Annotated in this window: 38 protein-coding genes (1 of these 38 running past the window's edge); 12 read left to right on the plus strand and 26 right to left on the minus strand. The window is 59.3% G+C overall.

Annotation, left to right across the window (positions count from 1 at the left end; translation table 11 throughout):
* Positions 1–186: 186 nt before the first annotated feature.
* Positions 187–1,125: a radical SAM protein gene (locus FYJ40_RS02675; protein WP_154515640.1), complete on the minus strand. Its 939-nt coding sequence runs from the start codon at positions 1,123–1,125 to the stop codon at positions 187–189.
* Between the two features lie 534 nt (positions 1,126–1,659).
* On the opposite strand from FYJ40_RS02675, the gene FYJ40_RS02680 reads away from it, so the two are divergent.
* From FYJ40_RS02680 to FYJ40_RS02700, 5 genes are all read left to right on the plus strand, one after another.
* The gene (locus FYJ40_RS02680; protein ID WP_154515643.1) at positions 1,660–2,859 is read left to right on the plus strand and encodes an MraY family glycosyltransferase; all 1,200 of its coding nucleotides are present in this window, start codon (positions 1,660–1,662) and stop codon (positions 2,857–2,859) included.
* Between the two features lie 159 nt (positions 2,860–3,018).
* Complete coding sequence (gene trpS, locus FYJ40_RS02685; protein ID WP_154515646.1) at positions 3,019–4,068, plus strand: tryptophan--tRNA ligase; 1,050 nt, start codon at positions 3,019–3,021, stop codon at positions 4,066–4,068.
* Positions 4,069–4,162: 94 nt separating this feature from the next.
* On the plus strand, positions 4,163–4,660 hold the full coding sequence (locus FYJ40_RS02690) for a helix-turn-helix domain-containing protein (RefSeq protein WP_099431658.1): 498 nt from the start codon (positions 4,163–4,165) through the stop codon (positions 4,658–4,660).
* A 20-nt stretch (positions 4,661–4,680) separates the two neighbouring features.
* Positions 4,681–5,532: an IS3 family transposase gene (locus tag FYJ40_RS02695; RefSeq protein ID WP_370450575.1), complete on the plus strand. Its 852-nt coding sequence runs from the start codon at positions 4,681–4,683 to the stop codon at positions 5,530–5,532.
* A gap of 214 nt (positions 5,533–5,746) precedes the next feature.
* A complete protein-coding gene (locus FYJ40_RS02700) occupies positions 5,747–6,040 on the plus strand; it encodes a DUF6485 family protein (RefSeq protein ID WP_195838532.1) in 294 nt (97 codons plus the stop codon).
* Positions 6,041–6,460: 420 nt separating this feature from the next.
* Here the strand turns inward: FYJ40_RS02700 and FYJ40_RS02705 are convergent, their stop codons facing one another.
* The 6 genes from FYJ40_RS02705 to FYJ40_RS02730 all read right to left on the minus strand — a co-directional run bounded on the left by FYJ40_RS02705 (position 6,461) and on the right by FYJ40_RS02730 (position 13,009).
* Positions 6,461–6,781 carry an MGMT family protein gene (locus tag FYJ40_RS02705; protein ID WP_154515649.1) on the minus strand — a complete coding sequence of 107 codons (321 nt, stop codon included), beginning with the start codon at positions 6,779–6,781 and terminating at the stop codon, positions 6,461–6,463.
* Positions 6,782–6,973: 192 nt separating this feature from the next.
* Entirely contained in the window at positions 6,974–7,828 is an 855-nt protein-coding gene (locus FYJ40_RS02710) for a DegV family protein (RefSeq protein WP_154515652.1), read from the minus strand.
* Between the two features lie 119 nt (positions 7,829–7,947).
* Positions 7,948–8,397 carry a MarR family winged helix-turn-helix transcriptional regulator gene (locus FYJ40_RS02715; RefSeq protein ID WP_154515655.1) on the minus strand — a complete coding sequence of 150 codons (450 nt, stop codon included), beginning with the start codon at positions 8,395–8,397 and terminating at the stop codon, positions 7,948–7,950.
* Between the two features lie 163 nt (positions 8,398–8,560).
* On the minus strand, positions 8,561–9,280 hold the full coding sequence (locus tag FYJ40_RS02720) for a B3/4 domain-containing protein (protein WP_154515658.1): 720 nt from the start codon (positions 9,278–9,280) through the stop codon (positions 8,561–8,563).
* 224 nt (positions 9,281–9,504) lie between these two features.
* Positions 9,505–11,175: a phosphoenolpyruvate carboxykinase (ATP) gene (pckA, locus tag FYJ40_RS02725; protein WP_195838533.1), complete on the minus strand. Its 1,671-nt coding sequence runs from the start codon at positions 11,173–11,175 to the stop codon at positions 9,505–9,507.
* Positions 11,176–11,437: 262 nt separating this feature from the next.
* Positions 11,438–13,009 (minus strand): L-lactate permease, encoded by a 1,572-nt coding sequence (locus FYJ40_RS02730; RefSeq protein WP_154515661.1) that lies wholly within the window; start codon positions 13,007–13,009, stop codon positions 11,438–11,440.
* Between the two features lie 178 nt (positions 13,010–13,187).
* Here FYJ40_RS02730 and FYJ40_RS02735 point away from each other — a divergent pair, with 178 nt between their 5' ends.
* Positions 13,188–14,762, plus strand: coding sequence for a lipopolysaccharide biosynthesis protein (locus FYJ40_RS02735; RefSeq protein ID WP_370450576.1), 1,575 nt, complete (start codon positions 13,188–13,190; stop codon positions 14,760–14,762).
* Between the two features lie 317 nt (positions 14,763–15,079).
* Here the strand turns inward: FYJ40_RS02735 and FYJ40_RS02740 are convergent, their stop codons facing one another.
* On the minus strand, positions 15,080–15,919 hold the full coding sequence (locus tag FYJ40_RS02740; protein WP_154515664.1) for a metallophosphoesterase: 840 nt from the start codon (positions 15,917–15,919) through the stop codon (positions 15,080–15,082).
* Between the two features lie 262 nt (positions 15,920–16,181).
* Between FYJ40_RS02740 and FYJ40_RS02745 the strand changes: the two genes are divergently transcribed.
* A complete protein-coding gene (locus tag FYJ40_RS02745) occupies positions 16,182–17,783 on the plus strand; it encodes a potassium/proton antiporter (RefSeq protein WP_154515667.1) in 1,602 nt (533 codons plus the stop codon).
* 337 nt (positions 17,784–18,120) lie between these two features.
* Here FYJ40_RS02745 and FYJ40_RS02750 read toward each other — a convergent pair whose 3' ends face one another.
* The 15 genes from FYJ40_RS02750 to FYJ40_RS02820 form a co-directional block, all read right to left on the minus strand.
* Positions 18,121–18,312 (minus strand): hypothetical protein, encoded by a 192-nt coding sequence (locus FYJ40_RS02750; protein WP_154515670.1) that lies wholly within the window; start codon positions 18,310–18,312, stop codon positions 18,121–18,123.
* A gap of 27 nt (positions 18,313–18,339) precedes the next feature.
* A complete protein-coding gene (locus FYJ40_RS02755; RefSeq protein WP_154515673.1) occupies positions 18,340–19,704 on the minus strand; it encodes a hypothetical protein in 1,365 nt (454 codons plus the stop codon).
* A 77-nt stretch (positions 19,705–19,781) separates the two neighbouring features.
* On the minus strand, positions 19,782–22,142 hold the full coding sequence (gene brxL / locus FYJ40_RS02760; protein ID WP_195838534.1) for a protease Lon-related BREX system protein BrxL: 2,361 nt from the start codon (positions 22,140–22,142) through the stop codon (positions 19,782–19,784).
* A gap of 11 nt (positions 22,143–22,153) precedes the next feature.
* Positions 22,154–24,835 (minus strand): BREX-1 system phosphatase PglZ type A, encoded by a 2,682-nt coding sequence (gene pglZ / locus FYJ40_RS02765; protein WP_154515676.1) that lies wholly within the window; start codon positions 24,833–24,835, stop codon positions 22,154–22,156.
* Positions 24,836–24,895: 60 nt separating this feature from the next.
* Complete coding sequence (locus FYJ40_RS02770) at positions 24,896–25,864, minus strand: hypothetical protein (protein ID WP_154515679.1); 969 nt, start codon at positions 25,862–25,864, stop codon at positions 24,896–24,898.
* Between the two features lie 544 nt (positions 25,865–26,408).
* The gene (locus FYJ40_RS02775) at positions 26,409–29,099 is read right to left on the minus strand and encodes a hypothetical protein (protein ID WP_154577080.1); all 2,691 of its coding nucleotides are present in this window, start codon (positions 29,097–29,099) and stop codon (positions 26,409–26,411) included.
* 467 nt (positions 29,100–29,566) lie between these two features.
* Complete coding sequence (locus FYJ40_RS02780) at positions 29,567–30,259, minus strand: hypothetical protein (protein ID WP_154515685.1); 693 nt, start codon at positions 30,257–30,259, stop codon at positions 29,567–29,569.
* A gap of 650 nt (positions 30,260–30,909) precedes the next feature.
* Positions 30,910–33,402, minus strand: coding sequence for a BREX-1 system adenine-specific DNA-methyltransferase PglX (gene pglX / locus FYJ40_RS02785; protein ID WP_154515688.1), 2,493 nt, complete (start codon positions 33,400–33,402; stop codon positions 30,910–30,912).
* Between the two features lie 30 nt (positions 33,403–33,432).
* Complete coding sequence (brxC, locus tag FYJ40_RS02790) at positions 33,433–37,092, minus strand: BREX system P-loop protein BrxC (RefSeq protein WP_154515691.1); 3,660 nt, start codon at positions 37,090–37,092, stop codon at positions 33,433–33,435.
* Positions 37,093–37,101: 9 nt separating this feature from the next.
* Positions 37,102–37,725: a DUF1788 domain-containing protein gene (locus FYJ40_RS02795; RefSeq protein ID WP_154515694.1), complete on the minus strand. Its 624-nt coding sequence runs from the start codon at positions 37,723–37,725 to the stop codon at positions 37,102–37,104.
* 2 nt (positions 37,726–37,727) lie between these two features.
* Positions 37,728–38,399 (minus strand): DUF1819 family protein, encoded by a 672-nt coding sequence (locus tag FYJ40_RS02800; protein WP_154515697.1) that lies wholly within the window; start codon positions 38,397–38,399, stop codon positions 37,728–37,730.
* A 104-nt stretch (positions 38,400–38,503) separates the two neighbouring features.
* Positions 38,504–39,574 (minus strand): hypothetical protein, encoded by a 1,071-nt coding sequence (locus tag FYJ40_RS02805; protein WP_154515700.1) that lies wholly within the window; start codon positions 39,572–39,574, stop codon positions 38,504–38,506.
* A gap of 2 nt (positions 39,575–39,576) precedes the next feature.
* Positions 39,577–41,505: a DEAD/DEAH box helicase gene (locus FYJ40_RS02810; RefSeq protein ID WP_154515703.1), complete on the minus strand. Its 1,929-nt coding sequence runs from the start codon at positions 41,503–41,505 to the stop codon at positions 39,577–39,579.
* Positions 41,506–42,738, minus strand: a complete 1,233-nt coding sequence (locus FYJ40_RS02815) for a hypothetical protein (RefSeq protein WP_154515706.1) — start codon at positions 42,736–42,738, stop codon at positions 41,506–41,508.
* A gap of 11 nt (positions 42,739–42,749) precedes the next feature.
* Positions 42,750–47,435 (minus strand): hypothetical protein, encoded by a 4,686-nt coding sequence (locus FYJ40_RS02820; protein ID WP_154515709.1) that lies wholly within the window; start codon positions 47,433–47,435, stop codon positions 42,750–42,752.
* A 318-nt stretch (positions 47,436–47,753) separates the two neighbouring features.
* On the opposite strand from FYJ40_RS02820, the gene FYJ40_RS02825 reads away from it, so the two are divergent.
* The 3 genes from FYJ40_RS02825 (at position 47,754) to FYJ40_RS02835 (ending at position 53,183) form a co-directional block, all read left to right on the plus strand.
* Entirely contained in the window at positions 47,754–50,693 is a 2,940-nt protein-coding gene (locus FYJ40_RS02825; protein WP_195838536.1) for an SNF2-related protein, read from the plus strand.
* Between the two features lie 132 nt (positions 50,694–50,825).
* The gene (gene serC, locus FYJ40_RS02830; protein WP_154515715.1) at positions 50,826–51,950 is read left to right on the plus strand and encodes a 3-phosphoserine/phosphohydroxythreonine transaminase; all 1,125 of its coding nucleotides are present in this window, start codon (positions 50,826–50,828) and stop codon (positions 51,948–51,950) included.
* 69 nt (positions 51,951–52,019) lie between these two features.
* The gene (locus FYJ40_RS02835) at positions 52,020–53,183 is read left to right on the plus strand and encodes a phosphoglycerate dehydrogenase (RefSeq protein ID WP_154515718.1); all 1,164 of its coding nucleotides are present in this window, start codon (positions 52,020–52,022) and stop codon (positions 53,181–53,183) included.
* Positions 53,184–53,531: 348 nt separating this feature from the next.
* Here FYJ40_RS02835 and FYJ40_RS02840 read toward each other — a convergent pair whose 3' ends face one another.
* Complete coding sequence (locus tag FYJ40_RS02840; protein ID WP_154515721.1) at positions 53,532–54,581, minus strand: hypothetical protein; 1,050 nt, start codon at positions 54,579–54,581, stop codon at positions 53,532–53,534.
* A gap of 154 nt (positions 54,582–54,735) precedes the next feature.
* Between FYJ40_RS02840 and FYJ40_RS02845 the strand changes: the two genes are divergently transcribed.
* Together FYJ40_RS02845 and FYJ40_RS02850 are read left to right on the plus strand one after the other, a co-directional pair.
* Positions 54,736–55,929 carry a M20 family metallopeptidase gene (locus FYJ40_RS02845; RefSeq protein WP_154515724.1) on the plus strand — a complete coding sequence of 398 codons (1,194 nt, stop codon included), beginning with the start codon at positions 54,736–54,738 and terminating at the stop codon, positions 55,927–55,929.
* Positions 55,930–55,995: 66 nt separating this feature from the next.
* The gene (locus FYJ40_RS02850) at positions 55,996–56,685 is read left to right on the plus strand and encodes a DUF1015 family protein (RefSeq protein ID WP_154515727.1); all 690 of its coding nucleotides are present in this window, start codon (positions 55,996–55,998) and stop codon (positions 56,683–56,685) included.
* A gap of 127 nt (positions 56,686–56,812) precedes the next feature.
* On the opposite strand, the gene FYJ40_RS02855 is transcribed toward FYJ40_RS02850, so the two are convergent.
* Positions 56,813–57,448: a histidine phosphatase family protein gene (locus FYJ40_RS02855; RefSeq protein ID WP_154515730.1), complete on the minus strand. Its 636-nt coding sequence runs from the start codon at positions 57,446–57,448 to the stop codon at positions 56,813–56,815.
* Between the two features lie 17 nt (positions 57,449–57,465).
* Positions 57,466–57,671, minus strand: the end of a protein-coding gene (locus FYJ40_RS02860) for a histidine phosphatase family protein (protein WP_370450578.1). Its footprint extends 337 nt past the window's final position; 206 of the gene's 543 nt are visible here — the last part of the coding sequence; its start codon lies off the right edge, out of view; it ends in the stop codon at positions 57,466–57,468.

Here is a 57,671-nt window from a genome sequence, read left to right on the forward strand (position 1 = left end):
AGGCTCAAGGTCATATACGCGATCATGCGCGACGCCGTCCCGTACGCGGCCTAGCGGGCGGCGGGATCAACCGAAGAGGAAACCGAGCGGGGGCGCCAGGCGCCCGGATGCGTCATGCCGAAATGGCACGAAGCACGCGGTTGACAAAACTATAGAGACACGTCCCAAAAAGACTGCTCAAAAGAGCTACTTTGCGCTGGTGAGGACGCCGGTGGTGTCGAAGGCTGGAGTAAAGCTCTCGTCTACCGCGCCCCCCTCTTGCCAGAACATCGTCGTAAAGCCCAGGTCGTCGGCATGGTCGAGCACCCGCTCGTATTCCTCGCGCGTCACGGCTCGCGCCAAGTCGCCGCCCTGCTCGCGCATGAGCGCATTGGGCGTGTACTGGTTCATGACCGAGATCGGCACATCACCCACCGTCTGCCACACCAGGTCTAGCACGCGACACGAATCGTCCGCATGCCCCGGCAACACCAGGTGACGCACGATCATGCCGCGCTTCATGAGCCCGTCCTCGTCCACCAGCTCTCCCCCACGGCGCTCAATCTCGCGCGCCATTTGCGCCAAACCCGACACGGCCACACGTGGGTAGTCCCGAATATGAGAGAGCGACTGCGCAAGCCCCGCATCGGCATATTTAAAGTCGGTAAGCCACACATCGACCAGATCGCCGAGCGCCGCCACGGCACTCGCGCGCTCATAACCGCTTGTGTTGTAGACGATTGGGATGACCAGCCCGCGCGCCCGTGCCGCGGCAATCGCAGCCGGCAGCAGGTGCGCGTAGTGCGTCGCCGTCACCAAGTTAATATTGTTGGCACCCTGGTCCTGCAGCTCCAACATAATCTCGACCAGGCGCTCGGGCGAAATTTCAAGACCGAAATTGCCCGTCGAGATCTCGTGGTTCTGGCAATAGACGCATTTGAGCGAGCAGCCGCTAAAGAAGATCGTGCCCGAACCGGCCTCGCCCGAAATAGGCGGCTCCTCCCACATATGAAGCGCCGCGCGGGCCACCTTGAGCGTGTCGTTAGCACCGCATACGCCGCGCGCACCCTCATCGCGCGCCGCACCGCAACGCCGCGGACACAAATGGCAGGCGGGCGAAAAAAGTTCGGTCAACGACGTCGGCATAAAAACATGCTCCAAAACAACGATTCAGCAGCTCAAACGCAAAAGGACCAGCCGCACAGACAGCTCGAGCCCAAGACGCCGTAATCGTCCGACACGATTTTTGTAATGTCAAGACTGGAATCGATAAAGTGCCGCTATATGATGTAGGTATTCCGCCCCCCGCGGAGCAACTGGGTGAACCGTCGCGTTTATTTAGGGAGCCCACACAGTCGTACGTAGTACAGGTATCCTTCGTTGTTAAGGACGCTGGAACGGTCGATGAGGGCACCCACCTGTTTTAGGTGGGTTCATTTTCGTAACGTGGGGGGTGGTTTTCTTTTGCCGTTTTTGCCAAAAATTGCCATCGCAAATCCCGTATGACACCCAACGGCACTCGGCAGAACCCCCGCCACCATCCCAATATCTGGTAAGCACGTGATTATCGATCGGCGCGATTCCCCGCACCCCCTTTGGTCGAGTATCATGGGTCAGCTATACCCTTTGCGGCATGGCATCCTTTGACCTTTTCCTTCGACGCTTGGCGGTTTTTGATACATGGCTTCATCCACGAGCTACATACCGTTCCTTTGCGTGGCAGCCGCGGCATATATCACGACCTTCCTCACGGTGCCCCTGGTTAAACGTCTGGCAATCAAGCTCGACGCCGTTGACTATCCTTCAAAACGCCGTATCAACACCAAGCCCATCCCGCGCTTGGGAGGTACGGCGGTCTTTTTGGGCCTGGTCGTTGCCTGCATCGTTCAGATTATGGGCACCTGGTATCTGGGCTGGCCGCCCGTCTTGGTCCCGCATCCGCGCCTGCACATTAGCTACCCCATGCTGGCGCTTTCTTTTACCGTCATTTTTGCGACCGGCGCGATCGACGACGTCTTCCAGCTTAGGCCCAAGCAAAAGCTCGCCGGCCAGGTCCTTGCCGCGCTCATCGCCTGCGTGGGTGGACTAAAAATCGGCGTCATCGTCAACCCGGTTGCCCCCGGCGAGATCATGCTCGGCTGGCTTGCCTACCCCATCACCGTGGTCTACCTGGTGGCGTTCACCAATATCATCAACCTCATCGACGGCCTCGATGGCCTGGCCACAGGCATCTGCGGCATCGCATCGTTCACCATGTTTTCGGTCGCCGTGCTCTCGGGCCGCATCGACGCCGCCGCGCTTTCCATCGCGCTCTTTGGCTCGTGCCTCGCCTTCTTGCGCTATAACTTCAACCCCGCGAGCATCTTTCTGGGCGACTCGGGGTCGCTGCTGCTGGGCTTTGCGCTGGGCTCCATTTCGCTGCTTAATGTGAGCCGCACCGCCGCGCTCACCTCGCTTATCATTCCGCTCATCGTTGCCGGTGTGCCCATCATCGACACGTTTAGCGCCATCGTGCGCCGCAAGCGCGCCCACATTAGCATTGGGCAGGCCGACAAAGGCCATATCCACCACCGCCTCATTCAAGAGGGCTATAACCAGAAGCAGGCTGTGCTGCTTATCTATGCCTGGTGTGTCCTGCTTTCGGCCGGTGCGGCCGCCATCAACCAGGTCGAAGTCCCCATGCGCGTGCTCATCTTTACCGTGCTTGGCATTGGCTCGGCAGCCTTCGCCAAGCACCTGCACCTGTTTGAGCCCGTGCTACGCCACCATTACAACAAGCGCACGCACGAAGACGAGCTGATAACCCCCGACGACCCCGCCTTTAAGCAGGAGGAGCAAGCGGCCGAGGAGCATAAGGAAGAGCGCCACCACAGGCATTAAGGTTTGCTGCAGAAGGTTGTTCTGCTTACCGTCGGCCGCTCGTGACCGCGCCTCGACCGCCACGCATGTCTCGCCTTACCACCCCCTTGCTCACTTTCGCCCGCCCCTCTCAATAAACGCGTTATCATCTTGACCCATGAACATACGTTAGGAGCAATCATGCCAAACGAGAACAGCTACGAAGTCGCGTTGCAAAAGAGCAACGCCATTCGCGAGGGCCTGGCCAAGACGCCCGAGAAGTTCACCATGCTTACCGGCGACCGCCCCACCGGCCGTCTGCACCTAGGCCACTACTTTGGCACCCTCAAGGGCCGCGTGGAGTTGCAGGATATGGGCGCCAAGACCAACGTGCTCATTGCCGACTACCAGGTCATCACCGACCGCGACACCACCGAGCACATCCAGGACAACGTGTATAACATGGTCATGGACTACCTTGCCTGCGGTATCGACCCCGACAAGACCATGATCTACACGCACTCCGCCGTGCCCGCCGCCAACCAGCTCATGCTGCCGTTCCTGTCGCTGGTCTCCGAGGCCGAGCTGGCGCGCAACCCCACCGTCAAGGCCGAGATGGAGGCCTCGGGCCACGAGCTCACCGGCCTTCTGCTCACCTATCCGGTGCACCAGGCCTGCGACATCCTGTTCTGCAAGGGTAACGTTGTGCCCGTCGGTCGCGACCAGCTGCCGCACATCGAGCTCACCCGTACCATCGCCCGCCGCTTTAACAACCGCTACGGCAAGGTATTCCCCGAGGTCGACGCGCTGCTGTCCGAGACCCCGCTGCTGCCCGGCCTGGACGGCCGCAAGATGAGCAAGAGCTACGGCAACGCCATCAATATCTCGATGACCGCCGAGGAGACGGCCAAGCGCATCAAGAAGAGCCAGACCGACTCCGAACGCATGATTACGTTTGATCCCGAGAACCGCCCCGGCGTGTCCGGCCTGCTTTCGACAGCCGCCATCTGCACCGGCCGTTCCGAGGTCGAGATTGCCGAGGAGATTGGCATGGGTGGCTCTGGCCAGCTCAAGAAGTACGTGACCGAGGCCGTCAACGGGTACTTCGCACCGATCCGCGAGCGTCGCCAGCGCTACGAGAACGACCTGGACTATGTGAAGGACGTCCTGCACGAGGGCAACCGTCGCGCCAACGAGATTGCCGAGCAGACGCTGGCAGAGGTTCGGGACGCCATGGGCATGGTGTACTAGTCGAGAGCAATAAACAACACTCAAACTAAACCGCCGCGATTGGCACAATGAACTGCCTCCCATTTCTTGGACATCGGGAAATGGGAGGTTTTCCATGAGTATAGACCTCAGGGTGAAGCACGACCTGGAGTCCAGGAGGCGGGCCGTCGAGCTCTTCGACGCCGGCGTCGGCTGCAAGCCGGCGGCCGAGGCCCTGTCCGTCCCCCGCGAGACCGTGAGAGAATGGCAGTGGGTATACCGGGCGTTCGGAAGCGAGGCGTTGCTGTCCATGGGCGGGAAACAATCCAGGTACACATTCGAGCAGAGGGTCGCCGCGGCGTCGGCCGTGGTCGACGGCGGGATGGCGAAGACCGACGCCATGGCCGAGTTCGGGATCAGGTCGAAGTCCCCGCTGGAGCGCTGGTGCAGGCTCTACCGCGAGGGCGGCGCCGAGGCGCTGCGGCCCGGACCGAAGGGCAGGCCGAGGGGGTCGAGGTCGAAACCCCGGGCCCGCACCCGCGAGCAGGAGCTCGAGGAGCGCTGCCGCAGGCTCGAGGCCGAGGTCGCCTACCTAAAAAAATTGCGCGCCCTGGTCGAGCGGGACGGGCTCTGACCAGGGCGGCGGCCGAGGCGGTGAGGGCGCTGAGGGCGGAGGGGCACTCCCTGCGCCACCTGCTGGAGTGCTCGGGGCTCAGGAGGTCGACCTACTACTACGCGCTGGCGCACCCGCGGAGGCCGACCAGGCCCGAGCTGCGCGACGCCGCGGCCGAGATATTCTCGCGCACCGCCAACGGCTGCGGGCACCGGCAGATAGCCATGTGCCTGCGCGCCGAGCTGGGCGCGGTCGTGGCCGACAAGACCGTGCTCAAGATGATGCGCGAGATGGGCATCCGGTGCGCGATACGCCGCCGGGGCTCCCGCCGCCGGTACAGCTCCTACAGGGGGCTCGTGGGGAGCACGTTCGAGAACGTCATCGCGAGGGATTTCGGCGCCGAGGGGCCGTGGCAGAAGCTCGGCACCGACGTCACCGAGTTCAAGGTCGCCGGCGCCAAGGCCTACTGGGCCCCGGTGCTCGACTTCTGCACGAAGGAGATCGTGGCGAGCGACATATCGACCTCTCCGGACCTCGCCCAGCAGCACAGGATGCTCGACCGGCTCCTCGAGGCCCTGCCCGACGGGGCGGCACCGACCATGCACTCGGACATGGGCTGGCAGTACCAGCACGAGTCCTACACCTCCAGGCTGGAGGGGGCGGGCATCACCCAGAGCATGTCGCGCAAGGGGAACTGCATCGACAACGCCGCCACCGAGCAGCTCTTCGGCCACGTGAAGGACGAGTTCTACCGCGGCAGGGAGTGGGGCAGCTTCGAGGACTTCAAGCGCGACCTGGAGGAGTACATAGCCCATTGGAACACGCGGCGCAGGCAGGTAAGATTGAAGGGCCTGACGCCGGAGGAGTTCCGGAACCGGGCCCTTGCGGCGTAGTCGCTATTTATTCAGTCCAAGTTTCGGGGCGCAGTTCACAATCCTCGTTGCGGCGGTTTTGTTTTCTTCAGAGGTCGGTCGCCGAGATATTCAGCCGCTTGGCAGAACCCCTAAGTCGCAAGCACCTTGAGGCTATATCCTGTTAAGCAATGACACCCTATTGTTTAACATGCGGCAGCTTTTACGGCAGACCCGACCGACCGGAAGGAGTCCCATGAGCTCAGTTGCGTTTTGTACCTGCAACGACCGGAAATGCCCATTTAACCCTGTCAACCACGAGAAGGGCTGCACACCGTGTATCGCTAAGAATCTGCACGAGCACGAGATTCCAACGTGCCTGTTCAACGCGATTTCTCCCGATCGGCTTGAGGCCGATAAAGACGAGTGGTCGTGGCAAGCGTTCGCGCGGCATGTAGAAGCATATCTGGGAAGCGACAGCCCAAGAATCCCCGCAGGCGAAGAAGCGCCGCAGGGATTTACCAAGATCGGTTGCTGTAAGCGGGACTAACAATCAAAGTTAGTGCCCCCCTAAAACCAAACGTCAGTACCTCATTATGGGATAACAGACCTGATGGGTTTGCCCCATGCTTACAGGAAAGCGCCCGCCGACCATGGCAGCCGACGGGCGCTTTCCTGAAGTACACCGTTGAATCGCACAGAGGGGAGGAATGCGAATCAAACTCAACAGGGCAGGCTTTTCCATCGCCTACGGCCTGCTCCGTTGCTGCATACAATATAGTTCACCATTGTTTACTTTGTAGCATCAAACCGCGCCGCCACACCTTCTGCATAAGTTAACCCCGTTAAACCTGCCAATTAGGGACAGGTTTATTTTGGCAGGTTTTATCTGGGGAAACATCAATGGAGCCAGCGTTCCACCACAAAGAGGACAGGCACCTTTGTGGTGGTCTTGGCCACGGCAGAGCCGCTAGAGCCCTGCTGGCCAACGACAGGCGGCCAAGTCGACGTGCATGGGGTCGACAAACGTCACGCCCTCCCCCAGCAGAAGTTCGCGCTGAGCGTCGGGACCGCCAAAGGCAAAGCCCTCGCAAATGCGACCATCGGCAAACACCACGCGGTGACAGGGAATCTCGCCGGGGCGCGGATTGCTATGCAGGGCATACCCCACGTACCGCGCACTTCGTGGACGGCCGGCGAGCAGCGCCACCTGGCCGTACGTGGCAACCATCCCCTCAGGGATCTGCTCGACTACCTCGTACACCCGCTCAAAAAAGCCCTCAGACGCCATCGATGCTCCTTTCCGCCCGCAACAGCATAAATCAAATGATCCCTCGGGGACGGCAGGTTGCGGATCATTTGCGGCCTCCGTGAGGCCGATGGTCCGCAACCCCGTCATCGCCGAGGGATCACATGGCATGGCAGGTAGCGTTTGCCCAGATAAAACCTGCCAAAATAAACCTGTCCCTTTTTGGCAGGTCGGTTAGTTGGCAGGCTGGAAGAAGGCTACGGCTACGGCACCGGGGCCTACATGGGTGCCGATGGTGGCGCCGATGGTGTGAACGGGCAGCTCGCCCTCGGTGTGGCCAGCCCACAGCGCGGCGCTGTCCTCGATATACTTCTTGAGCACCGCATCCGAAAGGCCCGTATAGCCGAGCGCCAGCGGCATGGAAAAGTCGACGCCGCCCGCCTTTTCGACCTTTTGGTTCAGCAGGTTGCGACCGTTCTTGGAACCGCGCGCCTTGCCCAGCTGCACGATCAGACCGTCCTCGGCAGCCACCACGGGCTTTACGTTGAGCAGCGTACCCACGGCGCCGGCCGCAGCAGACAGGCGACCACCGCGCACCAGGTACTCCAGCGTCTCGAGCAGGCCGATAACCACCACGCGGTCGCGCACGGCCTCGACCGCCGCCGCGATCTGGGCCGCGCTACGGCCCTCGTCCACCAAGCGCAGGGCATACTCGACCAGCACGCGCTCGCCCAGGGTGACGTTGTTGCTGTCTACCACGAACACATCGCCGCCCGGGGCCTCGGCAAGAGCGGTGCGCGCACTCTGATTGGTGCCGGAAAGCTTAGCGCCCACGGTAATAATCACGGCCTCATCGCCGGCTTCACGAACCTCGGCGATAGCCTGCGAAAACGCGTACGGGTTGACCTGACCGGTCTTGGGCAGCTCATCGCGCTCCACGAGCATCTCGTAAAAGCGCCGGTGATCGATGTCGACGCCATCCATGTACACATCGGTGCCAAAGGTGACGGACAGTGGCAAAACAGCCAGTGCCGGGTGCTCCGCCGGCGACATATCGCTTGCGGAATCGGTAATAATGCGGACGGACATAGCGAATCCTTTCTTGCGCAGGTCCCGCGCAGGGAATTTTGACAGCAATGCCCCGGCACGGCATACGCGCTCAAACGGGACGATGCAGTTGTTAGTGGGAAGCAAATGCCTAGGCGGCCCTACAGCTCGCGCAGGGTGTCGAGAATCGTACGCAGCGACGCGTACATCTGCTCGCGCTGCTCCACGCCCATGGCCTTGCCGGTGGCGTCGAGCACCTCGCGAATAATGCGATCGGCCTCATTCATGCTCTCGCCGCCCAACGTGGTCAGGCGAACCGGGGCGCGATACTTAACGGCGGCATCGCCCGAATCGTCGACCTCGACGTAGCCGCCCTCTTCCAGATGCGCCAGCGTGCGCGAGACGGCAGCGCGGGTCACGCCTGCCATGCGGGCGAGGTCGGCACCAGTCAGGCCGTCCTTGCTGCGCTCAAGATAGTACAGGCACATGATATCGGAACCCTTAAGGCCCAGCCTTGCGCCCTCAGATGCCTTAATGCGCTGGATCTCCTTGTAGAGCCCGCTAATCAGTCCGACAAAATCCTCAAAACGTGTCTCGTCGTTCTGCTGCATGGGAGACGACCGCCTTTCGCTTGCATGATGCTAACGGGTAAACATCTTAGCCGCATGCCCGAACCCCCGTACCCAAATATCCCAATTGTTAACTCATCAACATAAAAACCACCACAAAGGGGATAGCACCTTTGTGGTGGTTTGTGTGGTGGTTTGGCCCGAGCTAGAGTTCCACGCGCGGGTTATCGCGGGTCACAAGCGTCTTGACGACAACCGTCGCTCCCAGATAGCGCTCGAGCAGCTCGGCTAAGCGATCGATCGCGGCCTGGCAGTCCCCCATTCGCTCGGGCTCTACACACTCAATCGCCAGGAACGCATCGGCAGAATCGTCGGACAGGGCCGTTCGAACGCCGTCGCGCCAGTTCCAGCAGCGGCACACGGCGCCCGCATCATCGATGTAGGCGAGCTCGCCGGGCAGCGTCGGATCATCTGCTTCCTCGCCAAGCGGCAGGAACGCATCGCCACCGTCGGTCACCTTCAAGCGAAGGTCTCCCTCAATCGCGTGCAAATCCTCGCCTCCCACGGGCAGCGCGTAGGTCAGCGACACCGTGTTGTAAATATCCACCGCCGGTGTGATATGACCGACCGGCTTGCCCTTGAGCACGCGCTTGAGCAGGTTCTCGATTGAGCAGCGGGCGCCCTTTTTAGTCTTGAACAGGCGATAGGCCTCGCGCCATGCCTTGACCGGCGCGTTCTCGCTGATGGTATCGCTTGTCAGGTGGCGCTCCGCATCGATATTGGCGCGATCGAGCAGCGCCGCAATCGCGTCCACGTCCTCCTGGGGAATCTGAGCCGCGGGCTTCATGCCCTTTACGACCACGACGCCGACCGCCGCCTGTGGAAATAGCTCCCAAAATGAATCCTCGGCAATAAAGCTCTTCATACGTGCTCCTTTCGCAATTCGCGCCAACGCGAGCGCCTAAACAAAAAGCGCCCTTACAACGGCCACCTTCAAAGTCCTACGGTGCCGTCACAAGAGCGCTTACGCTGTCCCCATCCGGAGAAGGGGACGATATGTCAGGCGTATTGTAGCCCGAGTCATCCGTACGAGCAAAATCACCACAAAGGCGCCTGCCTCTTTGTGGTGGATATGGACTCGAGGCGACGCTAGTGGCGGAGTCCCAGCAGGCCGCGGCCGCGATGACGGGCCTCGGCGGACACCTGGGCGTGCGGGCCGGCGGCCTTGACGGACTCGGGCAGGTGCGAGTACTTCTTCTCGAAGTTCTCCTCGAACATCACCGCCAGGTTGTGCGCGGCCTCGTCGTAGCGCGCTGTGCTCTGCCAGTACTGGCGCGGCACCAGGATGCCGTCCGGCACACCGTGGCACGTGGTGGGAATGTCGACATTAAAGATATCGTCGTGCAAGAACTCGCTGTCCTCGATGGTACCGTCGAGGGCGCGTGCAACCAGGGCGCGCGTGTAGGCAAGCTCGATGCGATGGCCCACGCCATAACCGCCGCCAATCCAGCCGGTGTTGAGCAGATAGACGCGGGTGCGACCGTCGGCGATACGCTCGCCGAGCATCTTGGCATAGACCATGGGGTCAAGCGGCATAAACGGCTCTCCGAACAGCGAGGAGAACGTGGGCGTGGGCTCGGTGACGCCGACCTCGGTACCGGGGATCTTGGCGGTGAAACCCGTCACAAAGTGATACATGGCGGCATCCGCCGTCAGGCGCGAGATAGGCGGCAGCACGCCAAAGGCATCGCAGGTCAAAAACAGCACGACGCTCGGGGTGGTGCCCATGCCCTTGGTCCACGCGTTGGGGATATGCTCGACGGGATAGGCAACGCGCGTGTTGTGCGTGATCGAGACGTCATCGTAGTTGGGCTTGCGGTTCTCGTCGAGTACCACGTTTTCGCAGATCGCGCCAAAGCGAACGGCATTGAAGATCTCGGGCTCGTGAAACTCGTCCAGGCCCTCGCACTTGGCGTAGCAGCCTCCCTCGATGTTGAAGATGCCCATGTCGGACCAACCGTGCTCGTCGTCGCCGATCAGCAGGCGCGTGGGATTGGCCGAAAGCGTGGTCTTGCCGGTGCCGGACAGGCCAAAGAACACCGCGGTCTCGTGCGTGACGGGATCCATGCTGGCCGAGCAATGCATGGGCAGTACATCGTCCTCGACGGGCAGCAGGTAATTCATGACGCTGAAGATGGACTTTTTAATCTCACCGGAGTAGCCGGTGCCGGCAACCAGAATCACGCGCTCCTGGAAGTTGATGACCACGGCGGCGCTGGAGTTGAGGCCCTTGATGGCGGGGTCGCACTGGTACCCGGGTGCCGCGAGCACGCAAAAGTCCGGCTCGCCGGTGCGCGCAATTTCGCGAGCGAGCGGACGGGCGAGCATCTGCTTAATGAAGAGCGCCTGGCTCGCGCGCTCGCAGGCAACGAGCAGGCGACGCGTGTGGTTGCGGTCGGCACCCGCCATGCCGCGCGTGACGAACACGTCGCGCTCGTTGAGATAGTCGACGATGCCGGCCTTGATGGCCTCGTAGCTCTCAATCGAAAGCGGGCGGTTGACGGCGCCCCAGGCGATCTTGTCGTGAACATCGGGGGTGTCAACGATAAAGCGGTCGTTGGGAGAACGGCCGGTGCGCTCCCCCGTCTCGATTACCAGCGCGCCGTTGGATGCCATGCGGCCCTCTTCACGGCGGATGGCGTGCTCGACGAGCTCCGCAGCAGGTAGATCGACCAGCAGACGCGGCTGATTCTCGGAGGGATCTTCGACCAGCGTAATACCAAAGTTGGACAGAACTTCTGCAGGGGTAACACCAGGCATGGGGCCTCCTTTAAAAGCGCGTCACGCGGGCGCGGCGCGCACTTTACTCACGTAAAGTTCGTTGTACCCGATATGCAAAAACGTTTTTGTGGCAAGGGGGGTAAGCCCGCCCAACGGTCAAAAATCGCAGGCAAGCGGCCTAGTCATTGGGTAGTCATTGGGGACGTTCTTAAACGACGAGTCGTTGGGGACACTCTTGAACAGGCAACATTCAAGGAGTGTCCCCGGATGCCGGCACAAAAGGAACGTCCCTAAGTGCCAACTATAGCGGCAAGCCTTGGCCAAGCATGGCGATGGCGCTCATAAGGACCAGCATGCCGGCGGCGTAGGGCAGGACCGCGCCCAAGAGCTCGGCATCCTTGCCGCGCACGTGCACAGCGGCCAGGCCGATGGCAAGCGTCTGCGGCGAGATCATCTTGCCGGCGGCGACGCCAAGCGCGTTCAGCGCGACCATCCAGTAGTCGCTCACGCCCAGCGCGGTGGCAGCCTGGCTCTGGATGGGACCAAACAGCATGCCAGAAGACGTGCCCGAACCGGTCACGAACGCACCGACCGCGCCGATCCACGGAGCCAGAATCGGGTACAGGCCACCGGCGACCGCAATGCAAAACGCGCTGATCGAAGAGATCATGCCCGCATAGCCCATAACCTTGGCACAGCCCAGAACCGAAAGCATGGTAATGACCGTCGGCATCATCTGCTTGACGGTCGCGGCCAGCACCTTGCCCATCATGCGCGGCGAAGCACCCTGAATGGCGCCGCCGACAAACGCCGCCAGGAAAATCCAGACGCCCGGCGTGTTGATCCACGAAAACGTGAGCGTGCCGGGGTTCTCGCCGCAATACACCTGCACCTGGCTCGCAAACGGTGCGAGCGCAGCATGCACGGCAGGCACCAGGTTAGACGTTCCCAACAGCAGCACAAAGATCAGGATGAAGCACGACCAAGCCGAAAGCGCCGACTTAGCGGTGAGCTGCTCGCCGGCCTCGATATTCATGTGGAAGCGTGCGTCCAGATGCCCCGACTTCTCGGCACGCATGGCAAGCGCAGCTGTCAGCGCGAGCGAAACGATGGAACCGACGACGACGGCAAGCTCGGGACCCACAAACATAGCAACGACAAGAGCCGCACCGGCAAAGGACACGCCGGAGAGCACGGCGATGCCCGCCACGCCGTTCAGGCGCTCGGCAACGCCCGCAACATTACCCTGGTCATCGGCGACACGACCCGCAACCAGCACGATAAACAGAGGCATCATCGCAAAGAAAGGCGCCAACTGCACCATCTGAACGGTCGCCAAATGCAGCGGGTCCAGGCCCACCAGACCGGCAACGGACACCGTGGGAATGCCAATGGAGCCGTAGGGCGTGGGCACGCCGTTGGCCAGCAGACAGATGAGCACGGCGGGCACGGCCTCAAAGCCCAGGCCCGCGAGCATGCCGGCGGGAATAGCGACGGCGGTGCCAAAACCGGCCATGCCCTCCATAAAGCCACCAAAGCACCAGGCCACAAGCAGCGCCAGCAGACGGCGATCGCTGCTGATGGAGGTGATCATGCTGCCGATCACGTCCATGGCGCCCGTGCGAACGCACAGGTTATACGTGAACACCGCGGCGATGATTACCAAAACGATGGGCCACAGGGCCATCAAAAAGCCTTCGAGCGAGGCGGTCGCGATCTGCGCAGCCGGCAGGTGCCACCATGCGAAGGCAAGCACGCACGAAAGGACAAACGATCCGATGGCGGCTTTCCAAGCTGGCCATTTAAAGCACAGCAGCATCACGACAAGCCAAATGATCGGCACAAGAGCCAGCAAGAATGCGGCGACGTCCATAGGTAGAAGCTCCTTGGTGCCGCGCGGGCGGCATCGTGGTATCACATAACTTCAACAGGATACCGCACGCTCACCGACAATTTACTGCCGCCCCCCGAAAATATTGAACAATCCGTTCAAAAACATGAGTGACACCGTCGCGTCTATACTAGAACGCAGTAATAGAAAGGACTCCGCCTTGAGCATCTCGCCCCTCGATAGCATCCGCCGCGCCATCGCCCGCCGCAACGGCATCGCCAACCCCGCTGTATCGGGCGGGGCGCACGGACAGGGCGGACGCATCGAGAACGGCCTCTTCCCCGCATCGCACACCGCCGAGGAGCTCGCGCGCATCCAAGAGCTGAGTCAGCGTAACGCCAGCGGGCCAAATAGCGGCCAAGCCACACGCCGTCGCCGCGAGCGCGATCGCCAGCCCGGCCCCATCCGCCGTATGGTCAACGCCTGGTGGAACCGCCTGCTCGGCGCCGTCTACGGCGGCGGCTTCTCCACGCAGGAAGCCGAATACGAGGAGCACGCCACCAGCCGCGACTACCTTTGGAATACCCTCGGCACCGCCGTGTGGGGCATGGCGTTTCCGCTGCTCACTATCGTGTCCACGCAACTCGTGGGCGCCGAGGAAGCCGGCAAGTTCTCCATCGCCTTTGTCACCGGCACGCTCATCATGATCGCGTGCAACTACGGCGTACGCAATTTTCAAGTCTCGGACATCGACGAGAAGACGTCCTTTGCCTCCTACCAGCTCAACCGCTGGCTTTGCGGAGCGATCGCGCTGGCCTGCGGCCTCATGTACAGCAGCGCCCGCAGCTACGACGCGCACATGGCGACGATCGGCCTGGGCGTCTACCTGTATAAGGTAATCGACGGCGTGGCGGACGTGTACGAGGGCCGCCTGCAGCAGGCCGATAAACTCTACCTGGCCGGCATGAGCCAAACGCTGCGCTCCGCCGGCGTCATCGCGGTCTTTAGCGTGGCGCTGTTCCTTACGCGCAGCATGCCCATCGCGGCCATGGCCATGGGTGTCACAGCAATCGCCTCGCTTGTGCTGGTCACCGCCCCGCTCGCCCTGCTCGAAACCGAAAAATCGCGTCGCGTGAGCATACGCGAAGTCGGCCGCCTTTTTGCGCAGTGCGCCCCGCTCTTTGGCGCGCTCTTTTTGTTTAACCTTATCGAGAGCATGCCCAAATTTGTGATGGAAGGCACGCTGGCCTACAAATATCAGCTGTATTTTAATGCCCTATTCTTTCCGGCGCAGGCCATTTTGCTGAGCATTGGATTTATCTATAAACCGCAGCTCTTGCGTTTGTCGAGCATTTGGGCTAACCCGCGCAAGCGTCGCCGCTTTGACTTAATTATTGTCGCCGTCATGGCGCTGATCTTGGGTTTCACTGGCGCATGCGCCGCGTTTATGGCAGGCCCCGGCATTCCCCTTATGAGCTTTATGTACGGCCTCAACTTTGAGCGCTACCGCACATTGGCGCTGCTGATGGTCGTCGCCGGCGGCATCACCGCAGCCATCGACTTTATCTACGCCATTATCACAGTGCTGCGCTACGCCGACGATGTCACCAAGATCTACCTCATTTGCTTTGCCGTGAGCGTGGTGGTGCCGATGATCCTCATCAGCCTACTGGGGCTGATGGGTGCCGTCGTGAGCTACCTGGCTATCATGGCCCTACTGCTGGTGCTATTGATTGTCGAGTACGCCCACATCCGCCAGCGCATAGAGAGGGACCGGAATCCGTACGGCGTCTAATTAGCTGCCCCGGTCACCGGAATTTGCGATGGAATCACCCCGGCTGGGGTCTCGTTGCGGACAATATGCATCACGCAAAACTAAGTGAGTAGACTATTACCGAATCCCCGACCACACCGACAAAGTACAAGTCTGTGACCTGCGGTTTTATTAAGGCAAATATGTTGGGTGCTCGGCATTTCCAAAAAAGTCTACTCACTTAGCCAGCGGGCATCCAAATGATTATGTAATCCACGTCCCCGAAAAATCATTTGATGGGCAGAAGGGCAAAAGTAGTCAAAAAAGCCCCGTCCCAAATTAGCTACCCTTTGCACCGATTACTCGCCAGGGAGAATGTTTGCATAGAACTCCGCCCCGTCGTCCAGGCGCAGGATCCCGACGCGGCCGAACTCGGAGCCGGTGGCGGCGGCACAGTCGATGTCGATGCGGTCGGGAACGCCGGCGGTATCCTCGCCGCCCAGGCGCACCATCTGTCCGCGGCCCGACTCCTCATCGAGCCCTGCCAGGCCGCCGACCTCGCAATAGCGCCCCAGCGACACCGTTGGCGTGTGGCCGCTCACCACGACCGGACCCTTGCCCTCGGCAGATAGCAGCCCCGTCGGGGCATCCCAATAGCCATGGCGAATCCAGAGCAAGTCATCGGACGACTGCACGGCGAGCATTTGCTGCAGCAACTCGCTATCGGCATCGACCGCTCCTCTGCCGTCACCGCAATCGACACCATGCTCAAGCAAAAACGCGCGCGCCGCCTCGGTCTGAATACCGGCGTGCACCAGCAGATACGGTCGCTCGGCAGTCTCTGCCACCGCATAGAGCGGCAGGGCGGCAGCCCAGCGCACCAGCTCCTCGTATGCCTCAAACTCCATTTCGTTGAGCTGCTGGCGCGTGGTCCAACCGCCGTTGATGTCCCAGGTCTCGGCATCAAGCGGGTCCTGGCCAATGATCGCGTCGAGCATAATCTGCTCGTGGTTGCCCTTAAGCACGCGAGCGTTGGGCAGCGATCGCACCAAGTTGATGACGCCGACCGGATCGGGACCGCGATCGATCATGTCGCCCAGCACATACAGCGTGTCGTCGGACGTTAGCGAGATCTTGGAAAGGGCCTCGTCCAGCGCGCGCACGTGCCCGTGAGCATCGGATGTCACATAGATCGCCATGGAACGCCTTTCCCTGCATTACGGCCGAAGCCCGGAGCCACAACTAAAACTTCAAGTTGAACTTAAACGTTACCCATTGTACTCCGTTGCAATAAAGCTGAAAAGTAGATACGAGCCGCCGCCAATAGTCTAGAAAAACGGCTCCGCCTGTGTCGATATCACGAACGCCCTCCGTTCAACCCATAAACCCACCATCTTTGGGTACAAATAACCGCAGACAACTGACCGTGCCACGCCAACCACCCAGGAGCGGACACTATCCATGAACCAGATACTTCTCTTTATAGGCCTCGTCATCATTTTGTGCCTGACCATCAAACCCGTCGGCAAAAAGCTCCCCTTCCCCACCCTGCTCATCTTTATCGCGCTGGGCATGCTGCTGGGCGTCAACGGGCCGGCGCACATCGACTTTAGCGACTACGCACTCACCGAAACCGTCTGCAGCACGGCGCTGCTGTTCATCATGTTCTACGGCGGCTTTAACACCAATATCGACCGCGCCAAACCTGTCGCCGTGCCCGCGGTGCTGCTGAGCACGCTCGGCGTCGTCGTCACCGCCGGCATCACGGGCGCCTTTGCACACTTCGCGCTAGGCTTCGACTGGATCGGCGGTCTGCTGCTGGGCTCGGTCGTGGCGTCGACCGACGCAGCGAGCGTCTTTAGCGTGCTGCGCGAGCACAACCTTTCGCTGTGGGACGGCACCGACTCGCTGCTCGAGGTCGAATCGGGCTCCAACGACCCCGTCGCTTACATGCTCACCGCGGTACTCGCCACGCTCGCGGCGGGCGGCGACATTAACATCCCTGTGCTGCTGGCCAAGCAGATCATCCTGGGCGTGGGGCTGGGCCTTGTCATCGGCTGGGCATCTGGCCGCTTGATCGAGCGCGCGCACGCAACGGCCGAGGGCGCGCAGACCATCTTTTTGTTCGCCGTGGCGATCGTCGCCTACGCGCTGCCGAGCTATCTGGGCGGCAACGGCTTTTTAGCCGTGTACCTTGCCGGCATTGTGCTGGGTGCGAGCGACATCACCGGTAAGGTCGAGCTGGCGCACTTCTTTGACACCCTCACCGAGATGGCCGAGATGACGATCTTCTTTTTGCTCGGCCTGCTCGTGACGCCCGCCCGCCTGCCGCAAGTGCTGCTACCCGGTCTGGCGCTCATGACGTTTATGCTCTTCGTGAGCCGCCCCATCGCCGTCGGTCTGCTCCTGGCGCCCTTTAAGACCAACCCCCGCCAGGTGGCGCTCGTAAGCTGGGCGGGCCTGCGCGGTGCGGCTTCGGTCGTGTTTAGCCTCTTTGCCGTGGTGGCTGGCGTTCCCGGCGGGCATGACCTGTTTGACCTGGTATTTGTGATTGCCGTTTCGAGCATTGTGGTGCAGGGATCGCTGCTGCCTGCGGTGGCAAAGAAGCTCGATATGATCGACGCGGAAGGCGACGTGCGCCGTACGTTTAACGATTACCGCGACGAAGAAGGTATGTCGTTCGTTAAGCTCAAGGTGGGCGCCGAACATCCGTTTGCCGGTCGCTCGCTCGCGGACATCGGCAGTGCCACGGACATGCTCGTAGTCCTGGTGCTGCGCGACGGTGCACACCCGGTGCTGCCCAACGGCGATACCGTCATCGAGGAAGGTGACCTGCTGGTTATGGCCGCGCCAACGTTTGAAGATCGTGCCGAGGTAACGCTGCGCGAAGTCACCGTGACTCCCCACGGGCGTCTGGCCGGCCAGCGCCTGCGCGACGTGCCGCAAGGCAAGCACCCCTTTATCGTCGTGATGATCAAACGCGACGGCCAAACGATTATCCCCGACGGCAACACCCTCATATACGCCGGCGACAAAGCCGTCATCGCCACGCTGGCGTCGTAGCGGCAAGGGACAGCCATCCCGAATTGGCTACATTTGAGCATCAATCGCCCCGGCTGGGGTCTCGTTGAGGACAATAAGCAACTCTCAAAACTAAGTGAGTAGACTTTTGCCGAATCGCCGACCACGTCACCAAAGCATAAGTCTGTGACCTGCGGGTTTGTTGAAGCAAATTAGTCGTGTGCTCAGCATTTCCAAAAAAGTCTACTCACTTAGCCAGCGTGCAGTCAAAATAGAACGGTCGCCCGCTCATTAGGCTCCATTGGGACGGCTTATCGTGCATGTTCGCGCAGCTGCGAGTGCAGACGACCCTCCCAAATTAGCTATCCTTGTCACATTCCTAGTCATCGTCGACGGCAAAATCGCGGAGGTCGAGGCCTTCGCGTTCGGCTCGGGCTAGGAGCTCTTGAGGGGACTCACCCTCGATATCCATCACGTCGAGCATGGCAGCAGGAAAGCCCACGCCTGCCGCGCTCCCAGCGCGATCGAGCAGGCTCTCGCGCAGTTGGTCCACATCAACTTCGATCTTCATGGTGTAACCTCCTACCGAGCCAGGTCCCTACTCAGCAGCGCTAAGCTTATCCACAGCAGCAACAAAAGCCGCAACCTGCTCGTCGTCCATCTGCACAGCCAAACGCCCCACGGGCTCATCGTAGGCGAACTGCACCTTATCGATAAAGCAATCCCAAGCGCGTTCGTCCACACGCACGGCAGCCTCGCAATACTGGCTGAGCTTTTTGAGTCCATACCAAAACGCATTCACATGACGCGCGGGGTCCTCGTCCAGCACACCATCGTAGCGGCGCCCGTTAAACTCCCGCATGCGCGCCACGGCGACCTCGAGCGAATCGCCGCCCTCGGCCGAAGCCTCATCCACCAGCTCGGGAATCGTGACCTCACGCCGAACATCGTGCCTGGTAGCGCCGTCGTACTCGCCCACCAGCACGTCTTCGTCAAGCCGAGAATCGTAGTCGAAATAGCTCGAGCCCCTGCAAATCCCATGCGGCGAGCCAGAGCCAAACGCGCAGAACAACCCGCCGTCGGCAACAATACGACGGTAGGTCTCAAACGACTTCTTAACCTGAGCGAGCAACTCGGAAAGCAAACCGGTATCGCACGCCGTCTCGCACGCAACGCACGCAGGCTCGGGCAGCCCCGAAGGCTCCACCGTGCTCCCCGCAACGCGGGCGGCGCGCTCGGCCCGATATGCCTGCGCCGCCAAGCGCGCTCGCTGCGCAGCGCCGCGCACGTTGGTAAGTTCACGCTCCAACGCCACGTCACCAGCAACATCACCGGCCACGTCGTCCACAAGCCCGTCAGCGCGCTGCGGGCCAGTCGCACTTAGCTCAGACTCAAACGTCGCTGTGATCATACCCGCAAGGTCCGTCGCATCGGCGGCACAACGCAACTGTTCCAGCTGCGTACACAGCAGGTCGGCATCCAAAGGCACAGCATCCACAACGCGCACGCCATTCAGGCGCGCCGCGTCCCGTAGCACCATAGCCCCCGCGGCATCGTACGCCGCGCGGACCTTGTCCGCCGTATTCGCACGCAGCTTTACCTCGATAAACGCAAGCGTCTGCTCCAAACGGGCCAGCAGCTCGGCCTTGTCCTCCATGCGCAAAAAGGCAGCATAGCGTCGCTCTATCTGCAGTGGACCAACAATGCCCGCCTGCTTACGAGCGCGTGCAAGCGCAGCGCCCTCAACACGGCGCACGTACGTATCAACAGCCCGCACGGCAGAGTCGCGCGCAGCGTGCTCGGCAGCCTCGACGCCCCTAAGCACGCTCAGCAGCTCGCGGGAGCGCGCCTTGCGCACCAGCTCCCCGCGATCGTACTGCTCAAGCGCCGTCTGACGCTTGGCTACCGACTCAAAGCCAAACAGCTCGTCGAGCAGCTCACCAACAGAACGCTCGTCCGCCACGGTAGGCCTCCTCACGCACTACGCACCCACATGCTCGCGGGGCACCCGAACACCGGACGCCCCGCACGCCCGCACTCCTACAGATCCAGAGCCTTTTTCGCGGCGTCGACCGGGTCACCATCCATGTAGAACACCGGGCTCAGGCCCGAGATAATCTCGGACGACACGCTCTGCAGGCCGGCGATGGCACTCAGCGGCAAAATCACGCGCTTGGCGCCGGCGTTTTTGGCCACGCGCATAATGTCCTCGAGCCCACGGATCTCGTCCATAGAGCCCGACATGCGCAAGATTCCCGGAATCGCCAGCGCAGGCATCACCGGGCGGTTGCACGCCGCGGAGCACAGGCCCACGAACTCGGCGAGCGAAACTTCTTCGGACAGGCCCTTGCTCTGCAGATCGTTGTAGAACAGCAGGTAATCCTTGGAGCCAATGTGCATGCCCGGCGCCACGCGGTTCGCCAGGTTCACAAAGTTGTCGAACGCGGCCTCCAGCGTATCGCGCACCGGCTTGTTAAAGGCCACGCCCTCGTGCTTAAACTTGCACTCGCCGGCAACGGCCTTGTTCTCCAACTTGTACACGGCGACCTCGCCGCCCTGCGACCTGCCCACGCCAAACACGTGACCGGACAGCAGCGGCCCGTCGGGAATCAGCGTGTCCTCGCTCTGCTCGGGCACGCGCACCACGTGCACGTCCTGCGGGTTGTCGGCATCCATATAGCCCAGGTTGACGTCGATAAACTCAACGCCCGCCATAATCTTGAGCTGTTCCTTTACACGGCGACGGCCCTCGATGGCGTAATCCAGCAGCCAGCGCACGTCGTCCTTGTCCATGGCCTCGTCGGGGAACAGCAGCTTGGCAAGGCCGCTAAAGGTCTTGCGCACGGCGATCTCGTCGCGCTTGTTAAAGTCGCTGTTAAAGCGGAAGTAACGGTCGATATGGTGCGTAAAGTCCTTGCGGCGCATCTCCTTGCAAAACTCCGACAGGCAGTCGGTGATCAGGCCATAATGCCCGGTCAGCAGGCTCGAGCGCATCTTGGGAATCTCCCAGCCCGGCAGGTAATAGTGGATACGGTCGAAGAAGGCCGAATCGTTGTTAAACTCCGGCGGAAACGGATCAAACAGGTGCGTGGTCTTAAGAACGTTTTGCACGGTGTCGTTGATATTGCCCTCAAAGACCATGGAGGCATCGGCGTTAATCTGGTCGCGGCCGCGCGCGTAGCTGCCGCTCGCCATATAGTCCTTCATGATCTGAACGGCATTGGTGTCCTTAAAACGCATGCCGGCAACCTCGTCGAACGTCACGCAATCCCAGTGGCCCACCAAGCCCACGCGGTCGGCGCGCATGGAATTCATGCGGCCGAACAGGTTGGCCGTGGTGGTCTGGCCGCCAGAGAGCAAGATGGCGTAGGGCGAGACCTCTTTGTAGATATGGCTCTTGCCGGTGCCGCGGGGACCCAGCTCGCACAGGTTGTAGTTGCGTTCGATGAGCGGCACCATACGCTCGATAAAGTGCATGCGCTCTTTCTCTGAAAGCTCGCTGGGCTCATAGCCAGCGGAGCGCAGCAGCATGTTGAGCCACTCGTCGCGCGTAAAGTACTGGCGCTCGTCGACCATAGCATCCAGGTCCAGGTTGGGCATCTGGATGGGCGTGAGCGACGCCACACTAAACGGAGAATCCTCGGGGCCGCGCTTTTTGCGCTTGGCCTTGGAGCGGCGCGGCGCATCGTCGCCAAAGACCTCCATGCCAAACTCGTCTTCCTCATCCACGGGATGACGATACTCGATGCTCATAATGCACCAAATGCCACCCTGCAGAATCTTGGAATAGTCACGCACGTACTCGGCAGGCATCACAAACGGCTCGATGGTCAGATTGGCAAACGATGCCACGTAGATGTCTTTGTACTCGTCGAGCTTGGCCGTCACCTTGTCGATGATGGTAAAGCGGCCCAGTTCGCGAATCTTGGACTTAATGCGCTCGGACTCGTCGGGACGCACGTAGTTATCGGTGAGGATCCTGCGAATGCGTTCCAGGCCCTCTGCCACGGCATCCTCGTCATCGGTTGAGCAGTACATGCCCAGCAGGTACTCCAAAACAAAGGTGGGCACGTTGGCGCCGCGCTTCATAAGGGCCGTCAGGTCCTTGCGCACGATCTTGCCAGCAAAGTGCTCGAGCAGCTTGCCGTCCAGCCCGTCCATGTCGTAGCCCTCATCCTCGGGAGCCTCGGCCACAGCTTGGTCATAGCCATCGCTTGAGGATTCACCCTCGGCGGGCGCGGCAGCCTCAACGGGCGCGGCAGCAACCGGCTCCGGGGCAGGCGCAGCAGCCTCAGCCTCCGCAGCAGGCACGACCTCCTCCGCGGACGCCGCAGCCTCCGCAGGCACATCAACATCAATCGAGGGAACTTCCCACAGATTGTCGTCATGGCTATCAAACATAGGGCACACTCCTAAAAACCAAAGTCAGCAACAGGGGCAAACGAAACGGCGATGGTATACGTCTCGCGCCAAACGATCTTGCCCGACTGGGCGTCGCGGCAGACCAGCAAATGGGACAAGCCGGACCCAAACGACACACCCGTCTTAAGCGTAAAGCGAGCCTCGACCACGCGGTCCTGCGGGTTGGGCGAAGTCATGTCCGCATGCACGCGAGCAACATCGCTCACCTCGTTGCCGGTCTCGTCGGTAAACACCAGCTCGTACTCGCACGGCAGTACCTTGCCCGTAGCGGCCTCCTCCTGCAGCAACTTAATGCCAAACAGCGAGTTGGTAACACGACGGCTCTCGCTCAGCACGCGCAGCTTCGCAGTCTGCGTATCAACGAATTCCTTTGAGGAGGCACTCAGGCGGCGATACCCGACCACCGGCACCACGAGCTCCTGCAGGCTCACGCCACCATGCACGTAGCGCTTGGTTCCACCGGGGCGCTTATAGTGCACGATCCCGCGCGGAGCCAAGCCAACGTAGCCGCCGCCCGGCACCACATGGTCCATGTTCATGGCTAAACACGGGCTACCGTCCGCGCCGTTAGCGATATCGGCCAAGGTGTCGCCCTGAGCGACCACCGCATGGCGCTTGCCAAACAGCACCGGATCGTCGGGCAGGTCGTTCTTGCCCAGGAACAAGCATTCCGGCAGTTCATTGGCCGTGTACAAAAAGCCATGGTCGGATGTGATCGTCACGCGGGCGCCTGGCGCGTCGGTGCACACGCGCTTGGCGATCGAGACCAGCTCGTCCACGCTCTCGGCGCACGCATCGAACACGTCGCTTTCGGTGGCGAGCTTCTCCCCCGTCGCGTCGATCTTGTTGTGATACAGGTACACGATCTCGCTGGACTTGAGCAGCTCCTTGCGGTCGGCGGCAGACATATCCAGATACGCCGCGGCACTCAGGGCACGACCCGTAGGTGCGGCCTTCTGCAGCACCGCTTGACGCTCGACCGTAGAACCCGTGGGCATATCATCAAGCAGCACGGCGCACGTTTCCATGTTGAGCGTCATGGCCTGATGCGGCAACAGCGCCGGCATGCCCATCTCGGTAATTGAGGGAAACATCGCCTGCACGCTACCCATGCGCACCTCGCCGCCGCGCTCGCGCTCCAAAGCGGCAGCCACGTCCTGAGCCACCTCGTAGCGCAGCGCATCGCTGATCAGGACCACCTTGGCCTTGGCGCTGCCGGTATACGTGGGCAGCGTCTCCCAATAGAACAGGTCTTGGCGAGCGACACCCTCAACATAGCCGGCATCGCGCCACTGCGCCTGGGCGGCATTGGCCCAGCACGCGTTGCTCTCGGTCAGATACCAGTTAACGTAGTTGTTCTCGGCCCATTCGACCGCGCGGCGCTCTGGCTCCTCCAACAGGTCGACACCGCGCAGCTTGCAGCGCTCGTTGGCCTGACGCAGCGCGCGATAGGCCGCATCCATGCGCCACCAATCCGTGGTGTAGGCCTCCCACACCTCGGCCGCCTGGGCAATATGGAATCCACCTGCATGGTCACGCTTAAAGGCCGCCATGTCGGCCAGCGCCAAAAGCACCTGGTAGTAGCAGGCGACATCGTCGTACCAGCACAGGTCGCGACGGGCCGCGGCAACACGACGGGCCTCGTCAACGCGATCGGCACCCTGCGCCAGCGAGGCGAGCAGGTCGCTCAAAATGGCCTCGTCAACGCACGGGAATACATCCAGGCGCAGCAGATCGTCGGTAGGCAGAGCACCAAACACATGGCGCAGGCCGCACGCGTCCTGAACCAGCTCGCAAATCTCGCGCAGGTCCTCAGACGCCGCAGCATCGCCCGCCCATTCGCGGACAACGGCAATGCAATACGGCGCATAGGCAGGCGCAATATGGTTGGAAAGCTTTTGCAGCGCAGCCGCCGGCACCAGCGAGGCTGAGGCCGTCAGCAGTACATGGGCGGCAAAATCCTGAAGCGAATCACGCTCGAACAGCGTACCCTCAAAGCCCGTGCGCTGACGCACAAAGGCAGCAAGGCTGTCGGCGGCCTCAAACTTTTGCGCCAGCTCCGACAGCGCCTCCGGGCCATCGTGCAGCAGCATAGTCAGGCACGCGCGCACAATAAACGGCATGGTGGCAGCGCTGGGATCGGAGCCGCCAAACATGGCGGCCAGCAGGCCCAGCTCAACATCGGCCGCGCACGCAGGCGCGGGCATGCACTTGGAAAACTTGGCGACGCGGCCCTTAGCGGCAAAGAACGACTTGTGCGCCTGCAGAGCCTTGCGAATATCCCGCGCGTTCGAAGCCCCCAGTTGATCGGCCAGCAGCGACAGATAGTCCGCCGAGAACTGATCGGCATACAGCTCAACGTCGGCCAGCCAATCGCCCTCGAGGCCACCACGCCCCTGCTGGCGATACACCAGCATGTCGCTCGTGGTGTCCTCGCGGGCGATAAGGCGCTTGACCTCAAACATATGCCCGTCGCAAGCCTCCACAAAGCGCACCGGACGCGGCAGGCGCTGCTCTACCGCTTCGCCAAAGCCGCCCTCGGCAAGCTCGGCAAACGTGGCGGCAAACTCGCCTTCCGCGTCGTGCCACACCACCACGCGGCGCTCACGGCAATCGGGCAGCGGCTGTTCAAAGCGCGCCGCCAGCTCTTCAATTACATTGAACTTTGCCATCTAACAATCCCACTGTCATACCGGTCAAAACAATTCGCGTAACGCGTAATCACGTGTGCATTATTTTATCTTTGCCAGCACATCCTGGAACTTGGCATAGTTGACCTTAACGCCGTCGTCCAGGTCAATCTTGATCATCTGGTCGGCCAGGTGATGCAGCTTTTCCTCGTAGGCAACGGTCTCGGTCAGCTGATCCTTGAGCTTTTTGATGCGCTTGGTCAGCGCAACCTTCTCGCCGCGCTCGGCCGTGGCCAGCGCGTCCTCGGCGTCGGCAATCTGCGAGCGATAGCGCTCCTGCTGCTCGTGCACGTAGTCGGTGCGAATGCGCGCCAGCAGATCGGGCGTATAGCGGTGCATGTACACCAGGGCCATAAAGCCGTTCTTTTTGCCCGAGTCGAACAGCCAGTAGATGGGACGCTTCTTGTAGGTCTGGCAGTGGTCCTTAAAGAAGTCCTTCAAAAAGTAGGTGCGAATCACCTCGCGCGAGGTGCCCTTGCCGCCGAGCGCCTCGGCAATAAAGGCCAGGTTCTGCTCGAGCGTCTCCTCGCCGTACACGGTGCGCACAAAGTCAATAAAATAGCGCACGATGTCGTCGTCAAAGTACTCGTCGTCGGTAATGGGCAGCACGTTGTCGCTGTCGGGCATAAAGGTCACGTGATCGGGATCGGGCATTTTGGCCTGATAGTCAGAGACCGTGGCCCCCTGGTCGGCCAAGACCAGACCGTCCACGTCCAGCGAATAGCGGCCGAACATGCAGCCCACGGCATAGCTTATGAGCGAGGTAATCTCGTCGCGCTTGGTGCGCACATACTTGTTGCCCTTGTAGCTCTCGGGAATCTCGTCGGCGGTATCGAAGATGCGCGCCACCGATACGTACTTGTCCTCGACCTCGATGGGTACCTCGCCCTCCATGTTGTAGATCTTGGCAAAGATTCGGTTGAGCTCCTCCTCGTTAGCGCGAAGCTGCTCAAAGCGAGCATTGACCTCGGCCTTGCGAGCCTCGTATTTATCGGCGAGCAACGTTGCCATATCTCTATCCCATCCAATCAGGACCGATTAAAAGCCCAATAAAACTAGCTAAGTCAACATAGACAAGTCTACCCGACAGCAAAGCAAATAGCGCCCCGTGCAGAGCATTTGCAAGCACCATTTTGAGGGTACGCCCACCACAAGCCGACCCCGCTTAGCAGCCAGTATGTATTAACTTACTCCACCAGCTCCACCATTTGTTGAGCAACAAGTGCGAGCGGTAGCCATAACGCCACGGCCGCATCAACCGGTTCAAAGCAACACGAACGAGCGCGTCCCCACCATCTCATGCCAAAAGTCTGTCGTTATCCTAAAACCGCAGGCAGATTGACGAACATGTGTTTGGTCATTATAATTTCTACTTGAATAGGCTCCTCGTCTCGTGGTATAAAAGGATTGGTACCCTCGAATAGAGGGACCTCCAAGAGCCGGGGGATGTCCCCCGGCATTTTTTATGCCTGGATTCAATGCAGGCTCGACATAAAAACGGGGGGGCATCCCTAGAGATGCCCCCTGCAAAATTCAGCCGACTCCTACTTCAAAATCAGTCGTCCCATATATCCATGAACCTTTTATCGGTCAACACATAAGCAGTGCGATTGTTAATCGGAGCAACCTTCTTTAATGAATGAGTCCTGTCATACATATAGCAAACAACGCCCGCTTTTGAGAACGTATCTATTCCGTCAACAGCGTCCATCATGTCATATAAAGTAAATACTTCCCCGACGTCAATTGTTTGCGCAAACTGCTTCGCAAGCCGCTTGTTTTCCGGATCGGTCTTAGCCTTCCTCTTGCGATCGTACGCTTGTCGCACCTGCCAATCGGCATTCCAATGGCATTCATCAAATCGGTCACTTTTTGGCACGCTGGCACAGAAAGCTTCAAGCTTGGCCCAGCGTTCATCCCGTTCGGCTTCTATTTGTTCGAAGTTCGCTTCGGCCTCTTTAAACGCTAGCCGGGCATCGCTCTCTTGCTGTCGCAACTCATCGACTTTTGCTTTGGCGAGCTCGCTCGAACCTTTAGAGAGCTTGCCCTCAATCTTCTTAAAACTGGAATCGACATCTTTTATACGCTCGGCAAGTTCCGAGAGCTTCTTCTTTGTTTTGCGCTTATTGCTAATGTCAAACAGTCCAAACGACTGAAGCTCTTTCTCGTATTTAGCGACCTCATCATCAAGGTCGCTCCTCAGACATGTCAGCTTCTCGCGTTCGCGCTCCAGGCTCCGATAGAGATCATGCTTCGAGATTGCCTCATTCAAATCGTCGACAATCGAATCTAGCTCGCGTTGGCGCCTCGCCTTGTTCGCTTTGGCGTCAAAGTAATCGCCGCGCATCTCATTGCATCGATCGGCAAGCGCGTAAACCCTATCCCTCGTCTCGTCCTCTGCCCAAGACTTTGGTTGAAACGGTTGAGGCTTCTCGTCCTCGGCCTTTTTCTTCTCGATGACCACATCATTCTTTTTCTCAGGCGCAGCCGCCTTCTCATCCTTGGCAGGCTCAGCGACCTTCTTCTCCTTGGCGGGCGCAGCATCCTTCTTCTCCGACGCCTTACTCTCCGGCGCGGCCTTCTTCTCCGGCGCAACGGGCGCCGGCGCCGGGTCCAGTCCAATGCGGGCGCGAATCTCACGCATGTGCTCGGAAGGGGCAAGGATGGCCTCTGCGTTACGCCCGTCTTCGAGGTCGCAATTAGATGCCCTCAGTAAAGCAACATCAATAACATTAGCTGCGGCAGAGCGAATGTCCTGATCTACGGAGCTCTCTTTTCCGTAGAGGCGCTCCTGGGCATCGACCGCGTCAAGAATGCGATCCAGATAACGCTCGGAATCCGCATTTAGCTGAGCCAGAGCCTTTAAACCGGCATTCTCCCTATCAAGCGCAGTATTACCGTCTAGCAAACTGGTCTCGTATACTGCTGACGTATAAACACCTTGGCGAATAGAAATCAAAAGAGAAACGCCCTGGAATGCAAGCTCCCTGAACTCCTCGGGCTCGACCTTAGTTTCAAAGCATTTCTTAAACGCAATGTCCCAACTGAGAGGCTCCACCTTATTAAGACGAACGGTCGACGCGAGTCCATCGACAAACGTGCGGGCCTCATCAACACGATTCCGATCCCATGAATAGAACGTCACGCGCATGCAGTCGTTGTCACGGTATAGAGGGTTGACATAGAACTCCAAGCCAATCCCCGTATCCATGCCAGGAAGTCCCACGCCAACCTGAACGACAGCGACAATGCACCCATCACCCTGGACTTCGTGATACTCAAGCCCTCTGGGAACCATGTTGTTGATGGGAGGAAAGTGGGTGGTCCTAATCACGGCGCGACGAACCTCGAGTTGGTCCATGATGCGCATTTCCTCTGGTGTTTCAGGGCGCCACGAATAAAGAACCTGAGCCCCTTCCATGTGTCTGTTGGACGAAGCGGGGCTTAAAACAAAGGTATCTTTTTGGCTGGGGTCGGAATCGACAATCCAGCCATCGGGAAGCGCCACGGAAAACGCATTACCCCATACACGGTCGCCCTCGCTTGCAGCAACCTTCCTATTACCGCCTGCGTTACCAGGCCGCTCCCCTCCCGCAGGGGCAGACGCCGCGCCGCATCCGTCTGAGGCCGAGGTGTCCAGCTGAATCGCCGGGGCAGAGTAGACCATCTTCGTTCCCGGCTTTTCCTGCACGCCCACAACGTCCGTCACGTCGTCTACGACCAGCATAGATAAATCGACATTCTTCGCCGAAACAAACGTCACCTTAAACGAGGCGCCCTGCTGGCTACGCAGCCCTTGGCGCATATCCCAAAGCATGCGTGTGACCAAGTTGAAGAACTGCGGAATACCGCGGGCGATTCGCGTGTCATACATTACGCAATATGCATCGGGGGCCGGATTGTCGATTACGAGCGCCTTGTTACAGCCGCAGAAATCAGCCAAAACAAGGCCCGTCAAATCCCCTTCTCGAAGCATAGGGTAAAGCGCCTCGTGGATTGCGCTCCTGGGAACAATAAGGTCCTCATCGGCCTCAACCAGGTTATTCAGAAAACCGTCGACAAAGCAGTTGAGATAATCATTCAAATCATCAAAGCCGCCCTGAGTGGCAAACTCGGTAAGCTCGGGCACCTTTTCGTTATCGACATGCAAACCGGTCGCAGCGTGATGATGACCGTCCCAAGTGATCATTCCATCGTCAAAGCAAACGCAATAATCGGACAGCAGGTGGAAAAAAGAAGTCACCAATCCATTTGAATTAACCTTTCGCTTAGGCTTCAGGAGCTACTTAGCTTCCTTTGGGGCGTTTACGATGAGGACTTAAGTCCCCTCTATTCCCTCGCCTTTGCCGAACACTGGCTTTAACTTAGGCCATCAACCTCGCCATTTGTTGAGCAACAAGTGCGAGCGGTAGGTATTGAGCTATGACCGTTGGAAGTGAATAAATGCCCCAGCTGGCGATGCAATAATTTCTGATTGCCGCGGCATAAAAATAGAGGACGTCCCGTAAAGAGAAGCCCCCTTGCAAAACGGTCGAACCGTTTTTCAGATATCTATTAATCTACGCTAGATGTTCCGGAAACCGAGACGCCCTGGTACGGCAATCAAGCCGAGCGGATCCTATAGACAATTTAGGCCCCTCGAATAGAGGGTCCACGAAGTGGTTGAGAAATATCCCCGGCTTTCCTTTTTCATGACTAACACGTTGTAGCAGCTCACAGACGCGCCCCGTCATCCATTAGCATTCGATAAATCTGCTCGAGAGTTGACAACTTGATAACCATGCGGAAACGAATTTCTAGCTTCTGGCCAGCAGGTTTTTCTCCTTCATAGTCAACGCCACTCGGGGTTAAACCATCTTCAATAAAAATCAATGGATCATCGTTGTCGTTTTCGATGGCAATACGACCGTGCGCGAAGCCATTCCGAACGTGTCTACAGATACTTTCAATACAAGAATCCTCTTTCCCTGCGTCGTTTTTACCGACGAAGCAAACGCACCTCTCGGTCCGATCAGAAAAGACGGTTTCGTCATTAACGAAAAGGCTCTTCTCATTAAGCAACCCTCTCATTGACAGCCGCGTGTACACGAATTCAAATTGAGTACAGTCCAAGTCAAGTGGGACAAGGAATGCTTTCTCTAACTCAGTTTTATTGATCGATCGGGCACCCTTCTTTGGATCGATATCAGTCTTGAACAAATCGATTAAAGAAGGATTGGCAAGCTTCGTAACCTCAGTCATTGGAGCTCGCAGCACAAACCAGCAAGCAAGCTTCTCTATTCGGCGATAAACCAGATCAGATATTTGCTCGATTGGATATCTATCCATAATTGGGAATGAATCCTTTTCGACAATAACAAGATCTCTCGCCATGTATTTAAGTTTTTTCGCTTCGGTTTTCGGCATTGCCAACGGCCTCCAAAACTGATGCTCAAAGTAAGATATGGCCAATAGTATTAACCTTGAGAAACGGATTTAATTATCTTTAATCGAAGGAAACTCATTTCTAACGGCTGAAACAAGGTCTTCAAGAAGGCACTGAGTTTCCTCGCCGATAGGCTGGAATGACACCCTAAGCTTCAAGTATTGATGTTCATAAGTATCGTATGACGGGACCACGAATCTCTCCTCCTAGTCTAAAAGAACGCCATCCGAGTCATAGACGGGGACAGTTGCAAAGAATTGAGAATCTAATTCATCAGACTCTGCTTTATATGACGCATATGCGGACATAAGGCAATCTTCAAATTTTTTATAAGCCGAAATGCATTCAGGTCCACCGTGTGTGCGGACCATGCCCCCCTAGCATCAAAACTTTATTTCGAAAGTTATCATCTAAGTAGCACATCGGAGATTGAGATAATTGTGTTGCGTAACCAACTGCTCGTTCGTAGACATGTAGTTTTTTGTCTTCGATACGACTAAACGATTGGTTATTCCGCTCCCCCTTTAGGGCAAAATAATTACCCATTATGGCAATTAGACCACCAATAACGGTACCAACAAAGCTTGGCACAACAGACGCTAAAACTGAGCAATCCACTTATACCTCCATGCTAAATCAACGGATGACGTTTGAATTCCAATGAAGTTTCAAGTGAATCCCAATCGGATTTGGAGATAGACACATTGCTGTCGACCAAATCGTCAACCGCATCTTTATGTTTATCGGAAATAAGCATCGGTAGGGCCTTAATGTCCCTAGCCTGCATATTAAGGGTGGGATTAAGCATGCTAAGCACATCGGCGGCAATAGAGCAGTTGAGAAAACCTAAAGCCCAATTCTGTTTTTCACCCAGGCTGCAAATACACGGGCCCGCCATATCAAATCCGCCCGTTGGCGGCAATAACCTGAAACTCGGCCTACCTGATGTCAGCATCGTGTAGCAAACGCCTTCACTGTACCAGTAGTTTGACGCGAGCAAATTGGAGGTCGGATTACTCCGGTAGAAGTCAATTGCGTCTTTTCTGACTGAAACTAGCCAATGAAGATTGCCAAACCATCGACGAAAGTCACCACCCTTCGAATAGGTAGCCCACGAACCTTCACGCCCAATAGAGCGCGCGCTAACCTCCCAAAACAAGCGCAGGTACAAATTGTTATCACCCGTTTTATTTTGAGATCCCGTATAGTCCGAATATTCGCCAATAGAGTGACCCAACGAAAAGGCAGAGAGGAGCCCATCACTAGCCCAGTAAGCGATGGGGGTGCCGGGGATCTGCTTGAAGGTCTCGGCGTCGCGGCGGTAGAACCAGCCGCAGTCGGGGTTTTGGATCGCCTCGAGGGCCTTCTGGCACTTGGCCTCGCTTCCGTTAGTGTCGACGAGACGCATGTAGGCGCCCTCGAGGGCCGCTTGACCGTTGTAGACGACGTCGGCCGTGACGTTGACGACCTCGCCGCCGATGGCGTCGAAAGCGCGGGGGCCCAGGTGAAGCATGGAAAGGATCGACTTGCCCTCGATGAGCGAGGAGCGCATCTTCTCGAAGCTGCCCAGGAACATCCAGCTTTGCATGGTGATCATGGCCGCGTAGCCGCGGTCCTTCGCCAGGTTGAAGCCGCGCTCGATGAAGCACGTGCACAGGTCGCTCTTGACGTCGGGGTAGCTCTTCTTGACCCACTTGGACATGAAGGGGCCGAAGCTGGAGCTGCCCATGTAGGGCGGGTTGGCCACCACGCAGTCGTGGCGGCGGGCCAGGGTCTCGCAGGTGGAAAGGGCGCGCTGGAGCCTCTCCCTCGAGCTGCTGCCGAACAGGCCGTCGGAACCGGTGAGCTCTATCGCCTCGCGGATCGCGGCGAGGTCGCCCTCGCCCGGGGCGAGCAGCGATCCCGCCTCGTCCAGGTGCGCCAGGGCGTCGAGGAGGTCCTTCCTCTTCTCGAGCGCGCTGCCCTGCGGCACGTCGCCCTCCCCCAGCGCCACCGGGGCGAGCACGGCGATGTCGGCCTGCACGCCGCGGCCGAAGAAGCGGCGGTCCAGCCCGCGGGCGCACATGGCCAGGGCCAGGCGCGCGATCTGGGCGGCGCGGGGGTCGATCTCCATGCCGTGCAGGTTCTTCGACAGGACGAGCCCGGGGATCTCGCGCTCGCGGTAGCCGCGCTCCAGGTACATCTTGGCCAGCAGCTCGAAGGCGTAGACCAGGATGTGGCCCGAGCCGCAGGCCGGGTCGCACAGGGAGATGTCCTCGGGGCCGCCGATCTTGATGAAGTCCTCGTGCGTCTCGTCGGGCTCGATGTAGTACTCCATCTCGGCGCGCAGGGGGCTTGCGGGGTTGTTGAGCATCCACAGGCGCCCCAGCGAGTTCTGCACCATGTAGCGCACGATCCAGTCGGGCGTGAACAGCTGGGTGGCGGGGCCTATGGTGTCCGGCGTCTCCTTGGCCTTGGAGGCGAAGAAGGCGTCCTTGACCTCGGAGTTGTAGTACTGGTACATCCATCCCAGGATCTGGACGTCCTCCCAGTCGGCCTCGTCGATGTCGCCCACCATGCGGCCGATGACGCCGTCCGTATCCATGAGGTTGGCCGGCAGGAGCAGCGCCATGCACTCGTCCACGGGCTGGAACACGCCCGGCAGGCACCCGGAGAGCTCGGCGCACTGGGCCAGGAACAGGTAGCGGAAGAGCGGCCCGTCCTCGCCGGCCTGCTTGAGCTCGGCGACGCGCACCGGGTCCGCCCCCTCGATCTCCACGTCGAGCGCCTCGTCCGCGGCCTGGCTGCCCAGCTCCCAGGAGCCGTCGGCGGCGGGGCGGGTGAACATGCGCACGCGGCTGGGCAGGAAGTCGTGGACCTCCATGTAGCGCACGGCGGCGATGCGGTTGAACCAGGTGTAGGCGGCGCGGTCGCGCAGGTGCTCCAGGCCCTCCTCGGCCCCTGCGCGCAGCAGCGCGTCGCGCCACTCGGTCTCCTCCGGGGACAGGGCGCGCCCGCCCACCGCCGCGGCGCCGGCGGGCTCGGCGCCCCCGGCCACGCCGTAGAGCCTCATGCGGGCCTCGACGCCGGCGATGAGCTCGTTGCGGGCCCAGATGCAGTAGTTCTTGATGGCGGTATCGTTCATGGCGGTCTCCCCTTCCCCAGCGGCTCTTGGTTAGCTCAGGCGGATGGCGCCGTTGCCCTGTAGCTCGGCAAGCAGGCGTGCGCGGAGCTGGGCAAGATAAGCGTCAATATCGCTTTCGCTCTCCAGCTTTTTGCGCTCGCCCAGTTCGGCCAGGCGCAGCTTTTTAATCCTCTTGGGAGCAGGAGCGGGCTCAGGCTTTGCGATCGCCGGGGCGTCCTTGTCGTTGTCATTGATCGTGGTAACGATCTCACCGTTGGGCGTAACTTCCTTGTGGCGGCTCTCGCGCTGCTGACGGGCTTTCTCCTCATCGATAGCCTTATCGATGTTCTCGCATGCGCGATCGCAATACTCAATCAGCTGCTGCTTAAGCGCGGCAAGCTCGCTCGCCTTGGTGGCAGCGTGAACGCGGCTCTCAAACGACTTAGCCATACGGCCCGCGTCCTCGATGGCGCGCTCGGCCAGCTTGGCGTAGCCGTCCTGGCCCTGGGCATATTCGTGCACCTGGGCCATCTGTGCGGTTATGTCGTCCAGCATCTCCTTGCGCTTGGCATCGACCATCTGCTTATGGGCAGCCATGACGGGCTCCATCAGCTCGTGGAGCTCGCGGACCTCGCGGTATGGACGCGGATTCTTAAGAATCTGCTCGATGCGCTTGTTGGCCTCAACCGCCTGGGCGTTAGAGTCCATGTAGAAGCCCTCGTCCTTCATAAGGCCCATAAACTCAACGGCACTATCAAAAACGGGCTTTTGGCTCTCAAAGAAGAACACGACCTGGTCGTAGTCCTCTTTCCATTCGTCCAAATCGTCCTGCGCCTTTACAAAGGCATTGAAGAGCGTCTGGGCATCGTTCTGGTTGTCCAGCAGGCGCGTGGTCAGCGTAATGCCATCTTCCAGCACCTTTAGGCCCGGATACGGATAGGCCGGGGCCAGGCCCGTAAAGTTGTTGTTGGTGAGTTCCACGCACTCGCTCTTAAAGTCCTTAAGCGTTTCGACCACGGTGGCGGTAAGCTCGTCCTCGTTGGAAATCTCACGCTTGGCATCGAAGACCTCGCGCAGCACCCTGTTGACCTTCTTAATGAGTTCGTCGCTCATCTTAACGCGCTCGCGTACCTGGGCCTTGTCGGCGTCCTTACGCAGGAAGGTAACCATACGCAGGTCGGTGGGGACAACATTGGCGCCGGCAGCCGTAATGGTCGCACGCTGCGAGACCACCAGCTGCGCCACCACGTTGGCAATGTCGATTTCGCGCCAACCATAGGGGGCACCCTGGAACTTACGCTGCAGGTCGCCCATGGTCGTATTGAGCGACAGGCGCGTCTGGGCATGCAAAAAGTCCGCGACCTCCTTCTCGGCGCGGGCGTTCTGGGAGCTCTGGCCGTCGAGCGCCACCTGGTTGGCACCGCGCAGCGTGGCGCGAATGTCCTCGTCGGTCTTGGCGGGGTCGGCGATGTAGTCGGCCTTGGTAAAGATGGCATCCGTCAGCTTTGACAGGGCCTGGTCAAACACATCGGCGGGCTTGGTGGCGCGAATGTTAACCATGGAACCATTCACAGCCACACGGGCATGCAGCACGGCCTCCTCCAGCAGTTTGGCTGCCTCTCGCTCAACGAAAGTAGCCTCTTTCATCTTTGCCTGGATAATCTGCTGAGTCGAAGGCGCCAGGGCCTCGGTGTTGATGGTCTTGCGGTACTTGCGGATCTTAGCCACATTCTGCAGATCGTCGAAGTAGTCGATGTCGTCTGCCAGCACCACCAGCGCGATATTTGCCGACTTGACGGCGAGCTCGGCGTCGTCGGCACGCGAGAGGTCATCTGCCACCGTGACTACGTTGAGCTTCATGCCGCCCTGGGCCACACCATAGACCGAGTCGTCTACATAGCGGTCGAAGGGAAAGTCGTTGGCGCCCACGCGCAGCTTGGTAGCCGTATAGATGCCGCTAAAGAGCGACTTTTTAATGCCCTCGATAATCAGGGCAGCATCTACCGGCGTCTCGCTGATGGCGCGCGAGATATCCTGCTCCTCGTCGGTGAGGAAGTTGTACGCATCGCCCTGACGTGCCACGTAGTTTTCGCATACCAGGCGGTTAAGCGATTCCTTAACGCGGTCCTTAAGGGCGGCCTTGTCCACATCCATGCCGTCGACCATAAGGATGGAGATGTTCTCGACGTTGGACTTGATGTAGTCGATATAGCGGATCAGGTACAGCAGCTTTAGGACCTTAACGTCCTCGGTCTTAAGACCATGGCCATCCTCGGCTGCGCGCTCGGCGCGCGTGACCACCTGGATCACGCCGTGCTCCAGGTCCTTGGCGATGGTATCGAAGAAGCGCCAGAACGGCACCAGGGCGCCTACCTCTTGGTCCTGAATGGCCTGGGCCGATTCCTGGAAGGCCGAGAGCATGGAGCGCTCGCCCGTGGACATGTGCTTGGCCTTGACGCCGTGCTTGCGCACCTCGGTCATAACGTCGGGCAGTACCTTAAACTGATAGTTCACAAACGGGTAGCTGGCCGTAAAGTCGTTGCGGCTGGCATAGCCAATCAGGTCGCCGCGCGAACCGTCAAAGGAGAATACGTTTTTGAGCACGGTGCTCTGGGCCTCATAGTCCTGCTGGAGCTTTGCCGAGGCGGCATCGTTCTTTTGCAGCACGCGGCGCTGGATGACCTCGTCCACGCTGGAGCTGGAGAGCGAAAGGCGCGTGTTAAAGCGGCCCTGAATCTTGGAGAAGTCGTCGCCCACGATCATGGCGACCTCGTCGATGGCCTCCTGGCTGGTCACCATGACCCATACGCGGCCACCGCAACGGCTGCCCAGCTCCTCGACGAGCGTCTGCAGCGACAGCATAAGGCTCGTGCTCATGTCGGCATCGGAGCCAATAAACTGACCCACCTCGTCGGCCATGAACAGCAGGCGGAACTCGCCGCCGCACTCCTCGGCGCGTTTGTCGGCATACTGCTTGACCATCTTGGCAAAGGTGTCGGCAGCGATGGCATCGTCCTCGGTACCGTCGAACCAGTGGCGCGCGGCCTGCTCACTCATGCCCAGGACCTGTTGCAGGGCCTCGACGATGTCGTCCTCAAAGTAGCTGTAGCTCTCGCGGTCCTCGAGCCAGTTGCCGTGGTCAATGCTCTCGTAGGCAGCGCGGAACTCCTGCGTCTTACCCTTGCTGTCGATATGCTGCTCCAGGCGTGCGAGCTTTAGATCCTCGCCAAAAAAGCCCAGGTGCTCAAAGAACACGCGCTCAAAGGCACGCAGCAGGGCCGTGCGCGAGGTGTCGCCCTCTTTCCACTGGCCACCCTTGCTGTCGATGTTAAACAGGATCGCCTCGGTGGGAACCTCGCAGCAACGACGAACCCTGGCGGCTACGATGGGATCGGAGATCTTGCCATCAAAGTAGTCGACGGCGCGCTTGCCGGCAATCTCATCGTTTTGCAGCAGATACGAGAGCATCTTGAGGAAGTGCGATTTACCGGAGCCAAAGAAGCCGCTGATCCACACGCCCATGTTGTCGGTGGGAACGTCGAGCGCCTTATCGTACGCCTCGAAGAAGTGCGCAAAATGACCCTGCAGCTCGCGCGTCACCACGTACTCGTCAAGCTCCTGGCGCACCGATTCGTCGCTGGCGTCTTGCACCTTGACGACGCCGTTGATGGAACGGTTGATGTCCTTGGAAAACAGGTCTTGGATAATCATCTGTCGCTCCTAAGAAATATCGAACGCGCGGTAATAGTTGCTGGCGTTCTCTTTGTTGAACAACTTGAGCTGGCGGCCATCAAAGCTGCCGGGATACATGACGACGACGGGCACGGTGCCAAAATCGGCAAGCATGTCGTTGAGCAGGTTGTGCACGCGCAGTAGCGGAAAGACCTCGCCCACACCCGTGAGCAAGATCACGTCGCCGGGCTGATGCGGCTGGGTATGCTCCAAGAGGTACTGGGCAAAGCTCTTGGAGCTACAGGGCTTCTGGAGCTCTTTGATCTGGGCCTCCGAGCCGACCTTTGCCTCGCGCCGGGGAATCGCACGCAAAATACGGCGCTGCTCGCAGATATCGAGCATCACGTCGTACAGGTTAAAGACCTCCAGATTGCACGGCAGCTTGCCGGCCTGGGCATCTGCCACGAGCTCGTCCACATAGGCGCGGCACTCAAACTCCAGCGAAGGATCGTAGCAAAACGTATAGAAGCCAATCTCGTTACCGATGCCCTTGTTGGCCAAGAAATCCTGGTCTTGCAGGCGCTCGCGCAGCGCCTCGCGGCGATGGTCAAAGTCCTCATGTATGCGCTCGGCGCGGTTGCGCGGGCGAATGTGCGGTTGGTTTATTGCCATGTCTACATCACCTGCCCGGTGAGTGCGGCCAGGGCGTCCCTGTCGCCCAGGTCGCGGATGGCCTGCTCTACATCGGGGTCGAGCAGCAGGGGCTGGAGCGCGTCGGTGCGCTGCGATGCCTTAAAACCGGCGCTACGCAAGATCTGGCGCAGGGTGCTTTTTATACGGCCCAGCGTAGCATCGGACCATTTGACGGCCTCGGCATGCTCAACCTGAAAACGGGTGACAAACGCGTTGAGGTCAACGTCGGTAAAGTTGTAGTCGAAGCTGGCCATGCGCTCGCCAATCTCCACCTGGATGAGCTCGCGGACCATGGTGTAGCGGCACATCATGGCAAACAGGTTGGCCTGGGCAGCCTGATCGGGCATGCCGTTGGCGACAAGATCCATAATGCGCGTGACCGCTTGATCGGCGGTGTCTTTGTCGATACCGCGGGCAGAGCACTGCGTCTCGTCGAGCGATACGGCATCAAAGCGGCGCAGGCACACGCGGGCGCGGTCGGCCAGCATGCGCTCGGTGGGATACTGAAACAGGTTGTCGTGCTTAACGCGCGCGATGATCTCGTCGTCGCTCACGCCATCAAGACGCAACGCGGCGACGATACGCATCTCGGGCAGCAAAAACTGCTCGCGCGTGAGCACGCCTCCCAGTGATATTTTTTCGGTGTTATCCACAGGACACACTCCAAGGGTTCGGGCCTTTTTATTTGCATCGGGGCGATGCAAACATGCTTCCAATCATACCGTTTAAGTACGGGGTCGTGACGGTTGTTGCTGCCTTACTGCCCCAGCTCCTTAAGCGCTTGCAGCGACGCTGCGCGCGTCTCGGCGTAGGCAAGGCGCGCGTCGCTCAGCTGCTTATCGAGCTGATCGATCTGGCCGCTCATTTCCTTAATCTGCTTGCCGATTTCTTCAATCCTGGTAAACGCTTCCCAGTTGCGCTCGCCGGAAAGCTTTTGATACTCCCGACGTAATACCAGCAGCTGGGTAAGCAGGGTTTCGCGCGACTTATCGAGTTCTTCCATCTTGTCGCGCGCAGTCTTTACCTCCCGCGCAATGCGCATCTTTTCCTGCTCCTTCGCCGAGGGATCGGGAGCAGCCTCCGATGCAGGTTCTGGCGTTTGCGCGGGCTCGGGCTCAGGCTCGGGCTCAGAAGAATCCTCAGGCCCAGACGCTGCTTCGGGCTCCGACTCGGGCTCGGGCTCGGGCTCAGACTCAGGCACAGGTTCCACTTCGGGCCCGGGCTCCACCTGGGGCTCAACAACCGCCCCTGCCTCGGGCTCCACAGGCAGCGGATCATCCATCTCCAAAAACGCGCAGATTCCCGGCTCCGTCGCTGGCCTTGCCTCGAGCACTGTGGCAACCACGCTGCTGCTCAGCATCGCGCTCTGCGAGCAAAGTACCGCTCGAAAGCGCCGCATAAGAAAGCCAAACCCGGAAATCTGCTGCGCCAGGCGCTCGTCATAGGCAACGCAAATCGTATCCTCGCTTGTTTGCCGCACCGAAAGCCAATCGCCCACGCACATGAGCTGTACCAGCGTGATAGGCGTCAGGTCACCTTCAAAGAGCAGCTGCAGGCGGGGCGAAACATCGTCGCGGGGAACAACCAACTCAGTATGCTTCTCGAGCTCTTCTAGCGTGGTGCCGACGTACTGGCATAAATCGATGTTGCTCGGAACATCCGTAAAATGCTCGCGCGCACGGCTTAGGAGCCACTCGCTTTTGTCCGCGTTGATACGAACGCGCTTAAGAGCATGCGACGACCCGTCCCAGGTAACATCGGAATGCTCCAAAAACAGCCAGCCGTCACAAAACAGCTCCATAGCAAAGATGGGAAAGGCTTTCTGCATCGTTACATCTCCTTGGGTTCTTGCATATCGTCCGCGACGCCTTGATCGCTAACCTCGCTCCGCTGGCCCTCGTCGTCAAACAGGCCCTTAAACACCAGCTCCAGATCACGCTCGTCGGTATAGCCGGGTTCCAGCGTGCCGCGGTCAATCGAGTCGAGCATGACCTGTTCCTTGTGCTGCAATCGCTCGTAAATGTTGCGGTCGAGCGACCAGGACCCGCCACGGCGTTCGTACACAGCGCGCAGGTAGTGGTACTGCGTGTACTGCTCTTGCGGCAGACCTAGGCGGTGAATGCGGTCTTTGGACTGCAGTAGGTGCACCAGGTTGTAGCTGCACTCAAAGTAGACGGCGTCGTGGCACACGCTGTGGAGCGAGACTGACTCGGCCAGTGTGTGCGGGTTGGTGACCAGCACGCTCGTCTCCCCCGCCTTAAACGAATCGATGATGCGGGCGCGCGTGGGCATATCGGTCGACCCACTGATGGCACGGGCCGTAATGCCGCGCTCGCGCAGCTCGTGCACCACATTACGAATACTGCGCTTAAAGATGCACCACACGATGACTGACTTGCCCTGGGCTACCAGCGACGCGACCAGATCCAGGCAGGCGACCATCTTGGCTGTGGGCCGGTCATCCACCTGCAGACCTTCCAGTGCCTTGCCCGCCCCCGTCTGCACCTCGCCGTCAAACAGGTCGGCATAGTCGCCGGCGCTCAGGTCCTCGGCCAGCATGCGCGGATCGGACGAAAGCTGCAGCAGGCGAATGATCATCTCGAACGGCTCGCCCGAAAGCGTACGCAGCACCTTTTGGAACAGCTGCTGCTCCCAGCGTTCCACCGGCACATCGACCAGATGGTCCTCGTTGGCCTGGGGCACGCCCAACTGATGCTTATTGGTGCGGCAAAAGAACGGCGCGATGGACTCGTTGATATGCTCAACGTCATCCTCGCTCGTCGACTTAAGGGCATTGGCGCTCATGCCAAAGTACCAGTTGTAGTCGCGCGGCCACAGGCAATGGAGCAGGTTGTACAGGTCCTCAAACGAGTTGGGGATCGGCGTACCCGTGAGCGCGATAAAGTACGGCGCCGCCGCGGCAATCTGCACCGCACTCGCTGCGCGCTTGCCGCCCACACGCTTCACCTTGTGCACCTCGTCAAACACCACCAGGGCGCGATCGGCCGCAATGCGCGCGGCCGCCTCCCCCAGCGCGACCGACTCGTAGTTGAGCAGGATCATGTCGTAGCGCTTGTAGTCAAACAGCAGAGTGCTGTACTTGTCGCGCGTGGAACGACCGCGAAACTCGGGGTCGTGAAAGCACAGCGAACGCAGCGGGCGGTCGGCGCCAAAGCAGGCGGCCCACTCGTCGCGCCACGAGCCAAAAGCGTTTTTGGGCGAAAGCACGATGATGCGGTCGACCAGGTCGCGCTCGCGCAGGTACGCAAACGTGCCCAGGACCGAAGCCGTTTTGCCCGAACCGGGAACGGAGAAGTTGGCGCTGCGGCCCATGGCGCTCATAAAGAACGCGTCCCACAGCTGGCGGTCCTTAAGTGGGCGTTGCATCAGGGTGTCCTCGGCGCGGCAGAACTCATCAAAGCGATCGGCCACCGACTCATCGTGCGCCTTGATCAGCAGGCCCACGCGCGCCTTCTCGCGCAGATAGTCCTCACGTGCCGTAAGGCCTCGCAGCAAGTCCGGGTCCACCTGGCACTCCACACCAAAGCTTGCCGCCTGCTGCAGCAGCTCAACGATGCGCTTGGCGCCCGGGTCGTCAATCGCCAGCGGAAAGAGCACGTCCGCCTCTCGATAGCTCGGTGCATAGCGGCGCAGCGCCGAAAGCCGAATCTTCCAAACCGGCTCGCGACGCAGCTGCTCAACCGTCATGTCGAGCGGCACGACGGAAATGCCGTCGCTATACGAGAGGCGCAGTATCATTTAGGCTTCCTCGCCGCCCATCTTGTACGCAATCTTGTCTTTGATCATATGCACCCTTGCCTCGAGCTTGGCGACCTCGGCGGCGATATTGGCAATCTCGTCCGCAGGCAGCAAGCCAAAGGTCGATTCCTCCACCTGATCAAGATCCCTGATGGCGCGAATGATCGAGAGCGAAGGCGACTTGAGGGCCTTGTTCATCTTGGTGGTGTTTTCGGCCGACTCCATAACCTCACGGAAGGCCGTCGCCAGTTGAACATCGTCGCGAATCTCGGCGATGTCGGTCGAGGTCACGATCTCTTTGTTCTTTAGGCGCTCGGCAACCTCAAAGGCCAGCTCGTTTTCGCGCTCGATAAAGCGGTCCGCATCGGGGCCTTCCAGAATCGGCTTCATCTTGCGGACAAAGCGCACGATGTCGCCCTGCGGCTCGGCAATCATGTTGGCGAAGACGATGTTTTTAACGTCTTCTTCCTGTTCGTCGCTCTTGCACTTTTTAAGGACGCCCTGTAGGTCGTTGATAACGCCGGCAACCTTGAGCTCGCGCGCCAGGTGGAACTGGTCCTTGGCGTTGGCAAACTCCAGGAACTCGTTCATATAGCGGGCTTTTACAATCTCCTTCTCGAGCTCCTTGGGCTCAACGCCAATGCACTGGGCGTACTCCTCCTTCGAGAGCAAGTTGGAGCTGATGATGTCGTTGTAGATGCCCACCAGGCGGTCGACCGGGTCGTAGCCGACCTTCTCTTCCTCGCCATGCTGGATCGAAAGCTCCAGCATCTTGATCTTCTTGGAATCGTTACCCAGACTCTCAGGCAAAATGACAGCCTCAAACCAGCCAAAACTTGGGTTTTCGGCGGCAAGACGACGCAGGCAGGTAAAGCGACGGTTGCCGTCGACGATCAGGCCGTCGGCCAGCACCACGCCGGGACGCTCTTGCGAACGCAGGGCAATGCTACGCTGCGTCTTTTCGATAGCATCCTTGTTGCTGTCGACGATAAAACCCTCAATGATGTCGTTGCAGGCCGCGACGTCCAGCTCATTAAACGCACCCTCGCCATGTTCGGCCTTATAGCGGCTAATCCACGAGGCGATGCGGTCGTTCTGCACGTTGTAGCGCAACAACTCGAGCTTAATGCTGTAAACGGGATACATCTCGGGCTTGCCGTCAATCACGATCTTGTGGTTGGCACCGGTCGGCTTAATGTTGACGCCGTCGCCGATCATCTCGAGCAGGTTCATGTTGACTCCTCCTATTGGTTGTTTTTGATATACAGCTCGCTCAGGTAAGCTGCATTCGCTTCCTTGTTGGGCATGACCATGTCGAGGTCCTCGTTGTAGAACAGCCCCTTGTCCTGGACGGCTCGGTTAATATCGGCTGCGGTTATTACGACGCCGTAGTCATCCTGGAACGCATCGATCAGGTCCCCCACCTCGATAGGCCCCTTTTGCCTCACGACGTATTCGACCGCGTCGCCCGACGAAAACGCCCCCTCCTTGCGACAGAACATGTAAACTCCGCTAAAGCGGGTACGCCTTATTTGCTCATGAGCCAGGCCGTACAGAACGATTGAGTCATAAAACGTATTGTCAAAACCACATTCATCGACCACGGCATGGAGCTTATGCATAAAGCCCTGCTTACGCAGGCTCGTCACCGTAAACGGCACGTCAGGCTCTGTGCAGGCAAACAGGGAATACGCGTAGCTGCCCAGGTCAATACGTCGAATACCTGTCGATTCGTTCAGCCGCTTGAGCGAAATGAACGAATCGTGGTTGCACTCGATAAAGGTAAAGTTGCGCAGCAGCGGTGTAATGGCATTCCTAAAATCCGGATGGTTGATGACCTCGTCGCCAAAGCCCGGGGAACCGTAGGCAAAGCTGTCGCGCGACATAAGCAGGTTCGTAAACGACTGACGCAGGTCCACGCCTTCCTTGACTATCAGGTCCCTGGAGATTTCCAGACCAAGAGGCGCCAGTGACTGATCGTTAATGAGCCGCCCGGATGCGATACCAAACTTGGCAGCAAAACTCGCTGCGACATACGGTAGCGAGACGTAGTCCTCGGTCACCATATCTTTGATGAACTGCTGCTGCTCGTCCGTAAGGTTGCTCTCGACATACGAGTAGCGGCCGTTGCGCAGATATGCGTTCATGTCGCGCAGGTAGTTGCCGCGGACCGTCCTCGTTTCCACGCAGTACTTGTCCGCATAGCGCTGGGCAAACTCCTCGCGCGATAGCTCGGTGCCCGCATCTCGCAGCACATCGAGCATTTGGTTTTTACGGTCCGTTTTGCCCAGACGAATGAGCGGCATCGAGCCCATTTCCAAGCCGGGCACCGAACCCGGACGCACAAATGAGCGGATAATCTCGTAGAGCTCCTCGTCATCACGCACGTCGTAGAGGTCACACAGCTCCTGATTCTCGCGTAGGATGAGGCCCGCGCCGCACTCGATATTGCGCCCCACGGCGAGCGTCAGGATCTGACGCAACTCGGACGTAAAGCGGCTGTCGACCTTGTAGGCGCGAATCTTATTGGCGCGCGCCACCAGGAACATGTGCGTGCCACGCAGCTCGTTAAGACATCTGATGTCCTCGGAAGGCAACGAAAGCATCTGTTTGTAACCGCACTTGTTGTCTTCCAAAAACAGCTGGTACCTGTTGCGGAAATCTTTAAGGTCGTGATACTCATCAACGGCTCCAGACTCGGCAAAGGCACGCAGCGCGGCACCGCGCGTGGAGAAATTGCCCAGTTTTTTACGCGCGATCTGCTCGAGCTGGGAGGTGTTGTCCTTCTCGACACTTACGGGCGTTCGGAGCACGCCGGCAGAAGAATGACGATTCAGCTGCGCCGCCCTATCACGCCATTCCTGCGGCAACGAGCGATCGTTGGCGGCAAGGCGCAGGCTAAACTTATTCGATACCTTGACGGCTTTCAGGTAGCCAAAAGTCATCGGGGATGCCTGTGTAATCTTGCAGAACGCATCCTCGGTAAGGTCATAACGCTGGTACAACGGGGCGAATTTGTCCTCGTCGAGGCGCGGCCGATTGCACAGCAGGTCGGCACGACGCTGACGGAGCGGACCAAGACCAGCGGGCTTGTGCGGGTAATCCATAAGCGGCTTATCGCTAAAGATCCAGCGTAACAGGCTGGCATCATCGCTGGGCAGCAACGCCAGCCACGCCTCGATAGACATAGGGCCTTTGCCGGTGAGGTCTTCGACCTTGCTGGTAAAGGGCTTTGCCGGCTGTTCCGGGGCCGGGGCGGGAGCTGGCTCCAGAGCGGCAGGGTCAGGCATCTGGTCTGGCTCGGGCTCGGTCGCAGGCTCGGACTCGGTCGCAGGATCGGGCTCGGTCGCAGGATCGGGCTCGGGCTCGGTCGCAGGCTCGGGCTCGGGTGTCGGCGCGACAGCCTGCTCCACCGGCGCGGCCTTCTCCTCGGCCGGTTCGTCAGCGTTTTCGGTTTCCATGCTCGCAAGGTACGCGCGAACCACATCGCATACAGACGGCGCAAGGTCCTTATCGACCTGTGCATATTTAAGCGGGATGGTGCCCTGTCCGTATACGCGCTTCATATACAGGAATGCAGGCTGTGCGGTTTGCGTTAGGCCGTAAAACTCCTTGGCGGAAAGCTTATACGTATGAAAGAGCGGACCAAATGTATCGACGTCAAACGTTGGTCGCCCCGCCATAAGGGCATCGTAACGCTCGCGGATTTTCCAAGCAGACTTGCCAAGGTTATCCATCCAGCGAGCCGGCTTGTCATCGATGAGCATATAGCCCATCAGGATGCGGTCCTGGTATGCGAGATCCGTGAACCATCTATTGAACTTTACAATGTCCTGGCCCACGGCAAGCTTAAGCACCTGTTCCAGCGTAAGATCTTGCACCGGCGGCTGCTCAGACTCGTGAGCGGACTGCGCTTCAAGCGCTTCCGTCTGAGCACCCACCTCGCCGCCCGGTTGAACCTCATCGACCGACGTAATAACGTCGTCTGCCGAATTTGCATTTTCGCAGGTAGATTCCGTATTGCTGGCCTCAATATCTTCTTGATCCTGAGGCAGCTCAAAGTTCAGACGCTCAAACGTTTTTACCGCTGCACTAAAGGCGGGATATTCACTTTTAAGACTCGCGAGCGCCGAATTGACAGCGTCCTCTTCGTTAGCGCCCGTCGCAAGCCTACCCGCCAGCCTGGTACAAAAGAGTAGACGGAACGAAGGCTCGTTTACGGCAAGGCCTTCGCGCTGCAGACGGTTAATGGTATCCCTGACAAGACGGTTAACTGCCTCGACGCGCTCGAGCGGCGTGCCAGCGGCTGGATACCAGCCCCCTATTGCAGCCAGACGGGCAAGTTCCATTTCGTCTTTGGTTTTTCCCAGCTGCAAACGACCCGATGGCCACTCATTTAAAGCATCGATAATCGAACCAACCTCAGAAGATGTGAGGCCGCTTCTCCGTAACGCCGTAGCATTGTAGGTGAGCAGCGTAGGCAGGTCGTAGATTTTAAGGGTCCATTTTAATTTACGCTGAATTGCCGGAGTAATCGAAAGGTTCCACAGCGAAAGCGGCGCGCCGCCACTCGTATACACCGTGCTAAGTGTTTCGCTAATCGGTCCTTTAATGTTCGCGTAGGCACGGTAATCACGCCCAATGCTGCGCAGATTACCATAGATGTCAAATGTCAGCCTCGCATTGCCCGAGAGTCTGCCGAGCTCTGGCGCCTGCGCGCGATACTGCGGAGATAGCGGCAAAGCATAGGCGGTAAGATGCTTTTCGAAAGCAATGCGTAAGGTCTCGTCCTCAGCCTTGCCCAACTTGCGCACAAGGCAAAACACATCGTGAATCTCATGCTTGTCGAGAAAGGCAACCTGGGTCTCGGTATCAAACACACAGCGCGGGTCGTCCCAGCCGCTCAGGTACTTGGGACGCTCGAGCTTTTTAACGGCGTCCTCGGAAGGCTCAAACTTAGATGCAGCCATGACGCCGGGCTCAAGTTCGAGCTCTGGTTCGGATTCAGAAATGGGCGCAATCTCGGCTTCGGGGTCCGCGACGGTCACGGTCTCTTTAATGGATTCGGGTTCAGACTCGAGCACAAGCGCGGGCTGCTCGAGCTCGGTGGCGGCCTCGGCCTCAAGGCCATCCGAGAAGGAAATAACCAGCTGCTGCGGCTCGGAAGACAGCGTGAGCCTGGGACACTCAGGCTGCACCGGCTCCTGCTGCTCGACTTGAGCCGGCTCCTGCCGCTCGTCCGCCACCTCTGCAGGCTCCGTCGGCGACTCGTATCCCATGAGAGACAGACCGTCGGCCGGCTTCCTGTCATACGAAACGCCCACGGCAACGGGGATAGGCCAACTGCGCCCATTAACCTTCAACTGCACAAGGGTCGAATCTGCACGCAACGAAATGGGACCATAAGCCATAGGTGCAGGGTCCTCAGGAGTAACGGATTCAACGGCCTCGGGCTCTACAATATCGGCGTCGTCGGCCCACAGCGCCGCCGCGCGCTCAAGTGTCTCAGGCTCTGTGGCTTCGGGCTCTTCGGCATCGCACTCAGCGGCCTCAGGCGCAGCCTCTTCAGACTCAACGTTTTCGTCATCAACAACGGTGCCGTAAACGTCCTCGTCCCCAGTGTTTTCGCCCTCGGCACCTTCGCTTTTAACAGCCTCAAGCTCAATGGCATCAGCAGCCACCGGCTCCCCTGCGGGTTCCGCCACCTCCTTGGCCGCACCGGGCGCCATGCTGTACTCGCCGTTGGCGTATAAAAGTTCGCCACCTATAACTAGTTGGGCTAGTGCACGTTCGTATGAGTCATTGATGGTGCGATACACGCTCGAGCGCACCAGCGCTTCGTGCAGTGGGGCATCGGCCTGCGCGACCGCATCCAGAATGAGCGACTCGTAGTACGCGTTTACGTCCATTGAAATGTTTGTTGCACTCACAGCATTGTTGTCCATACAGAAACGACCCCCGATATTCCCCAAACAACCCACTAGCTGTATTGGAAAAAAGGAAGAATTATGCCAATGATTACTTCATACGCCACTTGCGAACGTTTTTGTTTAGCAACATTTTGTTGTGCAATAAATCAACTGTGCATATGCAGATGAGCGGTAGTTTTAATCGGTGAACGGCGATCGCGTACGCCTGAAGGCCCTTTCATTTTCCTTGGCACCAAGGCAATTAAAATGGACCTGTCGCGCAGACGCGCCGCGCGCCTCACGCGTCTCAACTTGTCCGCACATCTTCAGGAGTCCGTAATGGCAAGACCGTTTAGCCCCAGCGAAGCAAAAGCCGTCGTCTCGAAGGCCCAGGAGCTATTGGGCGATATCGAGGTTATTTCGAAGGCCACAATATACGGACCCGACAACTTTAGGAACGCGATCGCTCAAGCCAAAACGGACACGCTAATCAAGGAACTTCGACGGATTAAAATCGCCGACCTTCAAACACCGGCGAGCACGCAAAAGAAGTTGGCAGATCAGAAGATCAAGACGGCATACGACCTCTACTGTCGTGGCGAATTTGCAGAAGACGACCAACACGTTAAAAAGCTCGTACGCGTGGCGAATGAATGCGCCGACGCAATCCGCAAGCTCTATCGACCCAAACCGAAGAGTACCCATATGCGCGACGCGCTCTTTTTAGCCGCCCGCTACTATAAGTCCGCCTTACTTGCCGAACTCTACGAATCCGCAATACGTGACGCCCACGACATTCCGAATGCCTGCGGCCTTGTAGGCCAAAACAGTGGAGGGCTCCGCTGGCTTCTGCTGAATGCCACCGATAAGCAGACGACGGAAGCGGCGTATCGACGCCTCGTGCAATTTACAGACAACTCCAATAGCAAGTTTATAAAAGATGGACGTCTTCAGGCGAACAGTATCCTCGGCATGGACCCAAGCATCCCACTTGGACCGGAAACCAAGCAAAGGGCCGTAAGGGTTATCGCCGAGGACGCCGGCGAGGACCTTTTCTCATCCGACGCTAAGCCCAACAGAAACGAAATTGAAGCAGCGGTCTATGGCGCCGAAGACAAAATTCCCGAGCGCGCGATTACCAAACTGGAAGAAAAGCGTAGGCGCAGCCAAAACCAAATCCGTAAACAAGTAGACAAGGTCCGCCACGCCGACGCTCAGCGCTACGTTTCGGAGCAATCGGTCGACATGCTTAAAGATCTAGTTCCAGGCGTTCGCGTTAAGTGCCTTAAAGACGCCGGGTACACAACGCTCGGCAAGATTATGTACGGAAGATTGCGCGGGCGCGAAAGGCAGCCCTGGGACAACTATGACCAGCGTTGGGAACTAAGCAAGATTAACGGCATTAGCGAAAATGCTGCCGGCAGAATTGTCGATGCCATTGAACAGCAGGTCGACATGCTTGCCAAAAGCGGCAAGATAAAACTGACCCCTGACAATAAAAAGCCAGAGGACACGGCACTTCTCCAGGAAGTCTATAAGTACTTTGAGCTCGAAGATCTGCTCAGCGAGGCCAAGGCTGCGCTCGCGCGCATTACCGAAGAGCTTTCGGAGCTGCAAGGCCAGATTCTGCCGGCGCTCGATGCGTACACCTGGCTCTTTTACAAGGATCGCGACACGGTTTACGGCGCGTACGAAAAGCTCAACGATCTTATCAACGGCGCAGAGCTCGAGAAGGTCAATGGCTATGCGAGTCAGAGCCTAATCGAGCCGGACGAAAAGACCGTGTGGAAACTCTTCGGGGCCGATCCTATCCGCGTGTATAGCCTACTCGAAAAGCTGATGCCCAAGGCGTTTTCTTCGACTTCCAATGGCTATGGCCTGCCCGAGAAGCTCGCCAACCAGATTAAAACGACGTCGTTCGACACCACGGGCCTTAAGTGCGAGCTCCGTACATACCAGACATGGGGCGTCCGCTACATCTTGCACCAAGGCAATGCGCTGCTGGGCGACGAGATGGGTCTGGGCAAAACCGTCCAGGCCATCGCCGTGATGACCGCACTCAAAAACAAGGGTGCCAAGAAGTTCTTGGTCGTTTGCCCTGCTAGTGTTCTCGAAAACTGGGTGCGCGAGGTGCACAAGCACAGCGACCTTACATGCATTAAAATCCACGGGCCCGCGAAGGATCTCCATGCAAGGACATGGCTGGCGGGGCTGGATGTGGGCGTCACCAACTATGAGAGCACAAGCTATATTGAGCTGGACCCGTCAGTGAAACTCGACCTAGTCGTAGTCGACGAGGCCCATTACATTAAAAACCCGAGCGCCAAGCGAAGCATCAACACGCTCAACTTGTGCAAGCAGGCTAAGCACGTGTTATTTATGTCGGGCACGCCGCTCGAGAATAAGGTCGACGAGATGATCGGGCTTGTGTCGCATCTCAACAAAAAGGCTGCGCGTGAAGCGGGCAAATACGCCAGCAGATTTAGTTCGGCGGGGTTTAGAGATGCCCTGGCACCGGTTTATTACCGCCGCAAGCGCGAGGACGTGCTCTCGGAGCTGCCCGACCTTATCGAAAACAGCGAGTGGTGCCAGATGGGATCTTCGGAACTCCAGCAGTACTACCTAACCCTGCGGATGCGAAACCCGATGCAGATCCGACGGCTGTCGTGGAACGCCCCAGACCCCAGCGACTCGTCCAAGCTCAAACGCCTGCGCGAGATTGTCGCCGATGCCAAGGACGAAAACCGCAAGGTCCTGGTGTTTTCGTTCTTCCACGACACTATCGACGTGGTGCGCTCGGCGTTTGGAAGTGCGTGCTACGGCCCCATTAGCGGCTCTACCCCACTCAATAAACGCCAACAGATTATCGACTCGTTTGACGCGGCGCCCGCGGGCTCCGTCCTGGTGGCGCAGATTCAGTCGGGCGGCACGGGCCTCAACATTCAGTCGGCAAGCGTCGTCGTGCTGTGCGAGCCGCAGTACAAGCCCTCGATCGAAAACCAGGCCATTTCGCGCGCGTACCGCATGGGCCAGTCGCGCAATGTACTGGTCTATCGTCTGCTGTGCAAGGATACGATCGACGAGCGCATCATGTCGATCCTCGAGCGCAAGCAGGGTGACTTCAATGCCTTTGCAGACAAGTCCGCCGCCGCTGAAGCCGACATGCAAAACGAGCTCGAGGTCAAGCAAGAACAGCTCAACGCCATGTTCGACGAAGAAATCAAACGCCTGGAGAGCCTGATGCCATCGCTCGCAGACCTGGACTTGCCGGAGGAGTAGGCCCTCTCCCCCATGTAACCATCCTGTAAATCATAGCGGCGCAGTCGAGTTTTACCGTGATGCGGTCGCGCCTGGCGCTCCACTGTGCTAAAGTATCCCGAACGTTCAAACGACTACGAGGGGAACTAGAAGATGGCACGTGTGCACAACTTCTCAGCTGGCCCGGCCGCGCTGCCTACAAGCGTGCTCGCCGAGATCGCCGACGAGATGATGGACTACCGCGGTTGCGGCATGTCCGTGCTCGAGATGAGCCATCGATCTAGCATGTACCAGCAGATCATCGACGACGCCGAGGCAACCCTGCGCCGCCTGCTGAGCATCCCCGACAACTACCGCGTCCTGTTTTTGCAGGGCGGCGCCACGCTGCAGTTTGCGGGCATCCCCATGAACCTCATGCGCCGCGGCCGCGCCGGCTACGTCGTGACCGGCAACTTCGCCAACAAGGCGTACAAGGAGGCCGCCAAGTACGGCGAGGCCGTGCTGCTCGCGAGCTCCAAGGACACCAATTTCGACCGCATTCCCACCATGGCCAATATCAACGCGCGCATTGCCGCCGAGGCCGCGGGCAACGGGATCGACTACGTCTACATCTGCCAGAACAACACCATCTTTGGCACCATGTACCACGAGCTGCCCGCTTGCGGCGATGTGCCGCTGGTCGCCGATGTCTCGAGTTGCTTTCTGTCGCAGCCGCTCGACGTTGAGCGCTACGGGCTCATTTACGCCGGCGCGCAGAAAAACGCCGGCGCCGCGGGCGTGACCGTGGTTATCGTGCGCGGCGACCTCATCGCAGATGGCCCCGCCTTTGCGCAGACGCCGCAGTACATGGACCTTAAGACCCAAGCCGCCAAGGGCTCCATGCTCAACACGCCCAACACCTTTGGCATCTACGTGTGCGGCAAGGTGTTCCGTTGGGTTGAGCAGACCGGCGGACTAGCCGCCATGGCCGAGCGCAACTGGGCCAAGGCCAACCTGCTCTATGACCTGCTCGAGCACAGCGAGCTGTTCCATGGCACCACGCAGGCCGGCAGCCGCTCCATCGCCAACGTCACCTTCCGCACCGGCGACGCCGAACTCGACGCGGCCTTTGTCGCAGGCGCGGCCGAGCACCAGATTCAAAACGTCAAGGGCCATCGCCTGGTGGGCGGCATGCGCGCGAGCGTCTACAACGCCGTAACCATGGAAGACGTGCAGGCACTGGCCTCGTACATGAAGGACTTCGAAGCGCAGCATAGTTTGAGTCCGCGATCTAACTAGCCCGCAACCCGCGGGCCGACCAGCCACTTCAAACCACTTGTTATAAACAAACCCGCTAAGGAGTATTTCATGCGCAAGATCAAAACCATCGACGACATAACCAAAGACGGCAAGGTCGAGTTTGGCGAGGGCTACGAGTTTGTGGGCACCGCCGAGGAGGCCGACGCCATCCTGATGCGCTCCACCGACCTGCACGGCTACGAGCTGCCCGAGGGCATCCGCGCCATCGCCCGCTGCGGCGCCGGTGTCAACAACATCCCCATCGAGGAGTACGCCAAGAAGGGCGTCGTCGTCTTTAACTCCCCCGGTGCCAACAGCAACGCCGTCAAGGAGCTCGTCCTGGGCATGCTGGTGCTCTCGAGCCGCGGCGTGGTGCAGTCGATGAACTGGGTGCGCGACAACGCCGACGACCCCGAGATTCAGGTCGACGCCGAGAAGGCCAAGAAGGCCTTTGTGGGCCGCGAGCTCAAGGGCAAGCGCATCGGCGTCATCGGTCTGGGCAACGTGGGTTCCAAGGTCGCCAACGCCTGCGTCGACCTGGGCATGGACGTCTACGGCTACGATCCGTTCATTTCCGTCGAGCACGCGTGGGTGCTGAGCCGCGAGGTGCAGCGCGTGGGCACACTCGAGGACCTCTGCCGCGGCTGCGACTACCTCACCGTGCACGTGCCCAGCAAGGCCGACACCATCGGCATGATCAGCACCGAGCAGATCGACCTACTGGCCCCGGGCGCCGTGCTCATCAACTACGCGCGCGAGACCATCATTGACGAGGACGCCGTCGACGCAGCCCTGCGCGCGGGCAAGCTGAGCTGGTTTAGCTGCGACTTTGCCACGCCCAAGACCGTCAAGATGCCCAATACGTTTATCACCACGCACTCGGGCGCCGGCACCGGCGAGGCCGAGGCCAACTGCGCCGATATGGCCATCAGCGAGCTCAAGGATTACCTGGAGAACGGCAACATCGCGCACAGCGTCAACTACCCCGCCTGCAGCATGGGCAAGGCGCGCGCCGCGAGCCGCATTGCCTGTCTGCACGCCAACGTGCCCAACATGATCGGCCAGATCACGGCGATCCTGGCCAAGGACAACGCCAACGTGCAGCGTATGACCAACGAGTCCGCCGGCGAGAACGCCTACACCATGTTCGACACCGACGAGCACCTGGACAGCAGCACCATCGAGGCGCTCAAGCAGATTCCGTCGATGTATCGCGTACGCGTGATCAAGTAGCGTCGGCGCCAAGCCTGCCAGACAAGCCACGAAGCCCATTCGGTCCCCGTTTTCACAAAACGGGGACCGATTTCGTTGCTCCGGCTGGTTTTGAAAATGCTACCCAGAATAAGTTTTTTCGGATAATCGACAGTCATGCCCAAATCACTAAGCACACCTGCTTTGATAAACAGCTTTATCAGGGACTTTAGTAGGTAAAAATCGATCTCTCTGTGCCGAATGTAAGTTGACTGTCTATTTTCCGAAACAACTTATTCTAGATAGCATTTTTAGGGCCCTCCAAAGGCAAAATTGAAACCTTTTTGCGACCAAAACTCTAGTCCGCGCGACCGTTTTCCACCCGCACAGCTACATTCCCGCCCAATCGATAAAAATCTCCTCACGTAGCCGCCGTTCGAGCTCCTGCTGCCGCTGCGTCTTGTCTTTCAACGGCACATCGAGATAGGACATGATGAGTTCCATCACCACGCGGAAGGCATCGGAGTCGACCAGCTGACCATAGGTCATCAGAACGACAGGATATCCCATCGCTTGAAGGGCCGTCGTTCGATCGGAGTCCGAGATCTTGGATTCTATGGATCCGTGAATGGCTTTACCTTGACATTCAACCAGGCACTCTCTGCTGCCGTCCTTATTTGACAGCAGGATATCGGCGTAGCGCCTATCAAGCCCCGAAATCAGGCGGGCGCTGCGCGTCATGCGAATCTCAACGTTATTGGTAAGGCGCAGCCCTTCGCCGCCGCGCAACCTCGTAAGGCCAAACAGCATCGAAGCCTGGACCTCGAGCGGCGATGCCACAACCCCCGTAATGCATTTCGCGGCACGCGTAAACGATTTAGCACCGCGGAGCCCCTGGATCTTATTGGCGAATTCTGTAAGTTCAGAGAGCTCAATCAAGGGCGGTCGTTTCCACAGGTCCGTTGGATTCCCCGAGGCATCCTTTACGTTTTCCCAGCCCAACCGTGCGTCACCCCACCGGCTCCCATACGCCTGCTCAAGTGCCGACTTTACCTGAGACGCAATCTTGCACACGGCAAAGGTGCCGCACATCTCATACATGCACATGATCAGGCGCTCATTTGAGACCGAGGAAGCCAGGGTCAGCAGGGTAAAGAGCGGGGACGCAACATCAAGGCCAAACTCTGTCTGCCGCACGGAATCAAACGGCCTCTCCCCGTTCCAGACATGCCTGACAATTCGACCGCCCTTGCGCCCGCAGAGGCCCTGCGCCAACACGTGTAGCGGAGTGCCCAGGAAATGCTTGACGAGCGGGTGTTCACAAAGATGCTCCCTGCGCGGATCGTCCACAGAATCGGGCAGGTCCGGCATTATTGCCAAGACCTGTGGAGGTATCCGGTGATACCGAAAGGCAGATATGTCGCACAGCATGTCGTCCATGAAGGATACGTACCCACCGCGTCGTCTGTAAACCCGCCTGGACGGCAAACGCGATGGCTCGGCCTGCGAACGGTTAATACTGCTACGCACACGTCGCGAATCCTCCAGGTGGCTTACAATCGGTTTTGGAAGCAAACTGATTGTGAGGTTGCATATGGTTGATGAGAACTTTGCCTGGCGGCTTACGCAGGAGCTCGTGAAGATTGATAGCTCGGACCCGGGCGCCTACGAAGGCGAGATCGAACACTTCATTAAGAGGCTCATTGAACAGCAGCTGGCGCAGCTTGATAGTCCTGCACTCGATGCCGTGCAGATTGCAGAGCTCGAAGTACTCCCCGGGCGCCGCAACCTTATGGTCACCGTGCCGGGTGTGAGCGATGAGGCGCGACTCGTCTACATCTGCCATATGGATACCGTCACCCTAGGAGATGGCTGGAACGCGGACACGCCGCCGCTTGGGGCGGTTGTGCGCAACGACAAACTCTTTGGCCGGGGCGCCTGCGACATGAAGGGCGGCCTGGCTTGCGCCATTACCGCGCTTGTCCACGCACTCGAGCGCGTGGCGGCAGAGGGCGAGCTGCCCCACCGCGGCTTCTCGCTTATTTGCTCGGTTGACGAAGAGGACTTTATGCGCGGCTCCGAGGCCGCCATCGATGCCGGCTGGGTCGGCTCGCGCGAATGGGTGCTGGACACCGAGCCCACCGACGGACAGATTCAGGTGGCGCACAAGGGTCGCACGTGGTTCGAGATCGAGATGACCGGCGTCACGGCGCATGCGAGCCAGCCCTGGAAGGGAGCGGATGCCATCGCCGCCATGGCCGAGGCCGTCTGTGCGCTGCGCCATGCGTTTGCAGCGCTGCCCGCACATGATGAGCTGGGGGCTTCGACCATCACGTTTGGACAGATCGAGGGCGGCTACCGCTCCTATGTCGTGCCCGACCGCGCCAAGGTCTGGGTCGATATGCGCCTGACGCCGCCGACCGATACGGCCGCCGCGACGCGCATGGTAGAGCAGGCCATCGCCGGCGCCGAAGCCACAGTCCCCGGTTGCCATGGAAGCTATACCGTGACAGGCGACCGCCCCGCCATCGAGCGCGATCCGGTCTCTCCCCTTCTAGCCGCGCTCAAGCGTGCCGCCGATGACGTGTCAGGCGCGGACACGACCGTCGGCTTCTTTACCGGCTACACCGACACTGCCGTCATTGCCGGCAAGACGGGTAACCGCAACTGCATGAGCTATGGCCCCGGCTCGCTCGCGCTCGCCCATAAGCCCAACGAATATGTGCCCCACGCCGATATCGTTCGCTGCCAGCGGGTGCTGATCGCGCTTGCCAACAACACGCTCTAGGGCGCGAATAGCCAAGTTGGGGCATAATAAGCCGCAAACAAACCGACTCGCGCGTTAGGACTGTCCATGAAAGCTCTTCCGTTTCCCTGCATCCGCCCAGCTCAGGATCGAGTGCTCGAAGCGCTGCCGCAGATGGGCGACATCCTGAGCGGCAACGAAGCCCTGCGCGGTGCGATTGCCGATGGGCTCATGCTCAAGGATCCGGGCGCGGCGTATTACGTGTACGAATGCTCCGGAGAGCCAGGGCGCGTGACGGGCGTTGTGGCGATCTGCCCGGTTAACGTGCTGACGGGTAACGACGAGGCTGCCGCCGAGAGCGTCGACGCACTCGCCGCCGCGCGCGCGATCGCCGGGCTCAAGGTGCAGCCGCGCCCCGTGTCGCTCGCCTACGAAGCCTCGCCCGTCATGGATATCATCCTGGGCGCCGCCAAAGAGGGCGCGTCGCTCTATGCCGTCACCGACCCCACCGGCATTACGCATCGCGTGTGGGAGGTCAAGCGCGAGGACGCCGTTGCCGCCATCCGAGCCATGCTCGATCAGGCACCGGAGCCGGCGCTGGCCGATGACCCCGCCTACGCCGCCGCTCTGACCGGGGCGTCGCAGTTGCTGGCCGATGAGGCCCGCGCAGCCGGCACATACACGGGCAAAGAGCCGTTCAACTTTACTGTGGCCGTGCTGTTCCCCGCCGCACAGGTCGCCGGTGGCGCGCCGCAGGTTCCGACGGGTCTGCTCACCCACCAGATCGCACGGTTCTAACGGGGCCTAAACGCCCAGCACAAAGACTCGGCAGCTCAACAAGCAAGGGGCGGGGATACATGCGCATGCATCCCCGCCCCTTTCGCATCAAACAATTACGCCGGCAAACCGCGCCGCAACGCCAGCGTCATCCACGCCGCGGGCCCGCTGCCGCCACGAGCGGCTCTAGCCCCAGCTCACGCGCGTAATCCTCCTGCGTAAAGACTTCGACCAGTTCAAACGTATCGGTTGCATCGTCAAACGCAAAATGCAGAACCGAGCAGTTGCCCGGCACGCGCTCGCGCTCGTCGGCCACCGCTCCCCTAGAGTGGTCCAAAAACTCCTTGATGGCCGAGGCATGGCTCACCGCGAGCACGCACGAATGGTCCGGACGTCGCATAAGATCGGTCAACGTCGTCACCATGCGCTCACGTACCTGCATCTGGCCCTCACCGCCAAACTGACGATAAAAGTCACGCCACGGACGCTCGGGCATCAGCATCACGCGCTCGGCCTCAAAGTCGCCAAAGAACCACTCGCGCAGGCCATCCAGACGCTCGTAGACAAGGCCCGGCCACAGGCTGGCGATAGTCTGCTCGGTGCGGTGCAGCGTCGAGGTGTAGGCGTGATCGGGCTCAACGCCACGCGCACGCAAGAACATACCGGCACGCGCCGCCTGCTCGCAGCCCAACTGCGTGAGCGGCGAATCGCTCCATCCCTGAATAATGCGTTTAAGGTTGAATATTGTCTGTCCATGACGGACCAGATACAGATCTTTGTTCATAGGGGTCCTTTCGTTCGTTACCAATCAAGGAGCGAAAACGCCCCGTCGCAATAGCCAAAATGAAGCACGGCACCGTTGTCGGGCTGCTCTCCCCCGCCGGTCACGCATCTAAGAAACTCCTGGCAGGCAGAGCCATGAGAGACCGCAAGCACACGATCGTGCTGCGGTCGGGCCATAATACGGGACAGCGCCGCGACCATGCGCGCCCGAAGCTCGCCTTCCG

The sequence above is a fragment of the Collinsella sp. WCA1-178-WT-3 (M1) genome, assembly GCF_009696325.1.
In the GTDB taxonomy this organism is placed as follows: Bacteria; Actinomycetota; Coriobacteriia; order Coriobacteriales; family Coriobacteriaceae; genus Collinsella.

Bases quoted from the DNA above. Each gene is read 5' to 3' on its own strand.
- FYJ40_RS02715 (WP_154515655.1), bottom strand. From the start codon at position 8,397: ATGCAGCAGAACGACGAGACACGTTTTGAGGATTTTGTCGGACTGATT.
- FYJ40_RS02745 (WP_154515667.1), top strand. From the start codon at position 16,182: ATGAACCAGATACTTCTCTTTATAGGCCTCGTCATCATTTTGTGCCTG.
- FYJ40_RS02750 (WP_154515670.1), bottom strand. From the start codon at position 18,312: ATGAAGATCGAAGTTGATGTGGACCAACTGCGCGAGAGCCTGCTCGAT.
- pckA (WP_195838533.1), bottom strand. From the start codon at position 11,175: ATGCCTGGTGTTACCCCTGCAGAAGTTCTGTCCAACTTTGGTATTACG.
- FYJ40_RS02780 (WP_154515685.1), bottom strand. From the start codon at position 30,259: ATGCCGAAAACCGAAGCGAAAAAACTTAAATACATGGCGAGAGATCTT.
- brxC (WP_154515691.1), bottom strand. From the start codon at position 37,092: ATGATTATCCAAGACCTGTTTTCCAAGGACATCAACCGTTCCATCAAC.
- FYJ40_RS02835 (WP_154515718.1), top strand. From the start codon at position 52,020: ATGCGCAAGATCAAAACCATCGACGACATAACCAAAGACGGCAAGGTC.
- pglZ (WP_154515676.1), bottom strand. From the start codon at position 24,835: ATGGCAAAGTTCAATGTAATTGAAGAGCTGGCGGCGCGCTTTGAACAG.
- FYJ40_RS02740 (WP_154515664.1), bottom strand. From the start codon at position 15,919: ATGGCGATCTATGTGACATCCGATGCTCACGGGCACGTGCGCGCGCTG.
- brxL (WP_195838534.1), bottom strand. From the start codon at position 22,142: ATGTTTGATAGCCATGACGACAATCTGTGGGAAGTTCCCTCGATTGAT.
- FYJ40_RS02795 (WP_154515694.1), bottom strand. From the start codon at position 37,725: ATGGCAATAAACCAACCGCACATTCGCCCGCGCAACCGCGCCGAGCGC.
- FYJ40_RS02845 (WP_154515724.1), top strand. From the start codon at position 54,736: ATGGTTGATGAGAACTTTGCCTGGCGGCTTACGCAGGAGCTCGTGAAG.
- pglX (WP_154515688.1), bottom strand. From the start codon at position 33,402: ATGAACGATACCGCCATCAAGAACTACTGCATCTGGGCCCGCAACGAG.
- FYJ40_RS02850 (WP_154515727.1), top strand. From the start codon at position 55,996: ATGAAAGCTCTTCCGTTTCCCTGCATCCGCCCAGCTCAGGATCGAGTG.
- FYJ40_RS02805 (WP_154515700.1), bottom strand. From the start codon at position 39,574: ATGCAGAAAGCCTTTCCCATCTTTGCTATGGAGCTGTTTTGTGACGGC.
- FYJ40_RS02825 (WP_195838536.1), top strand. From the start codon at position 47,754: ATGGCAAGACCGTTTAGCCCCAGCGAAGCAAAAGCCGTCGTCTCGAAG.
- FYJ40_RS02840 (WP_154515721.1), bottom strand. From the start codon at position 54,581: ATGGACGACATGCTGTGCGACATATCTGCCTTTCGGTATCACCGGATA.
- trpS (WP_154515646.1), top strand. From the start codon at position 3,019: ATGCCAAACGAGAACAGCTACGAAGTCGCGTTGCAAAAGAGCAACGCC.
- FYJ40_RS02855 (WP_154515730.1), bottom strand. From the start codon at position 57,448: ATGAACAAAGATCTGTATCTGGTCCGTCATGGACAGACAATATTCAAC.
- FYJ40_RS02675 (WP_154515640.1), bottom strand. From the start codon at position 1,125: ATGCCGACGTCGTTGACCGAACTTTTTTCGCCCGCCTGCCATTTGTGT.
- FYJ40_RS02730 (WP_154515661.1), bottom strand. From the start codon at position 13,009: ATGGACGTCGCCGCATTCTTGCTGGCTCTTGTGCCGATCATTTGGCTT.
- FYJ40_RS02770 (WP_154515679.1), bottom strand. From the start codon at position 25,864: ATGGCAACGTTGCTCGCCGATAAATACGAGGCTCGCAAGGCCGAGGTC.
- FYJ40_RS02810 (WP_154515703.1), bottom strand. From the start codon at position 41,505: ATGATACTGCGCCTCTCGTATAGCGACGGCATTTCCGTCGTGCCGCTC.
- FYJ40_RS02815 (WP_154515706.1), bottom strand. From the start codon at position 42,738: ATGAACCTGCTCGAGATGATCGGCGACGGCGTCAACATTAAGCCGACC.
- FYJ40_RS02690 (WP_099431658.1), top strand. From the start codon at position 4,163: ATGAGTATAGACCTCAGGGTGAAGCACGACCTGGAGTCCAGGAGGCGG.
- FYJ40_RS02710 (WP_154515652.1), bottom strand. From the start codon at position 7,828: ATGTCCGTCCGCATTATTACCGATTCCGCAAGCGATATGTCGCCGGCG.
- FYJ40_RS02700 (WP_195838532.1), top strand. From the start codon at position 5,747: ATGAGCTCAGTTGCGTTTTGTACCTGCAACGACCGGAAATGCCCATTT.
- FYJ40_RS02720 (WP_154515658.1), bottom strand. From the start codon at position 9,280: ATGAAGAGCTTTATTGCCGAGGATTCATTTTGGGAGCTATTTCCACAG.
- FYJ40_RS02680 (WP_154515643.1), top strand. From the start codon at position 1,660: ATGGCTTCATCCACGAGCTACATACCGTTCCTTTGCGTGGCAGCCGCG.
- FYJ40_RS02705 (WP_154515649.1), bottom strand. From the start codon at position 6,781: ATGGCGTCTGAGGGCTTTTTTGAGCGGGTGTACGAGGTAGTCGAGCAG.
- serC (WP_154515715.1), top strand. From the start codon at position 50,826: ATGGCACGTGTGCACAACTTCTCAGCTGGCCCGGCCGCGCTGCCTACA.